Consider the following 56,936-nt stretch of genomic DNA (forward strand, 5'->3'; position numbering starts at 1 on the left):
CCCTGTGGCTGCTGGGCGCGGGCGAGTACACCGCCCAGGGCGAGCTCACGCTGCGCACCCCGCTGGTGGGCAACGCTGGCGGCGCCGACACGCGGCTGCTGACCGGCGGCACGTTCAGCCTCGCCGGCAACGCCGGCCCCACGGCTGCCATCAGCGCCCAGCAAGTTCCGGGCGGCCGCCTCACCGTGGCGGCCGGGCGCGTCGAGCAGGCCGGCCGCATCGAGATGCACGGCGGCCGCGTGGACCTCAGCGCCACGGGCCTGCTGCACATCGGCACGGGCTCGCTGACCAGCGTGTCAGGCCAGACCGTCCAGGTCGCCGGCAGCACCGTCGCACTGGCCGCGGGCAGCCTGAGCCTGCAAAGCAGCACCGGCGACCTGCGCACCGACGCCGGCTCCATGCTGGACGTCTCCGGCATGACCGGCAGCGACGCCGGTGCCCTGAGCCTCTCGGCGCCTCAGGGCCGCGTCGACATCGGCGGGAGCCTGCGTGGCAGCGGCCAGGGCGCCAGCCTCAGCGTCGACAGCCGCGACGCGACCGACCTCGCCGCGCTCGCCGCGCGCATCGCCGCCGGCGACTTCGGCCAGCTCATCAGCGTGCGCAACCGCGCCGGAGACCAGCAGCTCGCCGCCGGCACACGCTTGGCGGCGAGCGAAATCCGGCTCGTCAGCGACGCCGGCAGGCTCGACATTGCGGGCACGCTGGACGCTGGCAGCAGCAGCGACGCGGGCAGCATCGTCCTTGCCGCCGGCCAGGACCTGACGCTGGTCAGCGGCGCCCGGCTACTGGCCGTCGGCGGCGCGGGCCAGGGCGGCGACGTCGAGCTGCACAGCAGCAGCGGCACGCTGGACCTGGGCGCTGGCGCGCTCGTCGACGTGCGCGGCCGCAGCGCCGCCCAGGACGGCAGCCTGCTGCTGCGCGCCAGCCGCGACGGCATCGCCAGCGACGGCAGTGGTAACGGCAGCGACGTCAGGATCAAGCCCATCGCGGCCACCCTGAGCGGCGTGGCCCTGCTCGACGTCGAAGCCGTCAAGGTCTATCGCGACGTCACCGAGATCGGCCTCGGCAGCGCGCCGGTCGCAAGCCCGCCGCCCAGCCCCGCGCCGGTGCCGACACCAGCACCGGCCCCGACGCCCACACCGCCCGCACCCCCGCCCCCAACGCCCGCGCCTCCCGCGCCGACACCGACACCGACACCGACACCGACACCGGCACCGACGCCGACGCCGACGCCACCGGCGCCCGGTCCCGCCACGCCCGGCGACAACGACAGCACCCGCGGCCAGCTGCCGCCCGCGCCCCCCGTTCCCGCCACGGGCGCGACCGCGCAGGCGCTGACCGCCGACCCCACCCAGCCCTCCGCCGGCAACGGCGACACGACGACGCGCGACCAGCTGCCGCCGGGCTCGGGAACCCCTGCACCTGCACCGACACCCACGCCAGCGCCCGCACCGACGCCCACGCCAGCACCTGCCCCGACGCCCACGCCAGCACCATCGCCTGCCCCGGCGCCCGGCCCCACGCCCGGCCGCTTCGGCACGGCCTTCGTCGACGCCGAGAGCCGGGCCTTCCTGGACGCCCATGCCGAGGACATCTCGCTGCGACTGGCCTCGCTGCAGGCGGGCCTGCAGCCGCGCATGCGCGTACGCGCCGGCGCCGAACTGCAGTCCGGCGGCGACATGCGCCTGGCCGTCGACTGGAACCTGCCCCTGCTCGCGAAGGCCGACCGCGAGGCGATGCCGCACGCGGCCGAGACCTCGATCACGCTGCGTGCGGCCGGCAACCTCGTCGTCGACCATGGTCTGAGCGCCGGCTTCCAGTCGCCCGACAACAACGCCGGCACCTCGCTGGACGAGTGGGTCGCCGTCAGCGGCCGCGCCGGCAGCCTGCGCCTGGTGGCCGGCGCCGACCTCGGCTCAGCCGACGTGCTCGCAACGCGCGCCGACGCGAACGGGCGCCAGCTCGTCATCGGCCGCGCCCCCACCGGCAACGATGCGCCGCCCGCCGTGCCCGTGCGCTCGACGACCGGTGACATCCGCATCGCCTCGGCCGGCGACGTCGTGCTCGCCAACACCGGCGCCAAGGTCTACACGACCGGCCACCCGGTCCTGAGCCAGGAGCCCGAGAACCTCGACGCGCCGCCCAGCCCGCCGCGGCCGCCCGCACCGAGCCCATCGCCCTCGCCCTCGCCCTCGCCCTCGCCGTCCCCCGGGCCTTCGCCTTCGCCGAGCCCGTCGCCGGCCCCGTCGCCGACACCGACACCGCCGCCGGCACCATCGCCAACGCCTTCGCCTTCGCCTTCGCCGAGCCCGTCGCCGGGCCCGAGCCCCGCGCCCGGCCCGGCGCCGACCCCGACCGAGCCCTCCGCCGGCAACGGCAACGACACGACGCGCGATCACCTGCCGCCCGCGCCGCCGGTCACAGCGCCCGCGCCACTGCCCACCCAGCCCTCCGCCGGCAACGGCGACGGCAGCACGCGCGACCACCTGCCCCCGGCCCCGCCCACGGTGCCGCCCACGCCGACGCCGTCCCCAGGTCCGTCTCCCACGCCAGCCCCCGCGCCGACGCCTGCGCCACCCTCGGGCCCGCCGCCGGTGGACACCGGCCACGTGAATCCGCCGACGCCGCCCGGCGTTCCGGCGCCCGTGCCTGCCCCTACGCCGACGCCGACGCCGTCCCCGTCGCCCACGCCGCAGCCGCCCGCGCCGCCGGTCAATCCGCCGACCCAGCCCTCGCCTGGCAACGGAGCCGACACAGGCAGCGTGAATCCGCCGACGCCGCCGGGCGTGCCCGCACCGCCCGCGCCAGCGCCCGTGCCGACACCCCCGCCGCCGCCCGCACCGGCTCCCACGCCGCAGCCGCCCGCGCCGCCGGCCAACCCGCCGACCCAGCCTTCAACCGGCAACGGCTCGGACACCGGCCACGTCAACCCGCCCACGGCCCCCGGTGCAGCGCCGCCGCCGCCACCGGCGCCCACGCCTAGCCCGGCCCCGGCGCCCGCCCCCGTCCCGCAGCCGCCAGCGCCGCCGGCCAATCCGCCGACCCAGCCCTCGCCGGGCAACGGCTCGGACACCGGCAACGTGAACCCGCCTGAACCGCCGGGCGCCCAGCCGCCCGTGTCGGCCGGCAACGGCGACGGCACGACGCGCGGCCGCCTGCCGCCGACGCCGCCGCTGGTACCCGTCGGCCCCGTCGCCCCCACGCCGGCTCCGGCGCCAACGCCAGCCCCCGCACCGGCACCGGCACCGGCACCGGCGCCTACCCCTGCGCCTGCACCTGCACCTGCACCTGCGCCGGCACCTGCACCTGCACCTGCACCTGCACCTGCACCTGCACCTGCACCTGCACCTGCGCCGGCACCTGCACCTGCGCCGGCACCAGCACCAGCCCCGACACCGGCGCCCACCCCGGCACCAGCACCGGCCCCCACGCCTGCCCCTTCGCCTGCGCCAGCGCCTGCGCCGGACCAGCCTTCCAGTGGTAACGGCGACGCCAGCACCCGCGACCAATTGCCGCCCGCACCACCGCTTGCGCCGCCGTCTGCTGCACCGACACCGGCGCCGACGCCGACGCCCGCACCTGCTCCCACGCCTGCTCCTACGCCTGCGCCTTCTCCAGCGCCGGCACCAAGCCAGCCCTCCACCGGCAACGGCGACGCCAGCACCCGCGATCACCTGCCGCCCGCGCCACCTTCAGCCGTTGCGGCTGCCGCCACCGACGGCCGCAGCAAGGCCGCCGACGCCGGCAGCGCGCAGGAAGAAGAGCGCGACCCTTCGGCAGGCAACGGCGATGGCTCGACGCAGGCTCAACTGCCGCCCAAGCCGCCCACCAAGCCGGGCGAAACACCGACGCCCGCCCCTGCGCCGACTCCCGCGCCGACTCCCGCGCCAACGCCGGCACCCACGCCTGCGCCCGCTCCGGCACCCACACCGGCACCGGCTCCGGCACCCACGCCGGCACCGGCCGGCCCCGACCCCATTCCTGCCGCTGCCCAGCTCGGCCTGGACCTGAGCGCGCTGGCGCCCGACCTGCAGCGCGCCGGCCTCAGCCCCTTCCTGAGCCGTGGCGGCAGCATCCGCATCAGCGCCGGCCGCGACCTCCAGGGCGCCGCACTGGGGCGCACGCAGGACGACGTCAGCCAGTGGTGGTGGCGCTCAGGCGTGGACGGCATGTCGCCGACGGCCTGGTGGTCACGCTACGACCTGTTCGGCCAGGGCATCGCGACCTTCGGCGGCGGCAACGTGACGCTGACCGCCGGCCGCGACGCGGTGCAGGTGCATGCCGCTGCGGCCGGCAGCGGCTGGCGCGGCAGCAGCGACGCTGCCGCCACGGCGACCCAGGTTTCGCAGCGCGGCGGGGGCAGCGTCAGCCTGCAGGCCGGCCGCGATGTGCTGGGCGGCCGGCTGTTCGCCACCGGCGAGCGCCTGGACGTGCTGGCCGGCGGTGCCGTGGCGCGCGACGCGGCGGCCACGCAGGTCAGCGTCGACGCGGGCCTGCAGCTGCTGCATGCCGGCACACAGGTGCGTGTGCGTGCGGCCGACGGCGTGGACCTTGGCGCCGTGCGCGACGCCGGCATGACGACGGCCGCGCGCGACAACACGCTCGGCCAGAACGGCGTGCTCGGTGGGCTGTCCGCCGGCGCATCGCTGGACGTGCTTGCCAACACCGGCGACGTGAGGCTGCGCGGCGAGGCCGCACGGGCGCAGGGCCAGCCGGGCTCGCGTGACGCAGCCGAAAGCCTGCTGCCGGAGAAGCTGCAGGTCACGGCGGCCGGCGGCGACGTGCTGCTTGACGCGACGCTGCTGCAGATGCCGCAGCGCGAAGCCCGCACGGAGATCCAGGCTGCCGGCTCGGTGACGGTGTCGGGCCTGCGCGTGGCGGCCCAGGCCGCGCCGCTGGAAGTGGGCCTCTACAGCCGTGGCCGCCTGAACGACGCGCTGGCACAGCCGCTGAGCGGCGTCCGGCCTAAGCGCTTTGCCGACCAGGAGGGCGCGCTGCCCGTCGACACGGCGCCGCAGCTCGATGCCAGCGACCGCTCGCCGGTGCACATTCAGGCCGGCGAGGACGTGTACGTCGCCAACAACATCGTCTCGGCAAGGCCGGTGCAGATCGAGGCCGGACGCGACATCGTGTTCGCCCAGGGCAAGCTCGTCGGCATCCAGCAGCAGGACCACCGCCTCGCCGGCAGCGACGGCACGCCGCTGGCAGTGCGCGAGTTCAGCTGGCTGCAGGCGGGGCGCGACCAGCGCAACGTGGCCGTCGAGATCGCCGGCCCGGGCGACCTGCTGGTGCTGGCCGGCCGCGACATCGACCTCGGCAGCAACAGCGGCCTGGTGGCCCTGGGCGGCACGCGCAACAGCAGCCTGCTGCCGGCCCGGGGCAGCGACATCACCGTCGTCGCCGGCCTGCGCGCCGATGGCCAGGACTACAGCCAGGCCGCGCGCGAGGGCTTCGGCCTGTTCGGCAGCAGCGGCTGGACGGCCGCGCGCCTGGGCTCTCTCTATACCGCGCTGGGCGGCACGCGCAGCGGCTTCGCGGCGCTGGCCGCCCCCGAGCAGCTCGCCGCGCTGCGCGAGCTGCTCGGCAGCGCCGAGGTGGACGCCGGCATCGCCGGCTATGTGCGCGGCCTGCCGGCACGCTCGGACGCGGCCGAACAGCGTCTGCGCATCGCGGCCCTGCTCGGGGTGGAGCCGGGCGATGCCAAGGTCACGGACTACGCGGCCAGGCTCGCCGGCAGCAACCAGCCGGCCTGGAGCGAGCTGGGCGCAGCCCAGGCACTGAAGGTATTCGCCAGCCTGCCCGACGCGCAGCGCGCAGGCGTCGTGCTGCCGCTGCTGACGCAGCGCCTGGGCGGCCTGGACGCGCCGCGCCGCCAGGGCCTGCTCGCCGGCCTGGCATCGGGCGCAGAGCTGCAGGCGCTGGGCAACTACGTGCGCAGCTTCGGCGGCGCCCTGGCCGGCGTTGCCGACGCCCAGGCCCAGGTTGCTTTCGAGGCGCTGCCGCTGACGAGCCAGATCCCCTGGCTGAACCGCCAGCTCGTCGCCGAACTGCAGACCGCCGGCACGGCAGCGGCGGCCCTGGCCGACGACGCGCGCTGGCGTGCCTATGCACCGGGCTACGCCGCCATCAACGCACTCTTCCCCATCGACGGCCTCGCCGGACGGCCGGCGGGCGAGCTGCGCCTGCCCACCAGCCAGATCAAGACGCTGCAGCAGGCCGGCATCACGCTGCTGGCCCCGGGCGGCGGGGCAAACGCGGGCGAGATCGTCGCCAGCGGCCTGCCCAAGCCGCCGACCGAGCTGGGCCTGGTCACCGTCAACGGCGGCGCCATCGCAGCGGCCGTGCGGGACGACTTCGCCGTCAACCAGTCGCGCGTGTTCACACTGGCCAAGGGCGACCTGCTGCTGTGGGCCTCGGCCGGCAACATCGACGCGGGCCGCGGCGCCAAGACCGTCACCGGCGCGCCGGCGCCCGTGCTGCGGCTGGACGACCAGGGCAACCTGGTGTTCGACACCTCGGGCTCGTTCAGCGGCTCGGGCATCGCGGTGCTGAACGCCGACAGCAATCTCTTCCTGTTCGCCCCAGCCGGCGAGATCAACGCCGGCGAGGCCGGCATCCGCTCGCGCGGCAACGCGACGCTGGCGGCCGAGCGCGTCGTCAACGCCATCGACATCCAGGTCGGCGGCAAGACCACCGGCGGCGGCAAGGCGGAGGCGCCGCAGGCAGCCATCTCCGCACCGCCCAACACCGCGCTCGCGCCTACCAGCGCCGGCCCGGCCAGCACCGACGGTGACGACGACGAGAAGAAGAAACGCCGCCGCCGCCGCAACCTGCTGCTGGAGTTCCTCGGCTTCGGCAGCGGCCAGTGATCCACGAAAGAACGATATGCGCAAAGCCCTCACCGCCCTCTGTCTTGCCGCGCTACTGCCGGCCACCGCCCACGCCTGGTGGAACGCCGACTGGAGCGAGCGCGCAAAAATCACGCTGAACACCTCGTCGCAAGGCCTGGAGACCAAGGAGGCTGCCAGCGGCGTGGCCGTCGCGGTGCGCCTGCACTCGGGCAACTTCGACTTCACGGCCGCCAAGGAGGACGGCAGCGACCTGCGTGTCGTCGCCGGCGACGACAAGACGCCGCTGAAATTCAGCATCGAGCGCTTCGACAGCGTCAACGAGCTGGCCGTGCTGTGGGTGCAGCTGCCCAGCGTGCTGCCGGGCACCGACAAGAACCTGTTCTACGTGTACGGCGGCAATGCCAAGGCGGCGGCCGAGGGCGAGGCGAACGGCTTCGATGCTGCCACCGTCATCGCGCTGCACTTCAGCGACAAGCCGGCCGGCGGCGACCAGCTCGGCGCCGTCAAGCCGCAGGGCGCGCTGACGACCGAGGCCAACGGCCTGCTCGCGGCGAGCGCCAAGCTCACGGGCGAGGCCATCGTCTACGCGCTGTCCGACAAGCCTGTTGTCGACGCCGGCAACCAGCTGACGGTGAGCCTTTGGGTCAAGCTCGACGACGTGCAGCGCGCGACGCTGCTGAACTGGGGCGGGCTGACGCTGGGTCTGAGCGGCGGCAAGCTGGTGGCGCGCTCCGACAAGGCCGAGGTCACGGGCGGCGACGTGCCGGCGGCCCGCTGGACGCAAGTGGCGCTGCGCCTGGGTCTGGGCAAGGCCACGCTGTTCGTCAACGGCACCCAGGTGGCCCAGGGCGACCTGGCGACGCCGGCGCTGGGCAGCAGCCTGCGCCTGGGCGAAGGCGCGCGCGGCCTGATGGACGAGGTGCAGCTGGCTGCCGCGCTGCGCAGCGCGGACTGGATCGCCGTGGCCGCGGGCGCGCAGGGGGCCGAGAGCAAGCTCGTCGCCTCGGTACGCGAGTCCAAGGACGGTGCCGCAGCCGAGGGCGGCGAGAGCCACGGCTACATGGGCATCCTCGTCAAGAACCTGACGGTGGACGCCTGGGTCGTCATCGGCATCCTGGCCGTCATGTTCGCCATCGCCGCATGGGTGATGGTGAGCAAGGGGCTGCTGGTGGGCAAGGTGGCCAAGGCCAATCGCAGCTTCGTGCTGCGCTTCCGCGCGGCAGACGGCGAGCTCCTCAAGCTTGAGGAACACGCGCCGCATCCGCACTCGCCCATCTACCGCCTGTACCAGGCCGGCGTGCGCGAGCTGGCCAAGCGCAAGGTGGGCGAGGCCGGCAGCAAGCCCTTGTCGGGCGCGTCGCTGGACGCGGTGAAGGCCTCGGTGGATGCCGACTACGTGCGCGAGAACGCCCAGCTGAACTCCGGCATGGTGCTGCTGACCATCGCCATCTCGGGTGGCCCCTTCCTCGGCCTGCTGGGCACGGTGGTGGGCGTGATGATCACCTTCGCGGCGATCGCCGCCGCGGGCGACGTCAACGTCAACGCCATCGCGCCGGGCATCGCCGCGGCGCTGCTCGCGACGGTGGCCGGCCTGGGCGTCGCCATCCCTGCGCTGTTTGGCTACAACTACCTGGCCGCGCAGATCAAGAACGCGACCTCGGACATGCAGATCTTCATCGACGAGTTCATCACACGCGTCGCCGAGCTGTACGGGGCTCCTTAGCCATGTCCGCCGACATCAAGGGCGACAACCAGCCCTACGACGACATCAACGTCACGCCGATGCTGGACCTGGCCTATGTGCTGCTGGTCGTCTTCATCATCCTGACGACCGCTTCGGTGCAGGGCGTGAAGGTGAACTCGCCGACGACGGCCGCGGCCAACAATCTGGCCAAGCCGCAGACGCGGGCCATCACGATCACCGCGGACGGCGGCGTCTACCTGGACGCCTATCCGGTGGACATGGACCAGCTGCGCACCTCGCTGGCCCAGTACAAGTCCGCCAACCCGGCCTTGCCCGTCGTGCTGAAGGCCGACGCGGCCGCGCAGTACGACAAGGTGATGCAGGTGCTGGAGGTGGCCAAGAAGCTGGACATCACCGAGATCGGCCTCGTCACCAAGCGGGCCACGGACTAGTGCCATGCAGGTCAATCAGGACGCCAAGCCCTACGACAGCATCAACGTCACGCCGATGCTGGACCTGGCCTATGTGCTGCTGGTCGTCTTCATCCTGATGACGACGGCCTCGGTGCAGGGGCTCAACATCACGATGCCCAAGCCCAGCAACAAGCCCAGCACGGAGAAGCACGAGCTGAAGATCGTGCAGGTGATGCCCGACGGCGGCGTGCTGCTCAATGGCGTGGGCGTGAGCCTGGCCGAGCTGGAGACGCAGCTGGGTGCTGCCAAGGCGCGCGACGCGCAGATGTCGGTCGCCATCAAGGGCGATGCACGCACGCAATACGCCAGCGTCATCGCCGTCATCGACCTGTGCAACAAGCTGGGCGTGAACATGGGGCTGGTGACGAGCCGGATCGGTACATGAGCTCGCGCAACCTCAAGCTCCTCGTCGCGGCCGGCCTGCTGGTGCTGGGCCTGGCCGTGTGGTGGGCCGTCAAGAACATCAAGCCCGAGAGCCCCAAGCGCCAGGTGGCCAAGATCGCCATCCTGCCGGACACGCCCCCGCCGCCCCCGCCCCCGCCCAAGGACGAGAAGAAGCCCGAGCCGCCCAAGGACGAGCCCAAGCAGGTCATTCGCGAGGAGCAGATCAAGCAGGCGGAGGCGCCCAAGCCCGCCGAGTCCCTCAAGATGGAAGGCGCGGCCGGCGACGGGCCGAGCGCCTTCGCGGCCGGCAGCGTCGGCAAGGAGTACGCCGGCGGCGCGCCGACGACGCCCGGCAGCGCCGGCCCAGCCGGCACGGCCGCCGACCGCGCCCAGGAGCGCTTCTACGCCAACACGGCGCGCCAGCTGCTGCAGGGCGAGATCGAGCGGCACCTGAAGTCCGACGCCGAGGCGCTGACCGCGACCTTCTCCGTCTGGCTGGCGGGCGATGGCGCCATCCAGCGCTTCGAGCTCAGCCCCAGCGGCAACGACGCCAACGACAGCGCCCTGCGCGCCGCCCTCGACGAGACCCGTCGCCAGTTCAAGCTGCCGCCGCCGCCGGCGCTGGCCCTGTCCCAGCCGTTGCGCTTTCGCTTGAGCGTGCGGCCCCAAGCCTGATTCCCCCTCCCGACATGAAACCCATCCTCGCCCTGCTGACCGCCGCCCTGCTCGCCGCCCCGGCCGGTGCCCAGACGTCCTCCGACAAGGAGGAGCTCGCCCGCCTGCGCGCGACGACGCAGGCACTCATCGACGCCCTCGTCGCCCAGGGCCTGCTGACGCGCGACAAGGCCGAGGCCATCCTGAAGCAGGCCCAGGCCAGCGCCGCCGCACCGGCCCCGCAGGCCCAGGCCGAAGCGCCCAAGGTGCTGCGCATTCCCTACGTGCCAGAAACGCTGCGCCAGCAGATGCGCGACGAGATCAAGACGGAGGTGCTGGCCCAGGCCAAGGGCGAGCGCTGGGGCCAGCCCGACGCGCTGCCGGACTGGGTCGGCCGCATCCGGGTCAGCGGCGACATCCGCGCCCGCGCGCAGAGCGAGTTCTTCGATGACCACAACCTGCCCGCCGAGGTCTACCGCGCCCAGACGGCGACGCCGGCCTGGGCGCCCGACCTGACAAACACGACGACCGACCGCCAGCGCATGACGCTGCGCGGCCGCCTGGAGGTGGACGCCAAGCTCAGCGACCAGGTGCTGGCCAGCGTGCGCCTGGCCACCGGCAGCACCGGCAACAGCGCCACATCCACGTCGCAGACGCTGGGCAACGACTTCAACCGCTACACCGTGGGGCTGGACCGGGCCTACATCCACTGGCAGCCGCCGCTGTTCTCCAACGGCATCTCGGCGGATTTCGGCCGCATGCCCAATCCCTTCTACAGCACCGACCTGGCCTGGCCCGACGACCTCGCCTTCGACGGCGTGGCCACCAGGCTCAGCCACGCCTTCACGCCCCAGCGCTCGCTGTTCGCGACGGCCGGCGTCTTCCCGCTAGAGGAGCTCAACCTCGCCACGCGCGACAAATGGCTGCTGGGCGTGCAGGCGGGCGGCGAGATCGATCTCGCGCGCGGCGTGCAGTTCAAGCTGGGACTGGCGGGCTACCAGTTCCGCCACATCGAGGGCCGGCGCGAGACCAGCCCGCCGCCCAGCGGCCCGCGCAACGGCGCGACGAACTACTTCGCCTCGCAATACCTCGCCAGCCTGCGCCTGAAGGGCAACACGCTCATCAACGTCAACGACCCCACCAGCGCCAGCGCGCCCACCTGGGGCCTGGCCTCGCGCTTCAAGCCGGTCAACCTCACGCTGGGACTGCAGCTCGACGGCGTGCTGCCGGTGCCGGCGGGCCTGACGCTGGACTGGATCAAGAACACCGGCTTCAAGATCAAGGACATCGAGGCCCGTGCCGGCGTCGCCCTGCCCGACCTGCGCGAGAAGACCATGGCCGTGCAGGGGCGCCTGCAGGTCGGTGCGCCCAAGCTCGCGCGCCGCGGCGACTGGCAGGCCTTCGCAGCCCTGCGCCTGGTGGAGCGCGACGCCTGGGTGGACGGCTTCACCGACACCACCTGGCATCTCGGCGGCACGAACTACAAGGGATGGAGCATCGGCGGCAACTACGGCCTGGACCGCGGCTTCTGGCTCGGCGCGCGCTGGACCAGCACACGCAACCTGGACGACGGCGTGCGCTTCCTCGCCGTGCCCGGCGACCCGACCTCGCTCAGCGGCAACCTGAGCAGCGCACCGCTGCGCATCGACGTGCTGCAGCTCGACCTGAACGTGAGGTTCTGATGAAGACGCAACGTCTTGCCGTCGCCTTGCTCGCCGCGGGCCTGGCATTCGGGGCTCAGGCCGAGGACGCCAAGCCCTCCAAGGAGCGCGAGGCCCTGCGCCGGGCCCAGTCCGCGCTGCGCACCGCACAGGAGCAGCAGGGCCAGCTGCAGGCCGACAAGGCCAGGGCCGAGGCCGCCGCCGCCGCCGCGCAAAAAGACGCGGCCTCCGCCAAGTCCCAGGTCGCGGGCAATGCCGCCAGGCTCAAGGCGCGCGAGGCCGAACTGGACGGCCTGCGCGCCCAGCTGCAGGCGGCCAGGCAGGCCCAGCAGGAGGCTTCGGTCCAGGCCACCCAGGCCGCCGGGCGCGAGTCCGCCCTGCAGCAGCAGCTGCTGGTCACCCGCCAGGAAAGTGCCGCACGGCTGCAGGCCAACCAGGCCCTGGCGCAGCTGCTGGAGCGCAGCACCCAGGCCCTGGCCGACGCCGAGGGCAAGAACCGCCAGCTCTACGCGCTGGGCGAGGATCTCGTGAAACGCTGGCAGGGACGCTCGACCCTGGACACCGCCCTGCTGCAGGACCCCGTGCTGGGCCTGGCCGCCGTGCGCTTCGAGGACCAGGCGGAGCAGCTGCGCAGCGAGCTGCGGGCCAGGCGCGTCTCTCCCTGAGCCGGCGCCGGTTCAGGCCGGCGCCGTCGTCAGCGGCGCGAGCAGCAGGTTCAGCTCCGTCGCGCTGAACTTGCCCAGCGCCGCGCCGTCGTCGCTGCCCAGCAGGCCGTCGGCCAGCGCGCGCTTGCGCGCCTGCAGCTCCAGCATGCGCTCCTCGATGCTGCCCTCGGCGACGAGCTGATACACAAAGACCGGCTGGTCCTGGCCGATGCGGTGCGCGCGCGCGCTGGCCTGGGCCTGCACGGCCGGGTTCCACCAGGGATCGACGTGGATGACGGTGTCGGCAGCCGTGAGGTTCAGCCCGACGCCGCCGGCCTTGAGGCTCGCAAGCAGGATGGGCACCTCGCGCGCCTGGAAGCCGCGCACGATGTCGCCGCGCCGGGCCGCGGGGGTCTGGCCCGTCAGGCGCAGGTGGGCCAGCTGCAAATCGTCCAGTTCGGACGCGATCAGGTCCAGCATCTCGGTGAACTGCGAGAACACCAGCAGCCGCCGGCCCTGGGCGACGAAGTCGGGCAGGTGCTCGCGCAGCCAGTCGAGCTTGGCGCGCTCGGTGTGCGGGGCCATCTCCACGCCCTTCACCAGGCGCGGGTCGCAGCAGACCTGGCGCAGCTTGAGCATGGCGTCCAGCACGCTGACAAGGCTGGTGGGCGTGAAGCCGTCGCGGGCCAGGATGCGCCTCACCATGTGGTCGGCTGCCACGCGCACGCTCTCGTAGAGCTGCTTCTGCCGGCCCTCCAGCGTGACGCGCTTGACCAGCTCGGTCAGCGGCGGCAGCTCTGTGGCCACTTCGGTCTTGAGGCGGCGCAGGATGAAGGGCCGCACGCGGGCCGCGAGCAGGCGGGCGCGCGGGCCGTCGCGGTTGACCTCGATGGGCTTGCGCCAGTGGCGCGCGAAGCTGCGCGAGTCGCCAAGGAAGCCGGGCATCAGCAGATCGAACAGCGACCAGAGCTCGCCGAGGTGGTTCTCCAGCGGCGTGCCGGTCAGCGCGAGATGGTGGCGGGCGTCGAGCCGGCGCAGCGCGCGCGCCGCGCGCGCCTGCGCGTTCTTGACGGCCTGGGCCTCGTCCAGGATCAGCAGGTGCCAGGGCTGGGCAGACAGCACCCGCAGATCGCGCCAGACGAGGTTGTAGGTCGTCAGCACGACATCGGCCCCGGCCGGCGGGGCAGCGCTCGCGCGATCGGCGCCGTGCCAGGTCAGCACACGCAACCCGGGCGCGATGCGCGCGGCCTCCTGCTGCCAGTTGAACAGCAGCGAGGTCGGCACGATGACGAGCGCCGGGCGATCCAGCCGGCCAGCCTGTTTTTCGGTGGCGATATGGGCCAGGGCCTGCGCCGTCTTGCCCAGGCCCATGTCGTCGGCCAGGATGCCGGCCAGGTGCTGCTCGCGCAGGTATTGCAGCCAGGCCAGGCCGTGCAACTGGTAGGGCCGCAGCGTGAGTCCCAGACCCGGCGGCTGATCGAACGCTGCAGGTGTGCCGGCTGCCAGCAGCCGACGCCCCAGCGCCTGGATCCCCGCGTCACCGTGGATCTGCCAGCGGCCGCGCGACTCGTCCTCGATGCAGCGCAGGCGGTCGGCGTCCCAGGCGTTGAGCTTGAGCGGCTGGCCTTTCTCCAGCTGCACCGGCTTGAGCAGGTCCAGCAGCGCCAGCATCATGGCCTTGAGCGGCGCCGCGACGGCGTGATAGCGCCTGCCGCCCGGGGCGCGCAGCGAGACGATGGCGTCGTCCTCGATGGCGGCGATGGCCACGGCGTCCAGCCAGCGCTTGTCGCGGCGCAGCAGGTTGGCCATCAGCGGCGCCAGGTCGATGCGCTGCCCCTCCACCTCCAGCCCCAGGCTGACGAGCCAGGCGCCCTGGCGACGCGCCAGGGCGACGCCCTCGACGCGGCGGCTGGGCCGGGGGGAGTCCTCGGCGGCGTCTTCCGTCAGGTCCAGACGCCAGCCGCTGACGAACTGGCTGTGGTGGGCGAAGCCGGGCTCCGTCGTCACCTGCCAGCCCTGGGCCAGCAGCTCGGGCACCTGCTCGGCATGGAAGTCGCCGAAGAACTCTTCCTGGGGAAGCGTCCACAGCGACTCGCCTCCCAGCGGCGGCGGCGTGCCGCGCCATTGCAGCAGGGCCGGGTCCAGGGCCACGGCGCCCCGCTGTCGCAGTGCCTGCTCGGCATCGGCATCGCGCCGCGCCAGTGTCGCCACCGTCACCTGCTCACCGCGCGGCCCGAGCGGCCCGCGCGGACGCAGGCCCAGCAGACCGTCGCCGCGCGTCAGCGTGCGCAGCGTCAGGTGGGGCGGGAGTCCAGGCATCGCGACAGTCTCGCAGAGCCCCGCGACACCCGATGAACCGAACCATGGCAGGCAGACGCCCGGTACCGGCCGCGCCGTGCCCAGGGCACGGCGCCAGAATCAAGCCATGCGCGTCAGCGGTCGACCCTGCGCCGAACCGTGGCCGCGACGCCCAGCGCAGCGGCCGCGATCAAGGCCAGGCCGTCGGGCTCCGGCAACTGGTTGACCAGCGCTCCCTGCCGAAGCGACCAGACACCTTCCAGCGCCGGGCCACGGTCGGAAAGGTTGACGCCCAGGGCAGGCCCATAGGCATAGAAGATCTCGTCGTTCGATCCGCCCGAGACCTGTCGAAACAGCACGAAGTTGTCAAAGCCGCCGGTGCAGACGCCGCTCGCATTGAAGGACACGCAGTCCAGCAGGATGAAATTGTTCTTCGTGGGGTCGGCGCTGACCTCCGCCTCACCGGTCTGCCATCCCGACTCGGTGTACCTGCCGAAGGTCAACGGGCCGTCGAACGCCTTCGCCACGAAGCCGCTGCCGTTCCAGTCGTAGAAAGTCGCCGCGGCGTTGGCCATCCCGTGCAGGTAGCCCGAGGCATCGAAATCGCTGGCCGTGAAACTGCCATCGATGTGTCGTCCGGAACTGCCCGCAAAGGTGAAGCTGAACTCGTAGGCATACGTGGGCGCGGCCCCGCAGGGCGCGGCACCCAACGCTGCGGCAAGCGCCCATGCCCATGACGTCGATTTCATCGCATCCCCCTCGCCACACAAGAACGTGAGGCACTCTATTCAGGCCCTGCGTGACTTGTCCGTCGAAGCGTCGACATGCCCCCTCCCCGGGGGGTGTCCGGCAATCATCGGGGCCGGCCATCTGCGACGGCCCGATGCAGGCGCCGGGTGCGGCACCGGCCCTGTAGAAGGGCTCAGCCCTTCAGCACGCCCTGGATGTGGGCGGCGATGGCATCGTCCTGGCAGTTCGTGAAGAACAGCTCCTGGAACTTCTCGCCCGACACGGCGGCCTTGAGCAGGTCCTGGTCCACGCTCTTGAGCACGGTCAGCATGTCCTTGCAGGCAGCGGCCTTGAGGTCCTTCAGGATGCCGCGGTTCTTGGCCATGATGGCGGCGCGTTCCTTGGGGTAGCCGGCGCCGCGCTCGTTCTCCAGCAGCTTGCGGTAGCAGTCCTGCAGGTTCAGCTCGGCGGCCCAGCCGAAGCCCTTGGCATAGGGCATGGACATGCAGTTGCCGTCGTTGATCTGGCCGAACAGGAAGGCGTCGGTCGGGTCGATGACGAGGCCGCAGAACACGCCGGGCATGCTGTTGCAGGCCAGCATGGAGCCCATGCCGGTGCCGCAGCCGGTGACGACGAAGTCGGCCGCCTTGCTGTTCAGCAGGATGCCGGCCAGCAGGCCGTTCATGACGTAGGTGAGCGAGGCCTTGTCCTCGGGCGTGTACATGCCGTAGTGGTGGACGCTGTGGCCCAGCGGTTGCGCAACGGTCTTGAGCGCGTTGTGGACGATCTCGGACTTGGCGGCCTGGCTGTTCTCGATGATGAGGGCGATCTTCATGGCGGGTGGCTTTCGGGCGAATCTGGACGTGGGCGAGGGGTCTGCGGCTCCGGCCAGAGGGGCCTTGAGCGCGGACCGTCATGCCAGGGGCGTGTTCCCGATCAGGGCGCCGGACTGCATGGTCCGGACGGCCGCCTGGCCAACCGCGCACCGCGAGGTGCTGACGCTGGCGCGATTGTGCCCGTTATTGGAACAACGTTTCAGAAATCGCAATCAAACCCGAGAGCGATGCAGGGTCAGCCTTGCCCGCCCTCGCCTGCCGCTGCCTCCGTCGGCGTGAGCTTGTTGAGCCGTCTTCCCTGGGTCGGCAGTGCCTTGAGGTACTTGAAGGTGCCGGTGGCGTGGGAGCACAGCTTGCCGTCGCCGCCAAAGACGGAGCCCTCGCAGAAGGCCATGGTGGTGGAGCGGTGCAGCAGCCTGGCGTGGCAGCGCAGCTCGCCTTCGCCGGGGCGCATGAAGCTGGTCTTCATCTCGATGGTGACGACGCCCGGCCCCATGCCGGGCTGGTCGCGGTGGACGCTGCGGGCGGCATGGGCCATGGCCACGTCCAGCAGCGTCATCAGCACGCCACCATGAGCCACTTCCCAGGAGTTGAGATGGCCCTCCTGCAGGTCCACCCGCAGCTCGGCCTCGCCGTCTCCCAGGCTGTGCAACTCGAAGCCCAGCTGCTGGACGAAGGGAATGTGGACCGGGAAGTGCAGTGGCGGGGCGGGGCGACGGGTCATCCGTTCAGCCCCCGTGCACCGCGCTGACGCCGCCGTCCACGGCCAGGATCTGGCCGGTGATGTGCTTGCCGGCGCGCGACGCGAACAGCAGGGCGGCCCCCTTCAGGTCCTCGTCGTCGCCCAGGCGGTTCAGCGGCGCGTGCGCGGCCAGCTTGTCCTCGCCGATGCTGGCGAGCAGGCCCTTGGTCATCTTGCTCGGGAAGAAGCCGGGCGCCAGCGCATTGACGGTGATGCCGTAGGCGCCCCACTCGCCGGCCAGCGCGCGCGTGAAGTTCACGGCCGCGCCCTTGCTGGTGTTGTAGGCGATGGTCTTCATCGCGCCGGAATTGCCCGACAGGCCGGCGATGGAGGCCACGTTGATGATGCGGCCGGACTTGCGCGGGATCATGCTGGCCTTGGCCACCGCCTGCGCGAAGACGAAGAGGCTGCGGATGTTCAGGTCCATGACCTTGTCCCAGGCCTCGATGGGGTGCTCCTCGGCCGGAGCCCCCCAGGTGGCGCCGGCGTTGTTGACGAGGATGTCGATCTTGCCCATGCGCTCCATGGTCTCGGCCACCACGCGCTGGGCCTCCTCGGGCTTGGAAGCATCGGCAGCGATCCAGCGCGTGTCGATGCCGCGGGCCTGCAGATGGGCCGCGGCCTCCTCCAGGTCGGCCGCCTTGCGCGAGGTCAGCATGATCTTGGCGCCGGCGTCACCCAGCGCCTCGGCGATCTGCAGGCCCAGCCCGCGCGAGCCGCCGGTGACGAGGGCCACCTGGCCGCTCAGGTCAAACAGGTCTTGCACCTTGGTGCTCATCATCAGTCTCCTCAGAAATATTCGGCCTTGATCTCACGGCACAGCGGCTCGCGGCGGGCGACGACGTCCAGCCAGGCGCCGATCTTGGGCAGCTCGTAGGCGAAGAAGTAGCGGGCCGCGGCGCGCTTGCCCTGGGCGAAGTCGCTGCCTCCCTGCACCGTCAGCGCCACGTCCAGCCACAGCCAGGCCAGCACGGTGTGGCCGAAGGCCTGCATGTACGGCGTCGCGTTGGCCAGCGCCTCCTCGGGCTCGCCGGTGCTCCAGGCCTTCTTCGTGGCGCCACCCACCTGGGCCAGCGCGGCGGCGAGCTGGTTGGCCTGCGGGGCCCAGTCGGTCTGCATGGCGCGCTCGATGGTGGCCTGCACGCGCGCGGCCAGCGCCGCGAGCGACGCGCCGCCCTGCTGCACGACCTTGCGGCCCAGCAGGTCCAGCGCCTGGATGCCGTGGGTGCCCTCGTGGATCATGTTCAGGCGCTGGTCGCGCCAGAGCTGCTCCACGGGGAAGTCTCGCGTGTAGCCATAGCCGCCCAGTACCTGGATGGCCAGCGAGTTGGCCTCCAGGCACCACTCGCTGGGCCAGCTCTTGGCGATGGGGATGAGCACGTCCAGCAGCGCCTGCGCCTCGGCCTTGGCGTCGCCGGTGTGCAGCTCGTCGACGAGGCGGGCACAGTACAGCTCCAGCGCCAGGCCGCCCTCCACATAGCTCTTCTGCGCCAGCAGCATGCGGCGCACGTCGGCATGCTCGATGATGGGTCGCTGGGGGCTGGCCGCGTCCTTGCCGGCGGCTGTCATCGGCCGGCCCTGGGGCCGCTGCTTGGCGTATTCCAGGCTGGCTTCAAACCCGGCATAGCCCAGCATCGTGGCCCCGAGGCCGACGCCGATGCGCATCTCGTTCATCATGTGGAACATGCAGCGCAGGCCCTCGCCGGGCTTGCCGACGAGATAGCCCACCGCGCCCGGCTTGCCGCCCGGCTGGAAGCGGCCCTCGCCGAAGTTCAGCAGGCAGTTGGTGGTGCCGCGGTGGCCGAGCTTGTGGTTGAGGCCCGCCAGCGCGACGTCGTTGCGCTCGCCGGTCAGCCGGCCGTCGGCCCCCACCATCTGCTTGGGCACGATGAACAGTGAGATGCCCTTGGTGCCGGGGATGAGCCTGCCGTCCGGTCCGGGCACCTTGGCCAGCACGAGGTGCACGATGTTCTCGCGCAGCTCGTGCTCGCCGCCCGAGATCCACATCTTGTTGCCGCGCAGGCGGTAGCGCGGGCCCAGAGCATCGTCCTCGTCCTCCAGCTCCGCGCGCGTGACCACGTCGGACAGCGACGACCCCGCCTGCGGCTCGGACAGGCACATGGTGCCGAACCAAGTGCCGGCGAACAGCGTCTTGGCGAACACCTCGCGCTGGCGCTCGCTGCCATGGGCCATCAGCAGATTGGCATTGCAGGTCGTCAACACGGCGTAGGAGCCTGCCGAGACGTTGGCCTGGCTGATGAAGGCGCTGGCAGCCGTCTCGACCAGGCATGGCAGCTGCATGCCACCGATGTCGTAGTCCTGCGCGGCGGCCAGCAGACCGGCATCGACAAAGGCATTCACCGCCTCCAGCGTGGCTGCAGGCAGGTGAACCCGTTCGCCGTCGAAGCGCGGCTCCTCGGTGTCGAGCAGCCGGTAGCTGGGCGCGAATTTCTCCCGGGCGATGCGCTCACAGGTGTCGAGCACGGCGCCGAAGGTCTCGCGCGAGTGATCGGCAAAGCGCTCGCGCGCCGTCAGCTCGACCGCGCGCAGCCAGTCATAGAGGAGAAATTCGAGGGTCTCGCGCATGGGTCAACGCCTGGGTTCGATGATGGAGAAGTTCAGTCGCCAGGCGGTGTCGATGCCGTCCGGGCGCGGATATCGCGCCAGGGCGTCGCGCCCCAGCTTCTCGATGCGGGGCGTGTAGGCGCGCAGCTCTTCGCGAGCCCGGGCCCGCGAGGTGTCGGGCTGCGACCACGACTCGGTGCGCTGAAAGCCCGGTGCCGAGCCACGGATGGCGCCCGCGCCGACGCCGGCGTCCAGGCCCTCCTGCGCCAGCTGCTCCGGCGCCACCAGCCACTGGCCGCTGGCCGGCGCAAAGACCACAGGCAGGCCGTCGCCGCCCGGGGCCGTCACGAACTCGGCGCCCAGCGTCGCCAGCACGCCCACCACGTGGACGCAGCCGTTGAGCCGCTCGGCCCGCCAGCCGGTCAGCGCTGCGGCAAATCGGTCGGCGTCCTGGCGCGCTTCGCTGCCCACGTCGCAGTCGCGCGGCAGCGGCAGGCCGGCGCGCAGGCCCCACCACAGCGCCAGGCCCTTGTCCGGCCCGGCCGCCGGCGAGGCGTACAGGGCCGCCAGCCGCGCCGGTGCGCCAGGCTGCTCCTGGGCGCGCAGGTAAAAGCGCGCGGCACGCTCGACGCTGGGCTTGAGGCACAGGCCCTGCTCGAACATGGAACCGGCCAGCAGCAAGACCTGCGGCGTGGGCTGCGCCAGCGCGGCGTTGAGCGCCTGGGCCGCCGTCGGACAGTCGCCCGCCTCGAGGGCCTTGACGACGGCCGCGGTACCGGCCGGGGCCGGTGCCTGCGCCCCGGCAGCGCCAGCGATCAGGGACAACGCAAGCGCTGCGGAGGTGGTGAGGAATTTCATCGTTGGAGCTCCGGAAATCAGTTCGACTTCCGGACTGTGCCAGCGCGGCATCGGGATGCCATCGCTCACCCCTTCGCCACGGTCACGGCCATCGTGCCGCTGGCCTTGGCCACGAGCCTGCGCTCGTCACCCGCCACCGCGTACACCTCGGCCTCGGTAAAGGTCACCTGTCGGCCGGGCTTCAACACCCAGGCCTCGCATTCCAGCCGTTCACCGCTCGCGCCGCGCAGCAGGCTGGTCTTGAATTCGGCGGTCAGCACCCAGTGGCCGTCGGGGGCCTGGGTCTGGGCTGCGGCGCCCATGCTGTGGTCGGCCAGCGCGGCGATGACGCCGGCATGCACGACACCGGTGTGCTGGCGATGGCGCGGCGCCACGACGAGCGCCGTCCACACGCGCCCGGGCTCGACGGCAGTGGGCTCCACGCCGAGGTCGGCCATGAAGGGCGCCGAGCGGAAGAAGCCGCGCAGCGTGTCGAGGTCGACCTGCATCTCAGTCCTGGGACAGGCGAACGATGGTGCCCTGCGCCAGCGCGCACAGCTTCTCGCCGCCATCCTTCACGACGAAGACCTCGCAGCGGCAGACCGCCTGGGTCTTGCTGACGGCCTGAGCCTCGGCGCGCGCGATCAGCCGCTCGCCCACCGCCGGGCGGACGTAGTTGATCTTGAACTCCGAGGTGACGACGGGTACTTGCATGGCCGTGCCGCCGGCGAAGGTCAGCGCGTTGTCGGCCAGGTAGCTGACGACCCCGCCGTGGGCAAAGCCGTTTTGCTGCAGGTGCTCGGGCTTGAGCACCAGCTGCAGCTCGACCTGGCCCGGCGCCAGCGCCGCCAGCTCCGCACCGAGCAGCGCGCTGAACGGCTGCTTGGCGAGGACGTCCCGGCCCATGGCCAGGAACACCTCCGCAGAGACAGACATCAGAGGACTTCGAACACGCCGGCCGCGCCCATGCCGCCGCCGATGCACATCGTCACGCAGACACGCTTGGCGCCGCGGCGCTTGCCTTCGATGAGGGCATGGCCCGTCAGGCGCTGGCCCGAGACGCCGTAGGGATGCCCGATGGCGATGGCGCCGCCGTTGACGTTGAGGCGGTCCATGGGGATGCCCAGGACGTCGGCGCAATACAGCACCTGCACGGCGAAGGCCTCGTTAAGCTCCCACAGGTCGATGTCGGCCACCGTCAGGCCCAGCTTCTTGAGCACCTTGGGCACGGCGAACACCGGGCCGATGCCCATCTCGTCGGGCTCGCAGCCGGCGACGGCAAAGCCGAGGAAGCGGCCGATGGGCTTGAGGTTGTGCGTGGACGCGTAGTGCTCGCTGACGATGGCGCAGGCACCGGCGCCGTCGCTGAACTGGCTGGCGTTGCCGGCCGTGACGACGCCACCCGGCAGCGCGGTGCGGATGCCCTGGATGCCCTCGTAGGTCGTGCCCTCGCGCAGGCCCTCGTCCTTGCTGGCGGTCACCTGCTTGCTGACCAGACCCATGACCTTGTCGACGGCGCCCATCGTCACCGTGATCGGCACGATCTCGTCGTTGAACAGGCCGGCGGCCTGTGCCGCGCAGGCCTTCTGCTGGCTGCCGGCGCCATAGTGGTCCATGCGTTCCTTGGAGATGTTGTAGCGCTTGGCCACGTTCTCCGCCGTCTGCAGCATGCTCCAGTAGATCTCGGGCTTGTTGCGGCTCAGCCAGCTGTCTTCCAGCATGTGCTGGTTCATCTCCTGCTGCACGCACGAGATGCTCTCGACGCCGCCGGCCACGTAGACCTCGCCCTCGCCGGCGATGATGCGCTGCGAGGCCAGCGCGATGGTCTGCAGGCCGCTGGAGCAGAAGCGGTTCACGGTCAGGCCGCTAACAGAGACCGGCAGGCCGGCGGCCAGCGCGATCTGGCGTGCGATGTTGGCGCCCGTGGCCCCCTCGGGGTTGGCGCAGCCCATCAGCACGTCCTCGACGGCGCCGCCGTCGATGCCGGCGCGCTCGACGGCCGCCTTGACGACGTGGCCGCCCAGCGTGGCGCCGTGGGTCATGTTGAAGGAGCCCTTCCAGCTCTTGGCGAGCGGCGTGCGGGCGGTGGAGACGATCAGTGCGTTGCTCATGTCAGTCCTAATCAGTTGGTGCCAGAGCTACTCGCTTCGCTCGATCGGTCTGGCACACAAGACACTCAGATTTCGTGTGGGCCGGCGATCAGGTGAAGGACTTGCCTTCAGCCACCAGACGCGCCAGCAGCGGCGCCGGCGTCCAGAACGCGCCGTCGTCCATCGGGTTCCTGGCAAAGCGCTTCATCGCCTGCACGACGTTGAAGAGGCCCAGCGTGTCGGCGTAGCACATCGGGCCACCGCGGAAGATCGGGAAGCCGTAGCCGGTCAGGTAGACCATGTCCACGTCGGACGCGCGCTGGGCGATACCCTCTTCCAGCAGATGGGCAGCCTCGTTGACCAGAGCGAACACCAGGCGGTGCACGATCTCCTCGTCGCTGATGTCGCGCTTCTTGGCGCCAATGGCTTCGCGGTGCTTGGCCAGCATCTCGTCGACGACCGGCGAGGGAATCGCGTCGCGCTTGCCGGGCTGGTAGTCGTACCAGCCGGCGCCCGTCTTCTGGCCGAAGCGGCCCAGCTCGCACAGGCGGTCGGCGCTGGCCGAGTACTTCATGTTGGCGCGCTCGACAGCGCGACGCTTGCGGATGGCCCAGCCGATGTCGTTGCCCGCCAAGTCGCCCATGCGGAAGGGGCCCATCGCGAAGCCGAACTTCTCGACGGCCTTGTCCACCTGCTGCGGACTGCAGCCCTCGTCCAGCAGGAAACCGGCCTGGCGGCTGTACTGCTCGATCATGCGGTTGCCGATGAAGCCGTCGCAGACGCCCGACACGACGGCGGTCTTCTTGATCTTCTTGCCAATGGCCATGACCGTGGCCAGCACGTCCTTGGCGGTGGCCTTGCCGCGCACCACCTCCAGCAGCTTCATGACGTTGGCCGGGCTGAAGAAGTGCATGCCCACCACGTCCTGCGGGCGCTTCGTGAACGAGGCGATCTTGTCCACGTCCAGCGTCGACGTGTTGGACGCCAGGATGGCGCCGGGCTTGGCCACGGCGTCCAGCTGCTTGAACACGGCTTCCTTGACGCCGATCTCCTCGAACACGGCCTCGATGATGAGGTCGCAGTCCTTCAGATCGTCATAGCTCAGCGTCGTGCTCAGCAGCGCCATGCGCTGGGCGTACTTGTCTTCCTTGAGCTTGCCCTTCTTGACCTGGGCCTCGTAGTTCTTCTTGATCGTCGCGACGCCGCGGTCCAGAGCTTCTTGCTTGGTCTCCAGGATGGTGACCGGCAGGCCCGCGTTCAGGAAGTTCATCGAGATGCCGCCACCCATGGTGCCGGCACCGATGACGCCGACCTTGGCGATGGTGCGCAGCGGCGTGTCCTCGGGCACGTCGGCGATCTTGCTGGCCACGCGCTCGGCGAAGAAGAGATGGCGCAGCGCCTTGGACTCGGGCGTCAGCATAAGGGCCGCGAAGCCCTCGCGCTCGGCGCGCATGCCGTCGTCGAACTTCAGCTTGACCGCACCGGCCACGGCTTCCAGGCAGCGCAGCGGCGCCGGGAAGTTCTTGCTCATGCCGCCCACCATGTTGCGGGCGAACTGGAAATAGGCCTCGGGGTCGGGATGCCTGGCCTTCAGGTCACGCACTTTGGGCAGCGGACGCTTCTCGGACACCTCTTCGGCGAACTTGACGGCCGCGTCCAGCACATCGGCATCGACGATCTTGTCGAACAGCTTCTGGCCCGGGACCATGGCCAGCATCTGCGCTTCCACCGGCTCGCCGCTGACGATCATGTTCAGCGCGGGCTCCACGCCGAGTGCACGGGGCAGGCGCTGCGTGCCGCCGGCACCGGGCAGCAGGCCCAGCTTCACCTCGGGCAGGGCGACCTTGGTGCCGGTCTGCGCGACGCGGTAGTGGCAGCCCAGGCTCAGCTCCAGGCCGCCGCCCATGCAGACCGTGTGGATGGCCGCGACGACCGGCTTGCTGCAGTTCTCGACGACCGAGATCAGGCTCAGCAGGTTGGGCTCGGCCAGCGCCTTGGGGCTGCCGAATTCCTTGATGTCGGCACCGCCCGAGAAAGCCTTGCCGGCGCCGGTGATGACGACGGCGGTGACGGCCGGGTCGGCCTCTGCGCGCTCAACGCCGGCCGCGCAGGCCGAGCGGGTGGCGAAACCCAGGCCGTTGACCGGCGGGTTGTCGAGCGTGATCACGGCGACGCTGCCGCGAACTTCGTAATGGGCTGTCATGGGCACGACCTCGGTTGACGGGCCATGCCGCGTCTCCTGCAGCCGGCCCAGAAATAGAACGACCGTTCGATTCTAGGCAGCGGTCCTGGCGCAGTCTTGTCCCGGCAGTGACAAGACCTCTCTCATGTCACTCGCCGCGCTTGAGGATCACCGTGTCCTTGAAGGCCTTGGGCGTTTCCCTGGCGGGCGTCGGCTGCATCTTGGATTCGGCGTAGAGCCGCGCCGCTTCGGCCGGGTCCACGGCCGGCTCGGGCGCCGGCGCCGCACGCGGCGCAGGCCGCACGGCCAGGCGCAGCTCATGGTTCTCGCGCTGCAGCTGCTCGATCTGCTTGCGGGCCTGCGTCGTCTGCTGGGCCGACAGCTGGCGCGCCTGTTCGACGTTGTGCACGCGCTGGCGCTCGCGCTTGAGCCGGCCCGACAGCCAGACGTACACCGCACCCGCGGCCACCAGCGCCCCCAACAGGAAGCCGCCCAGCAAGGGCAACAGTTGACCGTCGTTCATGAGTCCTCCCCGACTTCGTTGTCGCCTGCAACTGTACGAGCGCCGCCGCGGCCTGCCCAGCCGGCCAGGGTTTCCCAGGGGGCGCCGGGGTCTTCATGCGGCCGCGGCGGCCTTGGAGGCGCAGCAGCCCGCGGCTAGAGTGCGGGCCATGCTGATTCCGGTCGTCTACCCGCCCCACGATCCCGCGCCGCCGCCGCAGTTTTCCCCGCCGTCGCCTCCACCCCTGCCCGCAGAGCCCAGGCCGCCCGGCCCGCCCGAGCCACCGCGCGCCGCCCCCGCGCCGGAAGGCGACGTGCCCTGGATGCTCTACCTGCTGCGCGTGCTGGGGCTGTGCGCCTTCCCGGTCGGCATCGTCATCGCCGGCGTCGCGGTGCTGCTGGGGCTGGACCAGGCCCAGGAGACGCTGCTGTCGCTGGAAGTGGGCAGCACGCAGACCGCCATCCTCCTCTTCGCCTTCGGCCTGTGGCTGCTGCTGGCCTGGTACACCTGCCGGCTGCTGCTGGACCGGCGCTTCAAGCCCGACACCCTCGGCGAATGCATGAACCCGCGCTTCGCGCAGGCGCTGCGGCGCTGGCTGCCCCGCGGACTGATCCTCGGCGGCGGCCTGCCCATCGCGGCCTTCTTCCTGCTGCAGTCGCGCGAGCGCCTGATCGGCATCGGCCTGCTGGCCGTGACGACGTGCCTCTACCTCTTCGCCTGGAAGCGCCGTGCCTGGCTGCTCAAGCTCGGCGACGGCTCGCTGCCCGCCCGCCTGCTGTGCCTGGACGGCCGACGCGAGGCCATCGCGCAGATGGCGCGCGAAGACCGCATGAGCACGCCGTCGCGCGTGCTGGTCGCCCTCGTGCTGCTGCTGCAATGGGGCGTCTTCAGCGCACTGCTGGCCTGGCCGGAGGCGACGGCGCGCGCCATCGGCTCGCCGGCGCTGGTGCTGCTGGCCATGGGCAGCTGGACCGTCTTCGGCGGCATCCTGCTGACCTATGTGCCCAAGGTGCTGATCCGCGTACCGCTGACCGCCCTGCCCCCGCTGCTGTTCATCGCCTTTGCGCCGCTGAACGACAACCACCGCGTGGCCACGCCCGAGCTGAGCGCACGCAGCGCCAACGCCCCCCGCCAGCCCGCCGACGCCTGGGTGCAGACCTGGCTGCGCACCGTCGGCGCCGATGGCAAGCGCCCTCTGGTCCTCGTCGCCGTTGCCGGCGGCGCCTCGCGGGCGGCCTACTGGGGCAGCGCCTCGCTGGCCCGACTGCAAGACCTCGGCGAGCAGCAGGGCGTCAACTTCGCCGACTCCGTCTTCGCCATCAGCGGCACCTCGGGTGGCGCGCTGGGCGCCGCCAGCTTCGTCGCTGCGGTCGATGCGCGCCGCCAGGCCACCGACGCAGCCGCCTGCACGCCCTGGAAGCTGGTGCGCGACTTCACCGGCCGCGACCACCTCGCCACGCCGGTGGGCTACATGCTCTACCCCGATCTGGCCCAGCGCTTCCTGCCGCTGGCCTTCGCTGGTGCCGACCGCTCGCTGGGGCTGGAACAGGTCTGGACGCGCGACTGGCCCAAGGCCCTGGCCAGCCAGTGCCCGCTGCGCCCCACCGCCCACCGCAACCCCTGGGCTGAACCGCTGACGGCCCTGCATGCCCGCGCCACCGAGGCCGAATGGCTGCCGCTGCTGGCGCTGAATACGTCGGCACTGTCGCGCGGCCAGCGTGTCTACCAGGCCGACTTCGTGCTGCCCGGCGGTGACGGCATCGACCTGCTCGACCCCGCCCTCGGGCTGGACGTCGAACGCCTGACGCTGGCCCAGGCCGTGCACAACAGCGCGCGCTTCCCCTACATCAGCCCGGCCGGTGCTGTCGTCTTCCAGGAGGCGCACAAGGACAGCGAGGCCGGCGACGTCGGCCGCATCTGGGACCGGCTCGGCGACGGCGGCTACGTGGAAGCCAGCGCGACGCTGACGCTGTCCGACCTGCTGCGCGACCTGGAGGCCGCGGGCCGGCTGAAGGCCTGCAAGCCCGAGGACGACTGCGCCCGCCACGGCATCCTCGACCGCGCACGGCTGCGCCTGCTGCTGCTGGCCAACACGCCCTCGCAGGTCGACGACTGGCTGTGCCGCGACGCGCCCACGGCCCCCGATGCCCTGCCGCTGGACGGCCGCCGCTACCGCGCCACCCACATGGGCCTGAACGAGGTCGTCGCGCCGCCCCAGGGCATCCTGAACGGCAACGGCGCCCGCGGACGGGACTCGGCCGTCGAGCTCATCAAGCGCATTGGCGGCTGTGGCCAGGTGGCGGAGCTGCGCCTGCCGGCGGTCCCGGGCCAGCGCCCGCCATCGATGAACTGGATGCTGAACTCGGCCTCACGCGAGCAGATCGACGCAGCCCTGCTGGAGAAGCAGCCCATCACCGACCCGACCGTCGGCCCGGCACAGGCCCAGCTGGCCGCCCACCTGAGGCAGGCCAAGGGCTGGATGCTGCAGATGAAGTGAGGGACCAGGCAGTCATGCGGGCCGGCCACAATGCGGCCCCGCCATGCCCCGCCTGATCCAATACGCCACCGCTCCCGAGCAGCGCCGCCTGTGGCGCGCGCTGCTCGTGCTGCTGTTCTTCTCGGTCACCTACCTGGCCCTGGTGCCCCACCCTCCCAAGGGCATCAGCACCGGCTGGGACAAGTCCAACCACCTGCTGGCCTTCGCTTCGCTGGCGTTCTGCTGCGTCTGGGCGCTCTGGCCGAGGCCGCGGCAGTGGTGGCTCATCGTCGTGGCCCTGCTGGCCTACGGCGTCGGCATCGAGATCGCCCAGCATTTCCTGCCGCCGCGCAGCGCCGATGCCCAGGACGTACTGGCCGACGCCGCCGGCATCGCGCTGGGGCTGCTGCTCGCCTGGCCCTTCACAGCCATCGCAGCACGCCCACGCTGACAGCGGGCACGAAGAGCAGCAACAGCAGCCGCAGCACGTCGCTGGCCAGGAAGGGCATGACGCCCTTGTAGGTCTCGTTCATCGGCACCTCGCGCGCCATGCCGTTGACGACGTAGACGTTCAGCCCCACCGGCGGCGCCAGCATGCCGATGCCCACCGTCATCAGCACCAGGATGCCGAACCAGATGGCCTTGGGCTCGGCCGCGAGGCCGAAGATATCCAGGCCCATCACCGTGGGGAAGATGACCGGGATGGTCAGCAGCAGCATGGACAGCTCGTCCATCACGCAGCCCAGGACGACGTAGAACGCCAGCACGCCGGCCACGATGGCCAGCGGCGGCACGGCCAGGCCACCCACCCACTGCGCCAGATGTGTCGGCATCTGCGTGAGGGCCAGGGCCGAATTCATCATGTCGGCGCCGAGGAAGATCATGAACACCATGGCGGTCGTCTCGGCCGTGCCGAGCAGCGCCCGCTTCAGGCCCTCGCCGCGCAGTTCGCCGGACAGCAGCCCGCTGGCCAGCGTCGCCAGCGCACCGACGGAGGCGCCCTCGGTCGGGCTGAACAGGCCGCCGTAGATGCCGCCGAAAACGACGACGAAGATGACCAGCAGCGGCCACACGCCGAGCAGTGCCCGCCAGCGCTCGCCCCAGCCATGGCGCCGGCCGGGCACGGCCAGCGCGGGACGCAGCCGGCAGGTGATGGCGATGACGGCCAGATAGCCCGCCGTCGCGATCAGCCCGGGGATGAAGGCCGCCGCAAAGAGCTTGGCGATGTTCTGCTCGGTCAGGATGGCGTAGACGATCAGCGGCACGGAGGGCGGGATCAGGATGCCCAGCGTGCCGCCCGTGGCGAGCACGGCGGTCGAGAGCCGGCCGTGGTAGCCCGCCGCCTTCATCTCGCCATAGGCCACCTGGGTGATGGTGGCGCAGGTGGCCACCGACGAGCCGCAGACCGAGCCGAAGGCGGCCGAAGCCAGGATGGCCGCGAACGCGAGCCCGCCGCGCCAGTGCCCGACCCAGGCCGACGCCGCGCGGAACAGCGCCCTGGACAGCCCGCCCTGGGTGGCGAACTGGCCCATCAAAAGGAACAGCGGGATGACCGACAGCTCGTAGACCGTCAGCCGCGCCACTGCCGAACCCTTGATGAGATTGAGCAGCGCGGCGTCGCTGCTCATCCAGGCGTAGCCGAGGGCGCCGGGGATGAACATGGCGGCCGCGATGGGCACGCGCAACGCCATCAGCACCAGCATCAGGCCGAAGATGGCCAGGCCGATGCTCATCGCTTCACCGCCTGCACGAGCGCGATGACCGCTGTCAGGGCCAGCCCGGGCGCGAGGATGGCGTAGGCCCACCACATCGGCAGCCCGAGGATCATCGTCTGCTCGCCGGCCTCGTCGACGGCCATGGCGCCCATGCCGCTGCGCCACGCGAGCAGGCCCAGCATGACCGCCAGCAGCAGCGCGCCGAAACGGTCCAGCGCGCCGTTGAGCCGCGCGGGCGCAGCCTGGGTGAAGAAGTCCACGATGATGTTGCCGCGCCGCAGCTGGCACCAGGGCAGGCACAGCGCGATGGCCAGCGCGATGCCCGTCTGGCTGAGCTCGATGTCGCCACGTACCGGCGCGGCGAACAGGTTGCGCCCGGCGACGCTCCACAGCGTCATGCACGCCACCAGCAGCGCGCAGACGCCGCCCAGCAGCGCGAACGCCGCCGCCAGCCTCTCAAGCCACTTCACTTGCGGTACTTGGCCAGCAGGGCCTGCGCCTCGGCCAGCATCTGCTTGCCCGGCAGGCCGCGCTTGTCCATGTCGGCGGCCCAGTCGTCGTACAGCGGGTGACTGGCCTTGATCCAGTTGTCCACCTCGGAGGCAGGCACCGTGTAGAAGACATTGCCGCGGTCCACGGCGTGCTTGCGCGCAGGGGCCTGGCTGGCGTCCCAGGTGCGGCCGGCCTGTTGCGACAGCGCGGCGCCGGCGTTCCTCTCGATGACGGCCTTGAGGTCGGCGGGCAGGCCGTCGAAGCGCGCCTGGTTCATGGCCAGCACGAAGACGGCGCTGTACAGCGCCGGCCGGCTGTGGTCGGTCTCGGTGTGGTACTTCACCATCTCGTGCAGCTTGACCGACGGGATGACCTCCCAGGGCAGCGCGAAGCCATCGATGGTGCCCTTGCTGACCGCATCGGCCACCGCCGGCAGCGGCATGCCCACGGGCGATGCGCCCAGCGATGCCAGCAGCCTGTTCGTCTGCCGCGTCGGCGCCCGCAGCTTCAGGCCCCTGAAGTCGGCCAGCGTCCTGATCTGCCTGTCGCGCGTGTGCAGATAGCCCTCGTCGTGCGTCGCGAACATCAGCGGCTTGATGCCGGGGAACTCCTTGGTGGCGTACTTGCCGTAGAAGTCCCATGCGGCACGCGAAGCGGCCTCGGCCGAATTCGTCATGAAGGGCAGCTCGAACACCTCCATGATGGGAAAGCGACCGGCCGTGTAGCCCGGCAGCGTGAAGGCGATGTCGACGACACCGTCCTTGACCTGGTCGATGAGCTGGGCCGGCGTGCCGCCCAGCTGCATGGCCGGGTAGACCTGGCACTTGAGGCGGTTGCCCGAATCGGCCGCGATCCTGTCGCACCACGGCGCCAGGATCTGCGTCGGCGGCATGGCGCCCGGCGGCCAGAAGTGATGCACCCTGAACGTGATGGGCTCCTGGGCCTGAACCGCCGTGGCGGCCAGCAGGGCGGCGATGAAGGCGAGTGCTTTCATGCCCGGTCTCCTTGTTGTGTGCCGGCGATCCTAGGGGAACCGGAACCCCGGGCATCCCCGCACCCACCCTAGGGGGAGGCGTCCTACACCCAAAGCCCCTGCACTGACATACCGTTGGCAGCAGTTTGCGCTACGGTGACACCCATGTTGACCGACCTGCTCCGCGCCACGCGTGCCCGCACGCTGGCCCTGGCCGCGCCCCTGTCGGACGAGGACGCCCAGTTGCAGTCCATGCCCGACGCCAGCCCCGCCAAATGGCATCTGGCGCACACGACCTGGTTCTTCGAGACGCTGGTGCTGGCGCCGTATCTGGCCGGCTACCGCGTCTTCGACGAGCGCTGGCCGCGGCTCTTCAACTCCTACTACGAAAGCCTCGGCCCGCGCCACGCACGGCCGCAGCGCGGCCTGCTGAGCCGGCCGTCGCTCGCCGAGGTCAAGGCCTACCGGCGACATGTGGACGCTGGGCTGGCCGACCTGCTGCCTCAGTTGAAAGATTCGGTGCCCGCCGAGGCGCGGGCCCTGGTCGAGCTGGGCTGCCACCACGAGCAGCAGCATCAAGAACTGCTGCTGACCGACATCCTGCATGCCTTCTCCTGCAACCCGCTGCTGCCGGCCTATGACCCGTCCGCGCCCGCCCGAGCCGTCGCGCCGCAGCAGGCCTGGCTGAGTTACGCCGGCGGCATCGTCGACATCGGCCACGGCGGCGACGGCTTCGCCTTCGACAACGAAGGCCCGCGCCATCCGGCGCTGCTGGCCCCGTTCGAAATCAGCAACCGCCTCGTCACCTGCGGCGAGTACGCCGACTTCATCTCCAGCGGCGGCTACCGCGAGCCCCTGCTGTGGCTGTCCGACGGCTGGGCCACCGTGCAGGCCCAGGGCTGGCAGCGGCCGGCGTACTGGCTGGAGGACGGCAGCGTGTTCGGGCTGCATGGCGTGCAGGCGATGGACCCGGACGCCCCCGTCATGCAGCTGAGCTTCTACGAGGCCTGCGCCTTTGCCGAATGGGCCGGCGCGCGGCTGCCGACCGAGTTCGAGTGGGAGGCCGCGTCGGCGCTGCAAGGTTTCGAGCAGGCGGCCGACCAAGCCTGGCAGTGGACGCGCTCTGCCTACGCCCCCTACCCCGGCTTCAGGCCGGCGGCAGGCGCGGTGGGCGAGTACAACGGCAAGTTCATGGTGGGGCAGCAGGTGCTGCGCGGCGGCAGCTTCGCCACACCGTGCGGCCACGCACGGCCAACCTACCGCAATTTCTTCCCGCCGGCCGCGCGCTGGCAGTTCAGTGGATTGAGGCTCGCACGATGAAACCAGGAATCGAATGGCGCCAGCCCCGCCCCTCGGCCGACAACGAGCAGTTCGCGGCCGACCTGCACGCGGCGCTGTCACGCACGCCCAAGGCCATCTCGCCCAAGTACTTCTACGACGAAGCCGGCTCCAGGCTCTTCGAGCAGATCTGCGAACTGCCCGAGTACTACCCGACGCGCACGGAGCTGGCGCTGCTGCAGCGGCATGCGCCCGACATGGCGGCCCAGTTCGGCGCCGGCGTGCAGCTGGTGGAGTACGGTGCCGGTGCGCTGCGCAAGGTGCGACTGCTGCTGGACGCCATGCCGCGCGACAGCGTTCAGTTCGTGCCCGTGGACATCTCCGGCCCGCACCTGCTGGCGGCCTGCGACGGCCTGGCGGGCGACTACCCCGGCCTGGCCATTCAGCCCCTGGTGGCCGACTTCACGCGCCCGCACACGCTTCCGCCCTGCCCGGATGGCAGCCGGCGCGTGGGCTTCTTCCCCGGCTCCAGCATCGGCAACTTCACGCCCGCCGAAGCCGACGGCTTCCTGCGCCTGGCTGCCAGCGAACTGGCCGGTGGCGGCCTGCTGATCGGCATCGACCTCGTGAAGGACCACGACGTGCTGCACGCGGCGTACAACGACGCGGCGGGCGTGACGGCGGCCTTCAACCTGAACCTGCTGCACCGCGCACGCCGCGAACTGGGCGCCGAGTTCCCGCCCGACGGCTTCGAGCACCTGGCCTTCTACAACCCGGCCCACCAGCGCATCGAGATGCATCTGCGCGCCACCGGGCCGCTGGAACTGCGGCTGTGCGGCCAGGTCTATGCCTTCCACGAAGGCGAGACGCTGCACACCGAGCACTCGCACAAGTACACCGTCTCGGGCTTCCAGGCCCTGGCCGAGCGCGCGGGCTTCAAGCCGGGCAAGGTGTGGAGGGATGAGAACGGGTGGTTTGCGGTGCTGTGGCTGGAGGCTGCAGCAGCCTAGGCTCGTCGGTGCAGAAACATGCACCACAGGGTTGCACTGCCCATGCGGCCCCGGGCGGTTTCCTCGAAGCCGGCACGCTCGTAGAAACGGACGTTGGACGGGTTGGCCGTCTCCAGGTAGACGCCCCTCGACAGCGGGTCGGCCGCCGATAGCTCGCAGAAGGATTGGAGCAACTGCAAGCCGATGCCGCGGCCCTGCAGGGCTGGGTCCAGACCGAGCACGCCGAGGTAGTAGTGCGGTAGGGCCGGCTTGGCCTTGTCGGCAATCTCGTCATAGGCCGCCATGCGCTCGCTCAGTCCGGGAATGGCGCTCTCGAATCGCTCCCAGTCATCGGCGAAACGCTTCGGCCACTCGGGTCGGACCGTGGTGTAGCCCATCGCGCCGCCGTGGATGCCGGCCGAGCCCCGAGCGACGAGCACCGGCATGCCCAGGGCCAGCCGGGCGCCCATCAGCAGCGAGAAGAACTGCGTCACGCGCTCGCGGTAGCCGGCGCCGGTCTGGAGCAGGAATCCCGTGATTGGATCGTCTGCGAAGGCCGTGACCAGGCTGCTTACGGCGGGCTCGATGTCAGATGGGGTCGCGGCGGTGATTTGCATGAGGCCTCGGCAGCAAAGGGATCACGACTCTGCCTGAAGATCCCAAAAAGACGGCTCGGCGGCAAGAACCGCGTGGAGCTTGGCACCCGCCTCTTCCAGCAGCCCCATGGGCACGGGACGAAACAGGCCCATCAAGCCGTTCATCGGTCGCTCATACGAGATTCCCACCCGCCACTGCGCATCCCCCTGACCGATGGGATCGTCCATGCCGCCAATGGAGACAGTGAAGGTCTTTCCTGCTTCCACTGCGACCAGGCACCAACCCCAGTCTTCCTGGATCGGCTCCGATACTTCCATCTCCGCCTGGATGAGCTTGCCCTGCAACCAGGACGCGAAGTCTTCACCGAAGCAACGCTCGTTGATGAAGTTCGGCTTGGTCTCGGTGGCATTGAAGCGATTCGTCCGCAGAACGAAGGCATGTTCTTGCATGGTCTGTGGCGTCCAGATTTGCCGCAGCCGAATCTGCCATTCGACCCATGCAAGCGCAACGATGCGTTCTGACCCCGCCAGCAAAACCGTTGGGTCTGCCGGGAATCAGATCGCCAACCGCACCCTCACCCCATCCGCCACCATATCCTTGCCCCGCCCGCGCATGACAATCTCACCGCGCTGCATCAGCAGGTACTGATCGGCCAGCTCTGCAGCGAAGTCATAGAACTGCTCCACGAGCACCACCGACAGGCCCTTGTCGTGCGCCAGATGCCGGATGACGCGGCCGATGTCCTGGATGACGTTGGGCTGGATGCCTTCGGTGGGCTCGTCCAGCAGCAGCACCTTCGGCCCCGGCGCGAGAGCGCGGGCGATGGCGAGCTGCTGCTGCTGGCCGCCGGACAGATCGCCACCACGGCGGCCGCGCATCTTGTCGAGCACGGGGAACAGCTCGAAGAGTTCCTTCGGCAGCGGCGTGCCGGCGGGCTGGCTGGCCAGGCCCATCTGCAGGTTCTCCATGACGGTCAGCCGCCCGAAGATCTCCCGGCCCTGGGGCACGTAGCCGAGGCCGGCGCGCACGCGCTGGTGGGTACGCAGCTTGCCGATGTTCTCGCCCGCCAGCGTGATGCTGCCGGACGTGACGGGCACGACGCCCATCAGGCTCTTCAGCAGCGTCGTCTTGCCGACGCCGTTGCGGCCCAGCACGACGGTGATCTCGCCGGGCTTCAGGTCGAAGCTCAGGCCGCGCAGGATGTTGGAGCCGCCGTAGTGCTGCTGCAGGTTTTCAACCTTCAGAATCTCATCGGCCAAGGTACACCTCGATCACTTTCTCGTCTGCCTGGACCGCGGCCATCGTGCCTTCGGCCAGCGTCTTGCCTTCATGCAGCACGGTGACCGTGCGGTGCGCACCCGCCAGCGTCGCCACGAAACTCATGTCGTGCTCGACGACAACGAGGGAATGCCTGCCCTCCAGGCTGAGGAAGAGCTCGGCCGTGCGTTCGGTTTCCTCGTCGGTCATGCCGGCCACGGGCTCGTCAAGCAGCAGGAGCTTGGGGTCCTGCGCCAGCAGCATGCCGATCTCCAGCCACTGCTTCTGGCCGTGGCTGAGCAGGCCGGCGACACGGTCGCGCTCGTCGGCGAGGTGAACGGTCTTGAGCAGCTCGCCCAGGCGATCGCGCTGCCCGCCGCTCAGCTTCGCCCGCATCGCAAAGCGCGCACCGCGGTTGCCGGCCAGCGCCAGCTCCAGGTTCTCCGTGACCGAGAGCGCCTCGAACACGGTGGGCTTCTGGAACTTGCGGCCGATGCCGGCGCGGGCGATCTGCTGCTCGCTCATCAGGCGCAGGTTGAGGTTGCTGCCGAAGAAGATGCGGCCGCTGTCGGGCCTCGTCTTGCCGGTGAGGCAGTCCATCGTCGTCGTCTTGCCGGCGCCGTTCGGGCCGATGACGCAGCGCAGCTCGCCGACGCCGACCGTGAACGACAGGCCGCCCAGCGCCTGGAAGCCGTCGAACGCCACCTTCAGGTCTTCGACATAGAGGGCCACGCCCTGGTTGAAGATGGGCTCGCCGGCGGTGGCGATGCGGGTCAGTGCGCGCGCTCGCGCTTCGGAGCCGGCCTCGAGAAGCTCTGGCGTCATTTCTTGAACCTCCTCGCCAGCCCCATCAGGCCTTGCGGCAGGAACAGCGTCACCGCGATGAACAGCCCGCCGAGGATGTAGAGCCAGCCCTCGGGCCACCAGGCCGTGAAGACGGACTTGGTGCCGTTGACGAAGAAGGCGCCCAGCACCGGCCCGATCAGCGTGCCGCGGCCACCCACGGCGGCCCAGATGGCCATCTCGATGCTGGCCGCAGGGCTCATCTCGCCCGGGTTGATGATGCCGACCTGGGGCACATAGAGGATGCCGGCCAGGGCGCACATCACGGCCGAGATGACATAGGCGCTGAGCTTGAAGGCGACGGGGTCATAGCCCAGGAAGCGCACGCGACCCTCGGCATCGCGAATGGCCTGCAGGATGCGGCCCCAGCGGCTCTGCGTGAGCCACCGGGCCACGAGGTAGCAGGCGATCAGCGCGACGCCGCTGGCGATGCACAGGCCCACCTTCATGACTGGCGTGTTCAGCGGCATGCCGGCAATGCGCTTGAAGTCCGTGAAGCCGTTGTTGCCGCCGAACCCCGTCTCGTTGCGGAAGAACAGCAGCATGGCCGCGACGGTCAGCGCCTGCGTGATGATGGAGAAGTACACGCCCTGGATGCGCGAGCGAAAGGCGAACCAGCCGAACACTGCGGCCAGCAGGCCCGGCACGGCCAGCGCCAGGAAGACCTGGCCGGCCAGCGAATCGCTGAGCGCCCAATGCCAGGGCAGCTCCTTCCAGTTCAGGAAGACCATGAAGTCGGGCAGGTCCGACTGGTACTGCCCTTCGCGGCCGATCTGGCGCATCAGGTACATGCCCATGCCGTAGCCGCCCAGCGCGAAGAACAGGCCGTGGCCCAGCGACAGGATGCCGCCAAAGCCCCAGATCAGGTCCAGGGCCAGGGCGCAGATGGCAAAGCACAGGAACTTGCCGAGCAGGCCGACGTAGAACTCGCTCAGGTGCAGCACGTGGCCGGGCGGGAAGGCCAGGTGCAGCAGGGGCACGAGCAGCAGCAGGGCCGCGACGGCGATGAGCAGCGTCTTCTTCATTCGACGCTCCGGCCCTTGAGGGCAAACAGGCCTTGCGGCTTCTTCTGGATGACGAGCACGAGCAGCATCAGCAGGGCGATCTTGGCGAGCACCGCCCCCTGCCAGCCCTCCAGCAGCTTGGACAGCACGCCCAGGCCGAGGCCCGCGTAGACGGTGCCGGCCAGCTGGCCGACGCCGCCGAGCACGACCACCATGAAGGCGTCGACGATGTAGCTCTGGCCCAGGTCGGGGCCGACGTTGCCGATCTGGCTCAGCGCGCAGCCGGCCAGGCCGGCAATGCCGGAGCCCAGCGCAAAGGCCAGGGTGTCGACCTTGGCGGTGTTGACGCCCACGCAGGCGGCCATGCGCCGGTTCTGCGTGACGCCACGCACCATCAGCCCCAGGCGCGTCCTGGAGAGCAGCAGCGCCATGCCGCCCAGCACGAGGGCCGCGAAGGCGAGGATGGCCATGCGGTTGTAGGGCAGCGTCAGGTTGGGCAGCAGCGCCCAGCCTCCAGACAGCCAGGCGGGGTTCTCCACGGCCACGTTCTGCGCGCCGAACAACGTGCGCACGGCCTGCATCAGCACGAGGGAGATGCCCCAGGTCGCCAGCAGCGTCTCCAGCGGTCGGCCGTAGAGCCAGCGGATGACGGTGCGCTCCATCGCGGCACCGACGAGGGCCGCGGCGAGGAAGCTCACCGGCAGCGCCACCCACAGGTAGTAGTCGAAGGCTCCCGGTGCCCAGGCCCGGAAGGCCTGCTGCACGCAGTAGGTGGCGTAGGCGCCCACCATCAGCAACTCGCCATGCGCCATGTTGATGACGCCCATCAAACCGTAGGTGATGGCCAGGCCCAGCGCCACGAGCAACAGCACCGAGCCCAGGCTGAGCCCGGAGAACAGCAGCTGGGCCCGCTCGCCCCAGGCCAGGCGCTCGCCGATGTCGGACACGGCCTTCTGCATGGCAGACCTGGCGGTCGGGTCCGTCTCTGCCGCCAGCTTTTCCAGCAGCAGGGCCCGCGTGGCGGGGTCGGCGCTGCCGGCCAGCTCGGTCGCCGCGACGCGGCGCTGCGCAGCGTCGGCGGACGACAGCTTGGCGCCGGCCACCAGGGAGTTCAGCTGTGCACGCAGCCCGGCATCGCTCTCGGCGGCCAGCGCCTTCTCGAACAGCGCGAGCTTGGACGCATCTGCGTCGTCGCGCAGCGTCGCGAGCGCCTTGGCACGCGTGTCGCGGTCCCGGGACAGCAGGTTCAGCCCTGCAAGGGCCGCATCGATCTCGCGGCGCATGCGGTTGTTCAGCATGGGCTCCTCGGCATCCGCCGGCGGCGTCGCGCCTTCGGCAAGGACGAGGGCCTGGCCGCCCTTCACGCGGACACGGCCGTCCTGCAGAGCGCGAAGGAAGGGGCCTAGCGAATCGTCACCCGCCGCCAGCGCCTGCTGAAGCGCTGCGACACGGTCGTCGCCCTCGCCCGCCGCGATGCGCGACGCCAGCTCCGGCGGCAAGGCCCAGGCCGACGCTGCGCCGAGCACGAGCAGCCATCCCAAAAGAAGTCGTTTGATCATGACGCCCCAGGCGAATGCAACCAGCGCCGTGCGAAGCACGCGCGCCCCTCCAGCGGCCGCCGTGGATCTGGCTTTGCCAGTCCACCAGCGGCGCCCCCTCGAAGGGGGCCGCGGCTCCGCCGCGGCAGGGGGTGAGCCTTATTTCGCCGGCTCGTCCTTCTTGCCCTTGTTCTCGGGGATGTAGGGGCTCCACGGCTGGGCCTTGACGGGGCCCGGCGTCTTCCACACCACGTTGAACTGGCCGTCCGCCTTCACCTCGCCGATGAAGACCGACTTGTGCAGGTGGTGGTTCTTCGCGTCCATCGTGGACGTGATGCCCGACGGCGCCGTGAAGGTCTGGCCGGCCATGGCGGCGATGACCTTGTCGGTGTCGGTGCTGCCGGCCTTCTTGACGGCCTGGGCCCACATGTTGATGCCGATGTAGGTGGCTTCCATCGGGTCGTTGGTCAGCGGCTTGTCCTTGTGGCCGGCGATGCCCTTGGCCTTGGCGTAGTCGCTCCACTTCTTGATGAAGGCGTCGTTGGCCGGCGCCTTGATGGACATGAAGTAGTTCCATGCGGCGAGATGCCCTTGCAGCGGCTTGGTGTCCACGCCGCGCAGCTCCTCCTCACCCACGGAGAAGGCCACCACCGGCACGTCCGTCGCCTTCAGGCCCTGGTTGCCGAGCTCCTTGTAGAAGGGCACGTTGGAGTCGCCGTTGATGGTCGAGATGACGGCTGTCTTCTTGCCCTCGGCGGCGAACTTCTTGATCTTGGCGATGATGCTTTGATAGTCCGCGTGGCCGAAGGGGGTGTAGTCCTCCATGATGTCGGCCTCGGGGATGCCCTTGCTCTTCAGGAAGGCGCGCAGGATCTTGTTGGTGGTGCGGGGGTAGACGTAGTCGGTACCCAGCAGCACGAAGCGCTTGGCGCCGCCACCGTCCTTGCTCATCAGGTATTCCACCGCGGGGATGGCCTGCTGGTTGGGAGCGGCACCCGTGTAGAACACGTTCTTGCTGAGCTCCTCGCCCTCGTACTGCACCGGGTAGAACAGCAGCGAGTTGGTCTGCTCGAACACCGGCAGCACCGACTTGCGGCTCACCGAGGTCCAGCAGCCGAAGACGACCGCGACCTTGTCCTGCGAGATGAGCTGCTTGGCCTTCTCGGCAAACAGCGGCCAGTTGGACGCCGGGTCCACCACCACCGGCTCCAGCTTCTTGCCGAGCAGGCCGCCCTTGGCGTTGATCTCGTCGATGGCCATCAGCACCGTGTCCTTGAGCACGGTCTCGGAGATGGCCATGGTGCCCGACAGCGAATGCAGCACACCGACCTTGATGGTGTCGGCGGCAAAGGCTGCGGGAGTAAACAGGCTGGCGGCAGCGGCCAGCGCAAGGGCGGAACGGCGAAGCATCGGGGAGTCCTCCGGGTTGGGATGAGGGAGTCGAGTAGCCGGAAGGCAAGAGCGCAAGCCTCGTGCCAGCTTCGTGCAGTTCGTCACACCCGCAGACATCCCAACAGCCGCACGGTTATGGGCTATGACAGCCCTGTCAAGGTGCGATTCGCACCGTTGGTGTACCGCAGCATTTGCCTGTCGCACGGAAACGGGGCCGCTCGCGCCCCGCTTTGTGGCTGCCTAAGCCGCCAGGCCGCGCAAGACCTGGGACCGGCTGCGACTGACCATGAGGCCCCGGCCGTCCTTGAGCTCGGCACTCAACTGCCCATTGGCCAGGCGCCGAAAGCGCGCCACCGCGTCAAGGTTGATGATGCAGCCCCGGTGGATGCGCACCCAGCGCCCGGCGTCCAGCCTCTCCTCCAGCCGCGCCAGCGCCAGATGCAGCAGGTGCTCGGCACCGCCGACGTGCACGGCCACGTAGTCGCCCACCGCCTCGAAGTGGCTGACCTCGGCGACCGCCACCGGCACGATGGCCGCGCCGCTGCGCACGAACAGGCGGGTCAACGGCCCCCGCCCCAGCAGCTCGGCCATGCGCTCCAGCGCCGGCGGGCAGGGCTCGCCCAGGGCGGCGCGCACCCGCTCCAGCGTCGCGTTCAGGCGCTCGGCACCGAAGGGTTTGAGCAGGTAGTCCAGTGCACCCAGCTCGAAGGCCGTGATGGCGTGCTCGGCATGGGCAGTCGTGAAGATGACCAGGGGCGGTGTGCCGGACTCCGCCAGGCGGCGCAGCACCTCGGTGCCCAGCAGGCCGGGCATCTGTATGTCCAGGAACACCAGCTCGGGCTTCAGGCGCTGGATTTCGGCCAGGGCCACCGGCCCGTCGGCCGCCTCGCCCACGCAATGCAGCCAGGGCAGGCCGCGCAGCAGATGGCGCAGGCCGGCCCGGGCCACGGGCTCGTCATCGGCGATCAGGGCGGTGACGGCAGCCTCGCTCATTCGTCGCCGTCCTTCAGCGGCAGGACGAGCTCGGCGCGCAGGCCCTGGCCGGGCGCGCTCTGAACCACCAGTGAGGCACTGCCGCCATACAGCCAGCCCAGGCGCTCGCGCAGGCGGCGCAGGCCGGTGCCACCGGCTTCCAGCGCCGCGGCTTCGGCGCCCGTGCCGTTGTCTTCGACACTGAGAAGCAGTCGATCGCCCTGGACGCTGGCGCGCAGCTTCACCGTCGTCGCGTCAACACGCGGCGCGGCCCCGTGGCGCACGGCGTTCTCCACCAGGGTCTGGAGCGCGAAGCTGGGCACCAGTTCGTCCAGCGCTGCGGGATCAAACCCGGTCTCGACGACCAGCCTGTCGCCGAAGCGAATGGCCTCGATGTCGAGATACAGCTGCACGACCTTCCACTCCTCGCGCAGCGTGACCTGCTCGCGCGGGTTGTCGACGCTGGCCCGCAGCAGGGCCGCGAGCTGCTCGGCCGCGCGCGAGGCGCGCTCGGGGTCCAGGGGAATCAGCTGCACCACGGTGTGCAGCGCATTGAACAGGAAGTGCGGGTGCAGCTGGGCCCGCAGCGCGGCGAGCTGGCTGCGCGCCTGCAGGGCTTCCAGCTGCGCATTGCGGGCGGCAGCCCTCTGGGCGTAGGCAACGCCGGCGATCATCACGTAGAACCACACGCCGGTGACCAGATAGGCCGCCACCCCCGGCCCGACGACGAGGACGAGGTGACCCACCACCAGGCTCTCGACCACGCTGTTGGCCAGCACCCAGGCCAGCGCATAGACCGCAGCACCGAGCGCGTGCTTCGCCACGAAGCCCAGCCGCATCGGGTGCGGCCAGGGCCAGCGCGCCGTCAGCCGATGCACGGCCAGGCCGAGCAGGGCCGCCGTGGCCATCAGCCGCAGCGAGTAGTGCAGCGCCGACGCAAAGCCCGCGCCATGCACCGTCATCATCAGCACCGCGAACAGCGCGGCTACCGGCAGCCAGCCGATCAGCCATTGCACCCAGACCCAGGCTCGACCCATCGATGTCCTCAACGGCTGGCTTTACGCGACATGCGCTTGGCGACGATGGTCAGCGTCCCCTCCTCCCAGCTCGCGCCATTGTCATGGGAGCGATCCTGGCGCATCTTGAATCGGTCGGCCGAGATCTCCATGAAGCGCGTGCGCGTCAGCATGGGCTTGCCGTCGTTGGTCTGGCCGCTGCCTTCGAGGCGCATCTCGCCGTCCTGCCAGACGCCGCTGCTGCTGCCGAAGCGGGCGCGGTAGACATCCAGGCCGCTGACCAGCCAGCGTTTGCTCCTGGCGTCGAAGATGCGCTGGGCGTGGCTCAGCGACATCGGGTTGCCCGAGGCGTCGACGATGCGCAACTCGTCGTCCAGGCCGTAGCCGTCGAAGGCCTTCCAGGCCTTCCAGCTGCCCACCAGCTTGGGCGCTCCGTGGATCATGGCCGCCAAGCCGCTGACCTTGGGCGTGACCTCCAGCTCCCACTGGCCGACGAGGAAGTCGAACTGCGCCGCCTCGGCAGGCAGGGCAGCGGCCGCGGCGGCCGCAGCACCATGCTGGGCATGTGCCATGCCGCACAGGGCAAGGGCGAACGAGAGGACGAGGGCTTTCATGGCATCTCCGAAAGGGAAGGGATGCCGCCAGCATCGCCACGCCCGCGCCCGCTGGCGAGGCCCGATTCGCCGAGTGGCAGAACCAGGCCGTCGAACGGTGTGCGCCAGGACCGGCCGCTTCCTACATTGGCCGCCATGCAAAGCCCCACACCCCTCATCCGCCTGCGCGGCGTCGGCAAGAGCTTTCCCGTAGCGGGCGGCGACTTCCAGGCCCTCAGCGACCTCGACCTCGACATCCATGCCGGCGAGTTCGTCGCCGTCGTCGGTGCCTCGGGCAGCGGCAAGTCCACGCTGCTCAACCTGCTCGCCGGCATCGATCGCGCCGGCGGCGGCGAGCTGAGCGTCGCCGGGCAGGACCTGCGCGCCCTGCCCGAGCGCGCGCTGTCGCGCTGGCGCGGCCGGGCCGTCGGCGTGGTGTTCCAGTTCTTCCAGCTGCTGCCCACGTTGACGGCGCTGGAGAACGTCATGCTGCCGATGGACTTCTGCAACCGCTGGCCGGCCGCCGAGCGGCCCGGGCGCGCCAGGGCGCTGCTGAAACGGCTGGGCGTGGAAGACCAGGCCGACAAATTCCCCAGCGCCCTCTCGGGTGGCCAGCAGCAGCGCGTGGCGCTGGCGCGCGCGCTGGCGAACGCGCCGGCGCTGATCCTGGCCGACGAGCCCACGGGCAACCTCGACTCGGCCAACGCCGCGGCGCTGCTCACGCTGCTGGACGAGCTGGCGCGCGAACAGGGCGTCACCATCGTCATGGTCACGCACGAGGCCGCGGCGCTGGGCCAGGTGCAGCGCAGCCTGCGCCTGCGCGACGGCCGTCTCGTCGAGGACCGCCGCCATGCTTGATCGCCGCGCACTGAAGACCTGGCGCGACCTCTGGCAGCACCGCACGCGCAGCCTGCTGGTCGTGCTGGCCGTGGCCCTAGGGCTGACGGCGGCCGGCACCGTCCTGAACGCCTGGGCGCTGGTGGAACGCGCCACCGACGAGGGCTTTCGCGCCAGCCAGCCGGTCTCGGCCACCCTGGTGCTGGACCGCGCCGACGCCAGGGCCCTGGCCATCGCGCAGGCCCAGCCCGACATCGCCGCCGCGCGGCTGCGTCGCAGCATCGGCGCCAGCGTGCAGGCCAACGGCCGCGCACGCCATGCCGTCGTCGTCGCGCTGGACGATTTCCGGCGCCCGGACATCGGCCGGCTGCGTGCCGAGTCTGCTGCCTGGCCGCCGCGTGGCGACGGCCTGTGGATGGAGCGCTCCTCGCTGGACTTCTCCGGCGCCGCCGTCGGCGAGCCGGTCTCGCTGCGCCTGGCGGGCGGCGAGACGCAGGCGGTCGACATCCGGGGGCTGGTCCGCGACGTCAGCCAGGCGCCGGGCTGGATGGAGAACCTCGTCTACCTCTACGGCAGCGAGGCCACGCTGACCCGCCTGGGCGCGCCGGCCGGCCTCAACGAGCTGCAGCTGCGCCTGCGCGCCGAACGGTTCACGCGGGACGAACTGCGCCGCAGCGTGGCCGCGCTGCGGGCACGGCTCACTGCCGCCGGCTACGCGGTCAAGAGCGTCGACATGCCCGAACCCGGCGAGCACATCCATGCCGCGCAGATGGACTCGCTGCTGATGACGCAGGGCGCCTTCGGGCTGCTGGCACTGACCGCCTGCGGCTTCCTCGTCGTCAACCTCGTCAACGCCATGCTCGCCAGCCAGACGCGCGAGATCGCCGTCATGAAGGTGCTGGGCGGCTCGCCGCGCCAGATCGGCGCGATGGTGCTGGCGCAGGCCGGCGCCCTGGGCCTGCTGGCCTGCGCCATCGCGCTGCCGGCCGCCTGGTGGCTGGGGCGCAGCTACGGCGGGCTCAAGGCCGAGCTGCTGAACTTCCCGCTGGACAGCGTCGCCACACCGGTCTGGGGCCTCGCGCTGCAGCTCGCCGTTGGCCTGGCCCTGCCGCTGGCGGCCGCCGCCCTGCCGGTGCGGGCCGCGCTGCGCCGACCCGTCGGCGAGGCGCTGCGCGACATCGGCATCACCCGCGACGGCCAGCCCCTGGGCCTGCAGCGCGGCGCCCTCGCGGCACGCCTGGTGCCGCTGCTGGGCGGCTGGGCGCGGCCGCTGCTGCTGGCCGTCGGCAACGCCTTGCGCCGCCGCCAGCGCATGCTGCTCACGGTGCTGGCCCTGGCCAGCGGCGGCGCCGTCTACCTGGGCGCGGCGAACCTGCGCAGCGCCGTGCGCGGCTCGGTTGACGAGCTGTTCGCGGCCCAGCGCTTCCAGCTGCAGCTGCGCATCGGCGCGCCCACGCCGGCGGCGCGCCTCGAAGCCCTGGCGGCGGAACAGCCCGGCATCGCCGCCGCCGAGGCCTGGCGCGGCCTGCGCGGCCAGCTCGGCGGCGAACCGCTGACGCTGCTCGGCGTGCCGGCCGACGGCCGGCTGCTCCAACCACGCATGCTGGAGGGGCGCTGGCTGGCCCAGGGCGGCGGGCAGGAGCTGGTCGTCACGCGCCTGCTGCTCAGACAGCAGCCTGCGCTGGTGGTCGGCAGCCGCCACCGCATTGCCGACCGCGACTGGACCGTCGTCGGCCTGGTCGACGGCGGCCCGCAGGCGCTGGCCTACGCCGCACGCGCCGCGCTCGACGCCATCGCCGGCAACGAGCTCGCCACCAGCCTCGCGCTGCGCCTGGAGCGGCCCGACTCGCCCGTGGCGCTGCTCGATGCCGCGCGGCAGCTGCGCGAGGCCTTCACCGAAGCCGGCATCGACGTCACGGGCAGCCAGTCGCAGGCGGAGAACCGCCGCGTCGTCGAAGACCACCTGCTGATGGTCGTGGACTTCCTCGGCGCGATGGGCCTGGTGATGATCGCCGTTGGCGCCATGGGCCTGGCCTCGACCATGGGGCTGGCCGTGCTGGAGCGCCGGCGCGAGATCGGCGTGCTGCGGGCCATCGGCGCGAGCGACGCCGCCATCCTCGCGATGGTGCAGGCCGAGGGGCTGACCCTGGTCGTGCTGGCCTGGCTGGTGTCGCTGCCCCTGGCCCTGCCCCTGAGCGCCCTGCTCGAAGCGGCCTTCGGCCGCATCATGTTCAGCGTGCCCTGGCGGCTCGTTCCGGGTGCCGCGACGGCCCTGGGCTGGCTGGGCCTGATGGCGCTCATCTCGCTGCTGGCCTGTGCATGGCCCGCGCGTCGCGCACTGCGCGTGCCGGCGGCGCAGGCCCTGGCCTACGCCTGAGCCAGGTCGATCAGCGCGCGGCGGTGATCTGGCCGTCGCAGGGGCCAAAGCCGATGCGACGGAACCCGGGCTTGTGCGCAAAGGCGCGCAGGCCGAGCTGGTCGCCGTCGAGCACGAAAGTGCGCTGCTCGCCATTGGGCAGCGTGATGGGCTGCTTGCCGCCCAGGGTCAGCTCCAGCAGCGAGCCGGCCTCGTCCTGCGCCGGGCCGCTTATCGTGCCGGTGCCGAGCAGGTCACCGGGCTGCAGATTGCAGCCGTTGCTGGCGTGGTGGGTCAGCATCTGCGCGAGCGACCAGTAGGCGTGGCGCAGGTTGGAGCGCGACAGCCGTGTCGGCTCGGCCATGGCCGGCGTCTTGAACCAGACCTCCAGCTCGATGTCGTAGGCCGCGTTGGCGCGGTGGGCCGGCGAGTCGAGATAAGGCAACGGCTGTGGGTCTTCGGCCGGCCGCGTGAAGGGGATGCGGAAGGGTTCCAGCGCCTCCATCGTCACGATCCACGGCGAGATGGTCGTGCCGAAGTTCTTGGCCAGGAAGGGGCCCAGCGGCTGGTATTCCCAGGGCTGGATGTCGCGGGCGCTCCAGTCGTTGAGCAGCGTCAGGCCGAAGGCGTGTTCATCCGCCTCGTCGATGCCGAAGGGCTCGCCCAGCGCATTGCCCGGGCCGACAAACAGGCCCAGCTCCAGCTCGCAATCGACGCGGGCGCTGGGCTTGAACACCGGCACCTCGGCGTCAGGCGGCTTGACCTGCCCCCTGGGCCGGCGCAGCGGCGTGCCGCTGACGACGATGGAGGAACTGCGCCCGTGGTAGCCGATGGGCACCCACTGGTAATTGGGCAGCAGCGGGTTGTCGGGGCGGAACAGGCGCCCGATGGCACGGGCGTGGTGGATGCCGGTGTAGAAGTCGGTGTAGTCGCCGATGCGGCAGGGCAACGTGTACTCGGCCACAGCCTGCGGCACGAGCTCGATCTCGGGCGCGCCGGCCTTCAGCGTGTCGAACAGGCGATGGCGCAGCGCGCGGCGCTCGCTGCCGGGACGGGCCATCAGCGCGTTCAGGTCGGTAATGCCCCAGCCGCTCAGGTCCAGGATCTGGTCGCCGATGCCCACGCCCACGCGCCAGGGCTCCAGCGTGCCGGCGCGGCGGAAGCTGCAGAACGGCAGGTTCTGCAACGGGAAGTCGGTGGCCGGGTCGTTGGCCGATGCGACCCAGGAGAGGGCCGCGGCGTCATGGGTGTGGTCGATGCTCATGCTTTGAATTCGTCCTTCAGGCCCTGCCAGCAGTCCGCATAGCTCGTCTCCAGCGGCGCACCCTTCAGCGCCCAGGTGGTGGGCTTGAGCGGCCAGCGCGTCTCGAACATGAAGGCCAGCGTGGCGTCCAGCTTGTGCGGCTTCAGGTCGGCATGGCTGGCCTTGTCGAAGGCCTCGGTGTCGGGGCCGTGCGGCACATAGCTGTTGTGCAGGCTGGCGCCGCCGGGCTTGAAGCCTTCGGGCTTGGCGTCGTACTGGCCCAGCACCAGGCCCATGAACTCGCTCATGACGTTGCGGTGATACCAGGGTGGGCGGAACGTGTCCTCGGCCACCATCCAGCGCGGCGGGAAGATGACGAAGTCGACGTTGGCCCAGCCAGGCGTGTCGCTGGGGCTGGTGAGCACCGTGAAGATGCTGGGATCCGGGTGGTCGAAGCTGACGGTGTTGATCGTCATGAAGCGCGCCAGGTCGTAGCGGCAGGGCACGAGGTTGCCGTGCCAGGCGACGACGTTGAAGGGACTGTGCGGCTGGCGCGCCCGCCAGAGCTGGCCGCCGTGGCGCTTGACGATCTCGTACTCGCCGGCCTCCTGCTCGTACCAGGCCGCGGGCGCCTCGAAGTCACGCGCATTGGCCAGGCCGTTGGAGCCGATGGGGCCCAGTTCGGGCAGCCGGAAGGCTGCGCCGTGGTTCTCGCAGACATAGCCGCGCGCGGGCACATCGAGCGGGTCGACCTTGAAAGCCATGCCGCGCGGCAGCAGCGCGATGAAGCCGGGCGCCACGACGAGTCGACCCAGCTCGGTGGTCACGAGCAACCGTCCCTGCTGGGGCACCAGCAGCATTTCGGCATCGGCATTCACCAGCGCACGACGGCCCATGGCGCGGGTCGCCACATAGGCCAGCGCGGCCATGCCGCCGATGCCGGGCTCGCCGTTGACGGCGTAGCTGCGCAGGCCGTCGACGAAGTCGCCCTCGCCGTCCAGCGGCGTCGGGCCCCAGCGCAGCGGGTCGGGCGGCGAGACCTCGCCCTGCGCGGCACCGCTCTTCCACAGCGGATGCGGCAAGGCCTGGTAGCCGCCACAGACGACCGAAGGCTGGCGCCGGTAGAGCCAGGTGCGGTGGTTGTCCACCCGGGGCGCGGTGAAGGCGCTGCCGGACAGCAGCTCGGCATAGAGCCCGTGGGGCGCGCGTTGCGGGCTGTTGCGGCCAATGGGCAGCGCGCCGGGAAGCGCCTCGCTCTGGTGCTGGTTGCCGAAGCCGGCGAGGTAGTGGAGTTCAGTCATGGGCTTGTTGGCCATCGCTGGCGTGGGCATCGCGCGCAAGCGCGAAGGCTTCGCGCAGCACCTCGCGGTCGCCGATGTGGTTGCACAGGATCAGGGTCAGGCGCGCCAGCCAGTCGGCCGCGGCCTCGTCGGGCAGGCCAGCCTGCGCGGCGATGAGCTCGGCATAGAAGGCATCGGCCTCGCCGCCGAAGTTCGGGGTCAGGTTCAGTTTGCTCATGCGGTTCTCCCGAGAGCGCGAGCCAGCGCCGCATGGACTGCGCCGGCATCGAAGCGGTGCCAGCGCGCCGCGACGATGGCATCGGGCCGGATCAGGTAGACGCTGCCGGGCCGCGCACCATAGCGACTGGCAGCCAGCCCCTCGGCCGGCAGCGTGAGGACGGGCAGAGCCTCGGCCTGGACGCGCCAGCCGAAGGCGAGCAGCGCAAAGCCGCCGGCCAGCGTTTCGAGCAGCCAGCCGCCCTCCTCCAGCGGCGCATCGGGCGCAGCGCAGCCGGGGCCGGGGCCGGCCGCCCAGGCCTCTTCGTCGGGCGTGCTCAAGGGCGAATCCACATGGTCGGTCGGCAGCGAGAGCCGGCCGCTGTTGACCAGGGCCTTGGCGAAGTCCGTGCGTGCAGCCAGGTCCAGCGCGGCGCGGCGCAGCCGGCGGCTCAATGCGCTCTTGGGGCTGATGAAGTCGGTCGCGCGTGTCGAGTGGCCGATGTTGTCGTCGGCCGCCTCGATGCGCTCGAACTCGTAGGCATCGAGCAGCCCGTCGCCCCCCTCGCCCTTGAGGACGGCGGCCAGCTTCCAGCCGAGGTTGTCGACGTCCTGCACGCCGCTGTTGGCGCCGCGCGCACCGAAGGGAGAGACCTGGTGGGCGGCGTCGCCGGCCAGCAGCACGCGCCCGACCCTGAATCGTTCCGCCCGCCGGCAGGCGAACTGGTAGATGGACGACCAGGCCAGCTCGAAGGGGGCGCCGTCCAGCATCGCGCTGACGCGCGCCTTGACGCGCTCGGGCTGCTTCTCGGCCTCGACGTCCGCATCGCGGCCGAGCTGGAAGTCGATGCGCCAGAGACCGTCGGCCTGCGCATGCAGCAGCACCGACTGGCCGCGGTGAAAGGGCGGGTCGAACCAGAACCAGCGCTCGGGCTTCTCGGGGTCCAGGCCGCGCGGACGGGCGCCGGGAGCCAGCGTCACGTCGGCGATGAGAAAGCGGTCCTCGAACACCTGGCCGCTGAAGCCCAGGCCCAGCAGCGCCCGCGTCGGGCTGCGCGCACCATCGCAGGCGACGACCCAGTCCGCGCGCATGTCGAACAGGCCGTCGGGCGTGCGTACGTTGAGCGTGACACCCTGGTCGTCCTGCTCCAGCCCGATCAGCTCATGCTTGCCGCGCAACTCGATGCGCGGGTCCTGTTGCACCGCACGGACGAGCCGCGCCTCGACCTGGTCCTGCTGCAGGTTGACCATGGCCGGCATCTTGTGCCCCGCCTCGGGCAGCAGATCGAACCCGTAGGCCTCGCGCTCGCCATGGAAGACGCGGCCGCGCTGCCAGCGCACGCCCTCGCGCGCGACGGCCACGCCAATGCTCTCGGGTTCGGCGAGACGGTCAAACACCTCCAGCGTCTTCTTGGCCCAGCAGACCGCCCGCGAGCCGCTGCCGATGTGGTCGTTGTCGTCGATGACGACGACGGGCACGTCGCGCCGGGCCAGGTCCAGCGCCAGCGTCAGGCCCACCGGCCCGGCACCGACGATGACGACCGGCCGGCGCTGCTGCTGGCCGGAGCGCTGCTCCAGGCTCTGTTGGTAGGGGTAGCGTGGCAGATCCATCAGGCGCCTTCGAGGGCTTTCCACATGTCGACATCGCGTTCGGCGGTCCAGATGCGCGGGTGGCTGGTGCCGGCGGCCTCGTCGTAGGCGCGCGTCACATCGAAGGGCATGCAGTGGTCGAAGATGACCCAGTGGCCGTACTTCGGCCGCAGCGCGGCCATGGTGCGCTGATAGACGGATTTCAGTTCCTCGCCCGCCTTCACGCCGGCCTGCACGGCCGCGTAGAGCTCGCTGACGAAGGCGCGCGTGCCGTTCAGGCCGGCAGCCACCTGCTCGGCGCCCTTGAGCGCCGGGCCTCGGCCGGGCACGAGGGCGGCGGCATTCAGCTGCGTGATCACGTCCAGCGTGGCCGGCCAGTCCTGGAAATGGGCGTCGCCGCAGTACGGCGTGGCATCGAACTCGACGAGGTCGCCGCTGAAGAGCACGCGCTCCCCGGGCAGCCAGGCCACGGTGTCGCCGGCCGTGTGGCCGCGGCCGGGCGAGAACATCTCGACCTTGACGCCGCCCAGGTCCAGCGTGAGCCGGCCGCTGAAGGTCAGCGTGGGCCAGGTCAGGCCAGGCGGGACGGACTCGACGTTACGGAACAGGCGCGGGAAGCGGCCGATCTCGCTGGCCTTGTCCTGCTCGCCGCGCTCCTTGATCAGGGCCAGCGTGCCTTCGCTGGCAATGACCTGCTCCAGCCCCTCGGCCTTGAAGGCGGAGGCGCCCAGCACGCGCACGGCGTGGTAGTGGCTGAGCAGCACGTACTTGATGGGCACGCTCGAAACGGAGCGGATGCGGCGGATGACGTCGGCCGCCATGACCGGCGTGGCCTGGGTGTCGATCACCATGGCCGCATCACGGCCGATGACGATGCCGGTGTTGGGATCGCCCTCGGCCGTGTAGGCCCAGGCGTGTTCCGAGAGGCGTTCGAAGCTGACCTTCTTCTCTTCCAGGTCGGCTTGCGAGGCAAAGGCTTTGATCGTCATGCGGGTCTCCAACATCGAAGCCGAAATTTATCCTATTCCGAATCAATTCAGCAATATAGAATTTTGCGCATGGATGAAGCCAAGAGCCCACGGGGCATCCAGAGCATCGAAGTCGGCGGCCAGCTGCTGCTGGCCCTGGCCCACCAGGGCCGGCCCATGGCGCTGAAGGACCTGGCGCGAGAGGCCGGCATGACGCCGGCCAAGGCCCACCCCTATCTGGTGAGCTTCATCAAGCTGGGCCTCGTCGAGCAGGAGGGCGGCAGCGGCCCCTACGGTCTCGGGCCGCTGGCGCTGCAACTGGGCCTCATCAGCCTGCAGCAGTACGACCCTGTGCGCCTGGCCACACCCGTCATCGAGGAGTTGGCCCTGCAGTTGGGCCATACCGTGGCGATTGCCGTCTGGGGCACTCGCGGGCCCACCATCGTGCGCGTGGCCGAAGGGCCGACGCCCGTCCACGTGAGCATGCGCCACGGCACCGTCATGAGTCTGGCGGGCACGGCCTCGGGCCGGCTGTTTGCGAGCTGGCGGACGGGGGAAGCCAAGGCCCTCGGCGAAGCCCTGCCCGACGACGCCACGACAGCGGCGGTGCGGCGCGACGGGCTGGCCACCTCGCGCGACGGCGTGGTCGCCGGCGTCAGCGCCGCGGCGGCACCGGTCTTCGATGCGTCAGGCCGGCTGGTGATGGCCTTGACCGCCATCGGTCCCAGCGCCAGCTTCGACACGGCACCTGAAGGGGCGGTGGTCGGCCCGCTGCGCGACGCCGCGGCGCTGTTGTCACGCCGCCTGGGTCACTGAAGCCGCGCCCGCCTGCCGCCCGACAGACCGGCGACAGCCAGTTTCCCGAGAAGGCACGCAAACTGTTTTTGCAGTTCGGGAGCATTGCTTCCAGAATCACCCGCAAAATCTGTTATTTCTGATTTAAAACATATTGATGCAAATCATATGTCGTCAAATCAGAAACAAATTTCCCTTTAACACCTCCCAGGCTTCCACTTGGTGAAGCAAGGTGAAGATGGGTCGCAGATGGCTGGACTGCAGCATCCAAGCCACACCTTGCGGGCACGCGGATTTCGTCGAATTCCAGTCACATCAAGGACTTGCATTCGGTACTGGCAATCCGTCCTCCATGTTTCAGGGGAGGCTAGGGGTTTTCCCAAGTCAGCCCGAATTTCAGGGGCTCCGAAAATTTGCCCCAGCCACCGCCCGACCGGGCGGATTGTCTTTTGGCTGACCCATTTGGCAACACACCCGCTTGCCAATCTTTTCTGGAGCAGTGATGCATAAGCAAACCAAAATCGCCGCCGCGGTCCTGTTGACCGTCGGCGGTTTCAGCGCTTGGGCCCAACAGGCCGAGCCGCAGCAGATCGAACGCGTGACCGTCACCGGTTCCGCGATCAAGCGCATCGACGCTGAGTCGGCCGTGCCGGTCACCATCGTCAAGATGGCCGACCTGCGCAACGCCGGCGTGACCTCGGTCGAACAGATCATGGCCAACCTGACGGGCGTGCAGTCGTCGGTCAACGCGGCCCAGTCCATCGGTTCGGGCAGCGGCGGCGCATCCTTCGCCGACCTGCGCGGCATCGGCGCCGACAAGACCCTGGTGCTGCTGAACGGTGAGCGCATCGCCAACAACGCGGTCGACGGCTCGGCCCCCGACCTGAACATGATTCCCTTCGCTGCGATCGACCGCATCGAAGTGCTGCGCGACGGCGCCTCGGCCCTGTACGGTACGGACGCCATCGGCGGCGTGATCAACTTCATCACGAAGAAGAGCTACAACGGCGCCACCATCACGCTGGGCTATGACTCGCCCAAGCATGCCGGCGGCAAGGCCAAGAGCGGCAACGTGGGCTTCGGCTTCGGCGACCTGGCCAGCCAGGGCTTCAACGTGCTGGGCTTCTTCAGCGTGAAGAAGGAAGACGCCATCGCCGGCAACGAGCGCGGCTTCAACAAGCGCATCGTCGGCGGCCTGTCCAACAGCACCGACCCGGCCAACTACACCCAGGACTTCAGCAAGCTGTACAACCCGGCTGCCCCGACCTGCTCGGGCACGGCGCTGATCCCGTTCGCCGGTGGCACGCAGTGCAAGATCGTCACGCCCAACTTCGTGGACTTCGCGCCCAAGTCGGACACGGCCTCCGGCATGATCAAGGGCACCCTGCGCGTCAGCGACTCGCTGGAACTCGGCGCCGAAGCCTTCATGACCCAGAACAAGGTCACGACGCGCATCGCCCCCGTGCCCTACGGCGGCTACTACATGAACCCGACCATGCCCAATGGTCAGAAGAACCCCTACTTCCCGACCGCCCACGTCGACCCGACCTTCGACGACGGCTCGGCCGGCACGAAGCCCTTCAGCCCTTCTTCCGCCTTCGCCAACCCGGTGGCCGTTCAGCCGGGCTTCGTCTACGTCTTCTGGCGCGACTTCCCGAACGGCTCGCGTTCCCAGCGCAACGACAACAAGCAAAGCCGCATCGTGCTGTCCGCCGACGGCAATGCCGCCAACTGGGACTACTCGGTCAAGTTCTCCGCCAACAAGAACACCGTCGACCAGAACCTGGTCGGCGGCTACGGCGACGGCGACATGATCGGTGAAGGCCTGCTGGAAGGCGTCATCAACCCCTTCGGCGCCCAATCCGCTGCCGGCACCGCGCTGCTGGAAAAGGCCGCCCTGAACGGCAAGCTGCAGACCGCCACCGGCAAGGTCAACATCTTCAAGATCACCGCCAGCCGTGAACTGGGTGACTGGCTGGGTGCCGGCCGTGCGTCGCAGGTCGCCGTCGGCGTCGAGCGCCGCCACGAGGACTTCATCTCCGCGGCCAACAAGGACTTCGCGAAGCTCGTCTCCGCCTCGACCGGCCTGGATCCGGACTTCGTCGCCAAGGGCACCCGCAACGTGTCGGCCGTCTACGGCGAGCTGAACGTGCCGGTGAACAAGATGCTGGAAGTGACCGGCTCGCTGCGCTACGACAAGTACAGCGACTTCGGCAACAGCACCAATCCCAAGCTGTCGTTCCGCTTCCAGCCCAGCAAGGAAATGCTGTTCCGCGGCTCCGCTTCGACCGGCTTCCGCGCCCCCACGCTGTTCGAGCTGTATGGTTCGCAGGCCTACACCAACACGGCCGGCAACTTCAACAACCCGATCAACTGCCCGGGCGGCACCGCCATCCCTGGCGCGTCCTCCGGTGCGAACTGCTCCACGCAGTTCCAGGTCCTGACCGGCGGCAACACCAACCTGAAGCCCGAGAAGTCCAAGGGCTACACGCTGGGTGCCGTGTTCGAGCCGATGGCCGACATGAGCCTGGGCATCGACCTGTGGGCCATCAAGATCACCAACGCGATCTCGACGCTGCCGCAGTCCACGCTGTTCTCGAACTACCAGCAGTTCCAGCAGTACTTCCACTTCGCCCAGCCGGGCAACCTGCTGTCCATCACCAGCAACTGCCCTGGCACGAAGTGCGGCTATGTTGACCAGCTGAACCAGAACCTGGGTGGCACCAACACCAACGGTATCGACCTGAGCGCCCAGTACCGCCTGCGCTCCAGCATCGGCCAGTTCGACTTCTCGCTGAACAGCACCTTCGTCAACAAGTACGAGTACCAGGACTACCAAGGTGGTGCCTGGAACCAGAACGTCGGCGTCTATGTCGGCTCCGGTCCGGTCTTCAAGTGGCAGCACAACCTGACGGCCAACTGGAGCCTGGGCAGCTTCGCCCTGGGCACCGCGGTCCACTACAAGTCGGGCTACGTGGACTTCATCCCGACGAACCACGTCTCGGCCTTCACGACGACCGACCTGTACGGCAGCTGGTCGCCCATCAAGGGCGCGTCCCTGGTGCTGGGCGTTCGCAACCTGTTCGACCGCGACCCGCCGTTCACCAACCAGGCCGACCTGTTCCAGGCCGGCGGCTGGGATTCGCGCTACGCCAACGCAGCCGGCCGCACCTACTACGTGCGCGGCACGTACTCGTTCTAAGCGTTCATTCGCAAAGCGAGGGGCCCTTCGGGGCTAGCCGGTGGCTCAGCGTGTTGACGCCACCGAGCTGATTCGATGAGTGCCCTCCGCAGACCAGTCGGTCTCGGGGGGCATTTTCTTGGCCAAGATTTCTCCTTCGGGTCACAGGGCCCCTGCCCCTACGAGTGGTTCTGGCCGACGAGGCGGCCATTCCGTAATCGACCCTAACGCGAGCAAGAGCCGGCGCTGAAGTTCGCACGAGTTCGCATCGCACATGCGAACTTGCCGCTAGCTCACAACGAGCACTGAGCTGTCAGTGCGAGATGCCGACGCTCAATGCGATGACGGCGGTTACTCATTCAAAGGCCGCCGGGCTCAGGGCTTGAGCCAGTCGTGCTCGAAGACTTTTGCCCAGTCGTCCGGCCGAGAATCAGCATGCCGTTCGCTGTGCTTGAGAAACACACGGCGCCAGTTGGCGCGAACGTAGGTCGTGGTCTGCTCTACGACTGCCCAGGCAGCTGCTTCTTCGAGCCCCGCAAGCTGCTTCCCGGCCGCCAAGAGATTCGCGCGGGCCACCGCTCCTGCGTTTGCGGGTTTACCGTCCACCTAAAGACCGGGGCGCGACGAGTCATGGCGAGGCCTTCTTGCGACGCGACGAGAAGCGCGGCAGGTTGCTACGAGCCGCCTCCTGGAAGGCAGGGTCTTGTGCAGCGGCCGCCATGGCGGTTTGCAGGCTCACGTCGTCGAGGGCCCACAGCAGTCGCGCGACGTCGACGAACCGGGAAGACAGGGCACCAGCCTCGATAGACATGAGGGTGAGGCGGCTGATGTCGGCCCGCTCGGCCAGCTCGGCTTGAGTCAAACCCCTAGCTAGCCGCATCAATCGAACACGCGCGCCCACCTCAGCCACAAACTGGGTGACTTCGTAAGGCTCGGCGGACGGGTCTCGACGTCTCATAGAAGTATGCAAGAATAGACTTCGTCGCGCTTAATGTCTATTTATGTCTACTTAGCAGCTTGCAGGAATGGCTTGCGCAGGTCGCGCAGACGGTTTCTCGCGGAGCGGGCTACGGCCGCACCCCGAAGCTGCCAGTTGACGTTCCGGCTCCGTTCGCCGACGAGGCAGGTACCGCCAGTACCGATGGAGATACCGACGACGGTGCGGGGTAAAACTGGCGCCTCTTGCCAGCAAAAACTGGATACCCACACAGCGTTTCGGACGAACAAGCATTCGATGCCGTGAGCATGGACCGAGCCACCGAAGTCAAGCGACATCCAGAACTGACCCCCAGCACCTCGCCCTGCTGAGTGCGAACGCGATCCGCTGGTCAGTGAAATTGCTCTTCCTCATGGCATGAACTCCTGACCCCTTCCAGGGCCTCTTCATGCCGGTCCATTCTGTTACCGAACGGTACGGGAACCTGGGACAGGGTCACGAGTGTGATGCGCTGCCGGCGGGCCGCGTCGCCATGCCGCGCTATCACGACGTCAACCGCACGCCCACCGAGATCTCAGCCAAGATGAGGGGCGACTGGAGGGTCTACATGCTGGCGCTGCTAGGCCATAAGCCCGATGCCAACAGGGCGCACACGCCCGGCTCCGGCCGCACCGTTGCCGTGTAGCCGGTGCCTCGCCGACGAGCAAGGCGTTGCGCGCCTGGTCGAACGTGAGGCGCATCCCCTCTCAGCGTCAGGCGCTGTGACGTCGTCGTCGGTGGCCGGGCCGATCACCCCCCTGTCGCGGCGAAACGATCGCGCAGCGGGTCCAGCAGCAGGCCGTAGCGCTGTGCCGGCGTCGACGCGGCGCGCATCGGCTGGCGCACCTGCAGCGAGCTCGGCGTGCGGATCGCGCGCGCCGTCTCGTGGAAGCGCAGGCAGGCCGGCTCGAAGTCGAGGCCGCAGGCGGCGAGCAGCGCGTGGATGCCGGCACTCGGGTCGGCGACGAGGTCCTCGTACCGTTGCAAGACGAAGCGGCCCGGGTAGCGCTCGGCCCAGAAGCGGGCGAGCGCGTCGTAGGCGCGCCAGTACGCCGCGAGCCCGTCGAAGCTGTAGGTGAAGTGCACCATGCCCGGCCCGAAGAGCTGCTTGTAGCAGGACCATGCGGTCTCCACCGGGTCGCGGCGGCAGTCGACGATGCGAGCCCCGGGCAGCATGCGCAGCACGGCGCCGGCATAGAGCCAGTTCTCGGGCAGCTTGTCGGTGGC

General features: G+C 70.2%; 48 protein-coding genes (2 of these 48 only partly in view). 16 read left to right on the plus strand and 32 right to left on the minus strand.

Annotated elements, in window-relative coordinates:
- The 7 genes in view from AC07VX_RS19485 to AC07VX_RS19515 are tightly spaced (at most 16 nt apart) and all read left to right on the plus strand, a layout consistent with a single transcriptional unit that may run on beyond the window.
- A protein-coding gene (locus tag AC07VX_RS19485; RefSeq protein ID WP_493165859.1) for a filamentous hemagglutinin family protein crosses the window boundary here: on the plus strand, positions 1-6,869 show its 3' portion. 5,920 nt of this gene lie to the left of the window's left edge; 6,869 of the gene's 12,789 nt are visible here — the last part of the coding sequence; its start codon lies off the left edge, out of view; the stop codon is at positions 6,867-6,869.
- 16 nt (positions 6,870-6,885) lie between these two features.
- Complete coding sequence (locus AC07VX_RS19490) at positions 6,886-8,574, plus strand: DUF2341 domain-containing protein (RefSeq protein WP_493183930.1); 1,689 nt, start codon at positions 6,886-6,888, stop codon at positions 8,572-8,574.
- Between the two features lie 2 nt (positions 8,575-8,576).
- On the plus strand, positions 8,577-8,987 hold the full coding sequence (locus AC07VX_RS19495) for an ExbD/TolR family protein (protein WP_493165857.1): 411 nt from the start codon (positions 8,577-8,579) through the stop codon (positions 8,985-8,987).
- Between the two features lie 4 nt (positions 8,988-8,991).
- Positions 8,992-9,393 (plus strand): ExbD/TolR family protein, encoded by a 402-nt coding sequence (locus AC07VX_RS19500; RefSeq protein WP_493165856.1) that lies wholly within the window; start codon positions 8,992-8,994, stop codon positions 9,391-9,393.
- Positions 9,390-10,067, plus strand: a complete 678-nt coding sequence (locus AC07VX_RS19505) for a TonB C-terminal domain-containing protein (RefSeq protein ID WP_493165855.1) — start codon at positions 9,390-9,392, stop codon at positions 10,065-10,067. Before AC07VX_RS19500 ends, AC07VX_RS19505 begins: the two co-directional genes overlap by 4 nt.
- A gap of 14 nt (positions 10,068-10,081) precedes the next feature.
- The gene (locus AC07VX_RS19510) at positions 10,082-11,728 is read left to right on the plus strand and encodes a putative porin (protein ID WP_493165853.1); all 1,647 of its coding nucleotides are present in this window, start codon (positions 10,082-10,084) and stop codon (positions 11,726-11,728) included.
- Positions 11,728-12,372 (plus strand): hypothetical protein, encoded by a 645-nt coding sequence (locus AC07VX_RS19515; RefSeq protein ID WP_493165852.1) that lies wholly within the window; start codon positions 11,728-11,730, stop codon positions 12,370-12,372. Before AC07VX_RS19510 ends, AC07VX_RS19515 begins: the two co-directional genes overlap by 1 nt.
- A 12-nt stretch (positions 12,373-12,384) precedes the next feature.
- On the opposite strand, the gene AC07VX_RS19520 is transcribed toward AC07VX_RS19515, so the two are convergent.
- The 12 genes from AC07VX_RS19520 to AC07VX_RS19575 form a co-directional block, all read right to left on the minus strand.
- Entirely contained in the window at positions 12,385-14,670 is a 2,286-nt protein-coding gene (locus AC07VX_RS19520) for a DEAD/DEAH box helicase (protein ID WP_493165851.1), read from the minus strand.
- A 113-nt stretch (positions 14,671-14,783) separates the two neighbouring features.
- The gene (locus tag AC07VX_RS19525) at positions 14,784-15,398 is read right to left on the minus strand and encodes a hypothetical protein (RefSeq protein ID WP_493165850.1); all 615 of its coding nucleotides are present in this window, start codon (positions 15,396-15,398) and stop codon (positions 14,784-14,786) included.
- Positions 15,399-15,571: 173 nt separating this feature from the next.
- Positions 15,572-16,213, minus strand: coding sequence for an RpiB/LacA/LacB family sugar-phosphate isomerase (locus tag AC07VX_RS19530; protein WP_493165849.1), 642 nt, complete (start codon positions 16,211-16,213; stop codon positions 15,572-15,574).
- 236 nt (positions 16,214-16,449) lie between these two features.
- A complete protein-coding gene (locus AC07VX_RS19535; protein ID WP_493165848.1) occupies positions 16,450-16,938 on the minus strand; it encodes a PaaI family thioesterase in 489 nt (162 codons plus the stop codon).
- Positions 16,939-16,942: 4 nt separating this feature from the next.
- Positions 16,943-17,734, minus strand: coding sequence for an SDR family oxidoreductase (locus AC07VX_RS19540; protein WP_493166087.1), 792 nt, complete (start codon positions 17,732-17,734; stop codon positions 16,943-16,945).
- Between the two features lie 11 nt (positions 17,735-17,745).
- Positions 17,746-19,542 (minus strand): acyl-CoA dehydrogenase, encoded by a 1,797-nt coding sequence (locus tag AC07VX_RS19545; RefSeq protein ID WP_493165847.1) that lies wholly within the window; start codon positions 19,540-19,542, stop codon positions 17,746-17,748.
- Between the two features lie 3 nt (positions 19,543-19,545).
- Positions 19,546-20,379, minus strand: a complete 834-nt coding sequence (locus AC07VX_RS19550; RefSeq protein WP_493165846.1) for a hypothetical protein — start codon at positions 20,377-20,379, stop codon at positions 19,546-19,548.
- 65 nt (positions 20,380-20,444) lie between these two features.
- Complete coding sequence (locus tag AC07VX_RS19555) at positions 20,445-20,867, minus strand: PaaI family thioesterase (RefSeq protein ID WP_493165845.1); 423 nt, start codon at positions 20,865-20,867, stop codon at positions 20,445-20,447.
- A 1-nt stretch (position 20,868) separates the two neighbouring features.
- On the minus strand, positions 20,869-21,294 hold the full coding sequence (locus tag AC07VX_RS19560) for a PaaI family thioesterase (RefSeq protein ID WP_493165844.1): 426 nt from the start codon (positions 21,292-21,294) through the stop codon (positions 20,869-20,871).
- A complete protein-coding gene (locus tag AC07VX_RS19565) occupies positions 21,294-22,469 on the minus strand; it encodes an acetyl-CoA C-acyltransferase (RefSeq protein ID WP_493165843.1) in 1,176 nt (391 codons plus the stop codon). The genes AC07VX_RS19560 and AC07VX_RS19565 overlap by 1 nt, the downstream gene beginning before the upstream one ends.
- 88 nt (positions 22,470-22,557) lie before the next feature.
- The gene (locus AC07VX_RS19570; protein ID WP_493165842.1) at positions 22,558-24,651 is read right to left on the minus strand and encodes a 3-hydroxyacyl-CoA dehydrogenase NAD-binding domain-containing protein; all 2,094 of its coding nucleotides are present in this window, start codon (positions 24,649-24,651) and stop codon (positions 22,558-22,560) included.
- 127 nt (positions 24,652-24,778) lie between these two features.
- Entirely contained in the window at positions 24,779-25,153 is a 375-nt protein-coding gene (locus tag AC07VX_RS19575) for a hypothetical protein (protein WP_493165841.1), read from the minus strand.
- A 148-nt stretch (positions 25,154-25,301) separates the two neighbouring features.
- On the opposite strand from AC07VX_RS19575, the gene AC07VX_RS19580 reads away from it, so the two are divergent.
- Both AC07VX_RS19580 and AC07VX_RS19585 read left to right on the plus strand, forming a co-directional pair.
- Positions 25,302-27,629 (plus strand): hypothetical protein, encoded by a 2,328-nt coding sequence (locus AC07VX_RS19580; RefSeq protein ID WP_493165840.1) that lies wholly within the window; start codon positions 25,302-25,304, stop codon positions 27,627-27,629.
- A gap of 43 nt (positions 27,630-27,672) precedes the next feature.
- Positions 27,673-28,059, plus strand: a complete 387-nt coding sequence (locus AC07VX_RS19585) for a VanZ family protein (RefSeq protein ID WP_493165839.1) — start codon at positions 27,673-27,675, stop codon at positions 28,057-28,059.
- Here the strand turns inward: AC07VX_RS19585 and AC07VX_RS19590 are convergent.
- Genes AC07VX_RS19590 through AC07VX_RS19600 form a run of 3 tightly spaced genes read right to left on the minus strand, consistent with a single transcriptional unit; the run spans position 28,031 to position 30,809 of the window.
- Complete coding sequence (locus AC07VX_RS19590; protein WP_493165838.1) at positions 28,031-29,341, minus strand: TRAP transporter large permease; 1,311 nt, start codon at positions 29,339-29,341, stop codon at positions 28,031-28,033. The genes AC07VX_RS19585 and AC07VX_RS19590 overlap by 29 nt on opposite strands.
- A complete protein-coding gene (locus tag AC07VX_RS19595) occupies positions 29,338-29,793 on the minus strand; it encodes a TRAP transporter small permease (RefSeq protein WP_493165837.1) in 456 nt (151 codons plus the stop codon). The genes AC07VX_RS19590 and AC07VX_RS19595 overlap by 4 nt, the downstream gene beginning before the upstream one ends.
- Entirely contained in the window at positions 29,790-30,809 is a 1,020-nt protein-coding gene (locus AC07VX_RS19600) for a TRAP transporter substrate-binding protein (RefSeq protein ID WP_493165836.1), read from the minus strand. Before AC07VX_RS19600 ends, AC07VX_RS19595 begins: the two co-directional genes overlap by 4 nt.
- Before the next feature lie 144 nt (positions 30,810-30,953).
- Here AC07VX_RS19600 and egtB point away from each other — a divergent pair, with 144 nt between their 5' ends.
- Both egtB and egtD read left to right on the plus strand, forming a co-directional pair.
- Positions 30,954-32,108: an ergothioneine biosynthesis protein EgtB gene (gene egtB, locus AC07VX_RS19605; RefSeq protein WP_493165835.1), complete on the plus strand. Its 1,155-nt coding sequence runs from the start codon at positions 30,954-30,956 to the stop codon at positions 32,106-32,108.
- Positions 32,105-33,076 (plus strand): L-histidine N(alpha)-methyltransferase, encoded by a 972-nt coding sequence (egtD, locus tag AC07VX_RS19610; protein WP_493165834.1) that lies wholly within the window; start codon positions 32,105-32,107, stop codon positions 33,074-33,076. Before egtB ends, egtD begins: the two co-directional genes overlap by 4 nt.
- Here the strand turns inward: egtD and AC07VX_RS19615 are convergent.
- From AC07VX_RS19615 to AC07VX_RS19660, 10 genes are all read right to left on the minus strand, one after another.
- Positions 33,073-33,672 (minus strand): GNAT family N-acetyltransferase, encoded by a 600-nt coding sequence (locus AC07VX_RS19615; protein ID WP_493165833.1) that lies wholly within the window; start codon positions 33,670-33,672, stop codon positions 33,073-33,075. The genes egtD and AC07VX_RS19615 overlap by 4 nt on opposite strands.
- A gap of 21 nt (positions 33,673-33,693) precedes the next feature.
- Entirely contained in the window at positions 33,694-34,101 is a 408-nt protein-coding gene (locus tag AC07VX_RS19620; protein ID WP_493165832.1) for a hypothetical protein, read from the minus strand.
- 105 nt (positions 34,102-34,206) lie between these two features.
- Entirely contained in the window at positions 34,207-34,899 is a 693-nt protein-coding gene (urtE, locus tag AC07VX_RS19625) for an urea ABC transporter ATP-binding subunit UrtE (protein WP_493166086.1), read from the minus strand.
- Between the two features lies 1 nt (position 34,900).
- Positions 34,901-35,734 (minus strand): urea ABC transporter ATP-binding protein UrtD, encoded by an 834-nt coding sequence (urtD, locus tag AC07VX_RS19630; RefSeq protein ID WP_493165831.1) that lies wholly within the window; start codon positions 35,732-35,734, stop codon positions 34,901-34,903.
- On the minus strand, positions 35,731-36,777 hold the full coding sequence (urtC, locus tag AC07VX_RS19635; protein WP_493165830.1) for an urea ABC transporter permease subunit UrtC: 1,047 nt from the start codon (positions 36,775-36,777) through the stop codon (positions 35,731-35,733). The genes urtD and urtC overlap by 4 nt, the downstream gene beginning before the upstream one ends.
- The gene (gene urtB / locus AC07VX_RS19640; protein WP_493165829.1) at positions 36,774-38,315 is read right to left on the minus strand and encodes an urea ABC transporter permease subunit UrtB; all 1,542 of its coding nucleotides are present in this window, start codon (positions 38,313-38,315) and stop codon (positions 36,774-36,776) included. Before urtB ends, urtC begins: the two co-directional genes overlap by 4 nt.
- Positions 38,316-38,453: 138 nt before the next feature.
- Positions 38,454-39,704: an urea ABC transporter substrate-binding protein gene (gene urtA / locus AC07VX_RS19645; protein WP_493165828.1), complete on the minus strand. Its 1,251-nt coding sequence runs from the start codon at positions 39,702-39,704 to the stop codon at positions 38,454-38,456.
- Between the two features lie 222 nt (positions 39,705-39,926).
- Positions 39,927-40,679 (minus strand): LytR/AlgR family response regulator transcription factor, encoded by a 753-nt coding sequence (locus AC07VX_RS19650; RefSeq protein WP_493165827.1) that lies wholly within the window; start codon positions 40,677-40,679, stop codon positions 39,927-39,929.
- Positions 40,676-41,695 carry a sensor histidine kinase gene (locus AC07VX_RS19655; RefSeq protein ID WP_493165826.1) on the minus strand — a complete coding sequence of 340 codons (1,020 nt, stop codon included), beginning with the start codon at positions 41,693-41,695 and terminating at the stop codon, positions 40,676-40,678. Before AC07VX_RS19655 ends, AC07VX_RS19650 begins: the two co-directional genes overlap by 4 nt.
- Positions 41,696-41,703: 8 nt before the next feature.
- Positions 41,704-42,288: a hypothetical protein gene (locus AC07VX_RS19660; protein ID WP_493165825.1), complete on the minus strand. Its 585-nt coding sequence runs from the start codon at positions 42,286-42,288 to the stop codon at positions 41,704-41,706.
- A gap of 135 nt (positions 42,289-42,423) precedes the next feature.
- Between AC07VX_RS19660 and AC07VX_RS19665 the strand changes: the two genes are divergently transcribed.
- A complete protein-coding gene (locus tag AC07VX_RS19665) occupies positions 42,424-43,125 on the plus strand; it encodes an ABC transporter ATP-binding protein (protein WP_493165824.1) in 702 nt (233 codons plus the stop codon).
- Positions 43,118-45,481, plus strand: coding sequence for an ABC transporter permease (locus AC07VX_RS19670; RefSeq protein ID WP_493165823.1), 2,364 nt, complete (start codon positions 43,118-43,120; stop codon positions 45,479-45,481). The genes AC07VX_RS19665 and AC07VX_RS19670 overlap by 8 nt, the downstream gene beginning before the upstream one ends.
- Before the next feature lie 10 nt (positions 45,482-45,491).
- Here the strand turns inward: AC07VX_RS19670 and fahA are convergent, their stop codons facing one another.
- From fahA to AC07VX_RS19695, 5 genes are read right to left on the minus strand one after another with little or no spacing between them, the layout of a single operon-like run.
- Positions 45,492-46,724, minus strand: coding sequence for a fumarylacetoacetase (gene fahA, locus AC07VX_RS19675; protein WP_493165822.1), 1,233 nt, complete (start codon positions 46,722-46,724; stop codon positions 45,492-45,494).
- Positions 46,721-48,004: a homogentisate 1,2-dioxygenase gene (gene hmgA / locus AC07VX_RS19680; protein WP_493165821.1), complete on the minus strand. Its 1,284-nt coding sequence runs from the start codon at positions 48,002-48,004 to the stop codon at positions 46,721-46,723. The genes fahA and hmgA overlap by 4 nt, the downstream gene beginning before the upstream one ends.
- The gene (locus AC07VX_RS19685; RefSeq protein WP_493165820.1) at positions 47,997-48,221 is read right to left on the minus strand and encodes a DUF2783 domain-containing protein; all 225 of its coding nucleotides are present in this window, start codon (positions 48,219-48,221) and stop codon (positions 47,997-47,999) included. The genes hmgA and AC07VX_RS19685 overlap by 8 nt, the downstream gene beginning before the upstream one ends.
- Complete coding sequence (locus AC07VX_RS19690) at positions 48,218-49,810, minus strand: FAD-dependent oxidoreductase (RefSeq protein ID WP_493165819.1); 1,593 nt, start codon at positions 49,808-49,810, stop codon at positions 48,218-48,220. The genes AC07VX_RS19685 and AC07VX_RS19690 overlap by 4 nt, the downstream gene beginning before the upstream one ends.
- Positions 49,810-50,778 (minus strand): MBL fold metallo-hydrolase, encoded by a 969-nt coding sequence (locus AC07VX_RS19695; protein ID WP_493165818.1) that lies wholly within the window; start codon positions 50,776-50,778, stop codon positions 49,810-49,812. Before AC07VX_RS19695 ends, AC07VX_RS19690 begins: the two co-directional genes overlap by 1 nt.
- Before the next feature lie 69 nt (positions 50,779-50,847).
- Here AC07VX_RS19695 and AC07VX_RS19700 point away from each other — a divergent pair, with 69 nt between their 5' ends.
- Both AC07VX_RS19700 and AC07VX_RS19705 read left to right on the plus strand, forming a co-directional pair.
- Positions 50,848-51,573 (plus strand): IclR family transcriptional regulator, encoded by a 726-nt coding sequence (locus tag AC07VX_RS19700; RefSeq protein WP_493165817.1) that lies wholly within the window; start codon positions 50,848-50,850, stop codon positions 51,571-51,573.
- Between the two features lie 481 nt (positions 51,574-52,054).
- On the plus strand, positions 52,055-54,754 hold the full coding sequence (locus AC07VX_RS19705; RefSeq protein WP_493165816.1) for a TonB-dependent receptor: 2,700 nt from the start codon (positions 52,055-52,057) through the stop codon (positions 54,752-54,754).
- Between the two features lie 607 nt (positions 54,755-55,361).
- Here the strand turns inward: AC07VX_RS19705 and AC07VX_RS19710 are convergent.
- The gene (locus tag AC07VX_RS19710) at positions 55,362-55,691 is read right to left on the minus strand and encodes a helix-turn-helix transcriptional regulator (RefSeq protein WP_493165813.1); all 330 of its coding nucleotides are present in this window, start codon (positions 55,689-55,691) and stop codon (positions 55,362-55,364) included.
- Positions 55,692-56,202: 511 nt separating this feature from the next.
- Between AC07VX_RS19710 and AC07VX_RS19715 the strand changes: the two genes are divergently transcribed.
- Positions 56,203-56,355 (plus strand): hypothetical protein, encoded by a 153-nt coding sequence (locus AC07VX_RS19715; RefSeq protein ID WP_493165812.1) that lies wholly within the window; start codon positions 56,203-56,205, stop codon positions 56,353-56,355.
- Positions 56,356-56,459: 104 nt separating this feature from the next.
- Here the strand turns inward: AC07VX_RS19715 and AC07VX_RS19720 are convergent, their stop codons facing one another.
- Positions 56,460-56,936, minus strand: the end of a protein-coding gene (locus AC07VX_RS19720; protein WP_493165810.1) for a tetratricopeptide repeat-containing sulfotransferase family protein. 1,137 nt of this gene lie beyond the right edge of the window; only the last 477 of its 1,614 coding nucleotides appear in the window; the start codon falls outside the window, past its right edge; it ends in the stop codon at positions 56,460-56,462.

The organism is Roseateles sp. GW821-FHT03B02, assembly GCF_059421025.1.

Coding starts and splice junctions, on each gene's coding strand:
- AC07VX_RS19715 (WP_493165812.1), top strand. CDS start 56,203: ATGCCGCGCTATCACGACGTCAACCGCACGCCCACCGAGATCTCAGCC.
- AC07VX_RS19655 (WP_493165826.1), bottom strand. CDS start 41,695: ATGGGTCGAGCCTGGGTCTGGGTGCAATGGCTGATCGGCTGGCTGCCG.
- AC07VX_RS19550 (WP_493165846.1), bottom strand. CDS start 20,379: ATGAAATTCCTCACCACCTCCGCAGCGCTTGCGTTGTCCCTGATCGCT.
- urtB (WP_493165829.1), bottom strand. CDS start 38,315: ATGATCAAACGACTTCTTTTGGGATGGCTGCTCGTGCTCGGCGCAGCG.
- urtC (WP_493165830.1), bottom strand. CDS start 36,777: ATGAAGAAGACGCTGCTCATCGCCGTCGCGGCCCTGCTGCTGCTCGTG.
- AC07VX_RS19660 (WP_493165825.1), bottom strand. CDS start 42,288: ATGAAAGCCCTCGTCCTCTCGTTCGCCCTTGCCCTGTGCGGCATGGCA.
- AC07VX_RS19570 (WP_493165842.1), bottom strand. CDS start 24,651: ATGACAGCCCATTACGAAGTTCGCGGCAGCGTCGCCGTGATCACGCTC.
- AC07VX_RS19520 (WP_493165851.1), bottom strand. CDS start 14,670: ATGCCTGGACTCCCGCCCCACCTGACGCTGCGCACGCTGACGCGCGGC.
- AC07VX_RS19525 (WP_493165850.1), bottom strand. CDS start 15,398: ATGAAATCGACGTCATGGGCATGGGCGCTTGCCGCAGCGTTGGGTGCC.
- AC07VX_RS19670 (WP_493165823.1), top strand. CDS start 43,118: ATGCTTGATCGCCGCGCACTGAAGACCTGGCGCGACCTCTGGCAGCAC.
- urtA (WP_493165828.1), bottom strand. CDS start 39,704: ATGCTTCGCCGTTCCGCCCTTGCGCTGGCCGCTGCCGCCAGCCTGTTT.
- AC07VX_RS19530 (WP_493165849.1), bottom strand. CDS start 16,213: ATGAAGATCGCCCTCATCATCGAGAACAGCCAGGCCGCCAAGTCCGAG.
- AC07VX_RS19495 (WP_493165857.1), top strand. CDS start 8,577: ATGTCCGCCGACATCAAGGGCGACAACCAGCCCTACGACGACATCAAC.
- AC07VX_RS19580 (WP_493165840.1), top strand. CDS start 25,302: ATGCTGATTCCGGTCGTCTACCCGCCCCACGATCCCGCGCCGCCGCCG.
- AC07VX_RS19705 (WP_493165816.1), top strand. CDS start 52,055: ATGCATAAGCAAACCAAAATCGCCGCCGCGGTCCTGTTGACCGTCGGC.
- AC07VX_RS19590 (WP_493165838.1), bottom strand. CDS start 29,341: ATGAGCATCGGCCTGGCCATCTTCGGCCTGATGCTGGTGCTGATGGCG.
- AC07VX_RS19535 (WP_493165848.1), bottom strand. CDS start 16,938: ATGACCCGTCGCCCCGCCCCGCCACTGCACTTCCCGGTCCACATTCCC.
- fahA (WP_493165822.1), bottom strand. CDS start 46,724: ATGAGCATCGACCACACCCATGACGCCGCGGCCCTCTCCTGGGTCGCA.
- AC07VX_RS19600 (WP_493165836.1), bottom strand. CDS start 30,809: ATGAAAGCACTCGCCTTCATCGCCGCCCTGCTGGCCGCCACGGCGGTT.
- AC07VX_RS19565 (WP_493165843.1), bottom strand. CDS start 22,469: ATGAGCAACGCACTGATCGTCTCCACCGCCCGCACGCCGCTCGCCAAG.
- AC07VX_RS19700 (WP_493165817.1), top strand. CDS start 50,848: ATGGATGAAGCCAAGAGCCCACGGGGCATCCAGAGCATCGAAGTCGGC.
- urtD (WP_493165831.1), bottom strand. CDS start 35,734: ATGACGCCAGAGCTTCTCGAGGCCGGCTCCGAAGCGCGAGCGCGCGCA.
- AC07VX_RS19510 (WP_493165853.1), top strand. CDS start 10,082: ATGAAACCCATCCTCGCCCTGCTGACCGCCGCCCTGCTCGCCGCCCCG.
- AC07VX_RS19545 (WP_493165847.1), bottom strand. CDS start 19,542: ATGCGCGAGACCCTCGAATTTCTCCTCTATGACTGGCTGCGCGCGGTC.
- AC07VX_RS19710 (WP_493165813.1), bottom strand. CDS start 55,691: ATGAGACGTCGAGACCCGTCCGCCGAGCCTTACGAAGTCACCCAGTTT.
- AC07VX_RS19650 (WP_493165827.1), bottom strand. CDS start 40,679: ATGAGCGAGGCTGCCGTCACCGCCCTGATCGCCGATGACGAGCCCGTG.
- AC07VX_RS19685 (WP_493165820.1), bottom strand. CDS start 48,221: ATGAGCAAACTGAACCTGACCCCGAACTTCGGCGGCGAGGCCGATGCC.
- egtB (WP_493165835.1), top strand. CDS start 30,954: ATGTTGACCGACCTGCTCCGCGCCACGCGTGCCCGCACGCTGGCCCTG.
- AC07VX_RS19575 (WP_493165841.1), bottom strand. CDS start 25,153: ATGAACGACGGTCAACTGTTGCCCTTGCTGGGCGGCTTCCTGTTGGGG.
- AC07VX_RS19515 (WP_493165852.1), top strand. CDS start 11,728: ATGAAGACGCAACGTCTTGCCGTCGCCTTGCTCGCCGCGGGCCTGGCA.
- AC07VX_RS19500 (WP_493165856.1), top strand. CDS start 8,992: ATGCAGGTCAATCAGGACGCCAAGCCCTACGACAGCATCAACGTCACG.
- AC07VX_RS19690 (WP_493165819.1), bottom strand. CDS start 49,810: ATGGATCTGCCACGCTACCCCTACCAACAGAGCCTGGAGCAGCGCTCC.
- AC07VX_RS19620 (WP_493165832.1), bottom strand. CDS start 34,101: ATGCAAGAACATGCCTTCGTTCTGCGGACGAATCGCTTCAATGCCACC.
- AC07VX_RS19585 (WP_493165839.1), top strand. CDS start 27,673: ATGCCCCGCCTGATCCAATACGCCACCGCTCCCGAGCAGCGCCGCCTG.
- hmgA (WP_493165821.1), bottom strand. CDS start 48,004: ATGACTGAACTCCACTACCTCGCCGGCTTCGGCAACCAGCACCAGAGC.
- AC07VX_RS19555 (WP_493165845.1), bottom strand. CDS start 20,867: ATGCAGGTCGACCTCGACACGCTGCGCGGCTTCTTCCGCTCGGCGCCC.
- AC07VX_RS19615 (WP_493165833.1), bottom strand. CDS start 33,672: ATGCAAATCACCGCCGCGACCCCATCTGACATCGAGCCCGCCGTAAGC.
- egtD (WP_493165834.1), top strand. CDS start 32,105: ATGAAACCAGGAATCGAATGGCGCCAGCCCCGCCCCTCGGCCGACAAC.
- AC07VX_RS19560 (WP_493165844.1), bottom strand. CDS start 21,294: ATGTCTGTCTCTGCGGAGGTGTTCCTGGCCATGGGCCGGGACGTCCTC.
- AC07VX_RS19505 (WP_493165855.1), top strand. CDS start 9,390: ATGAGCTCGCGCAACCTCAAGCTCCTCGTCGCGGCCGGCCTGCTGGTG.
- AC07VX_RS19490 (WP_493183930.1), top strand. CDS start 6,886: ATGCGCAAAGCCCTCACCGCCCTCTGTCTTGCCGCGCTACTGCCGGCC.
- AC07VX_RS19665 (WP_493165824.1), top strand. CDS start 42,424: ATGCAAAGCCCCACACCCCTCATCCGCCTGCGCGGCGTCGGCAAGAGC.
- AC07VX_RS19540 (WP_493166087.1), bottom strand. CDS start 17,734: ATGAGCACCAAGGTGCAAGACCTGTTTGACCTGAGCGGCCAGGTGGCC.
- AC07VX_RS19695 (WP_493165818.1), bottom strand. CDS start 50,778: ATGACGATCAAAGCCTTTGCCTCGCAAGCCGACCTGGAAGAGAAGAAG.